The sequence below is a fragment of the Paenarthrobacter sp. NPDC092416 genome (assembly GCF_044755025.1).
Classification (GTDB): domain Bacteria; phylum Actinomycetota; class Actinomycetes; order Actinomycetales; family Micrococcaceae; genus Arthrobacter.
Window position 1 is genome coordinate 230,687 of record NZ_JBIVQG010000004.1, and the last position, 55,852, is coordinate 286,538.

A 55,852-nucleotide genomic window follows, 5' to 3' on the forward strand; every position below is an offset into this window, starting at 1 on the left:
GAGTCAGTCCTTCCCCTATGCGGAGCCGAAGCCGCTCAACTGTCCGCAGAAGTAGACGTCATGGCTGCCAAGGGCCTGCGCGTCATTGCGGTCGCCGCCAGGGACCTGCCCGGAGCAGCGTCTGGTTGGCGCAACCGGCCCGCTGACGAGGCTGAGCGGGACCTCGATGCCCTCGGCCTGATTGGCCTGCATGACCCGCCCCGTCCGGACGTCGCCGATGTCATCAAGACTGCCAGGGACGCAGGAATCCGTCTTGCGATGATCACCGGTGACCACCCCTCCACAGCAGCGGCAATTGCCCGGGAGATAGGCCTGTTGGGTCACCCGGACTTGGTCTTCCAAGGCGCCGACCTCCCCCATGACGAACAAGTCCTCGGGGCCCTCCTCGACCGCGATGGCGTGGTGGTGAGCCGGGTCTCCCCCGAACAGAAACTGAGGGTCGCAAAAGCCTTGCAGAGCCGCGGCCACGTTGTTGCCATGACCGGCGACGGCGTCAATGACGGTCCTGCTCTGCGCCAAGCCGACATCGGCGTGGCCATGGGACTCAGCGGAACCGACGTAGCTCGTGAGGCCGCAGACCTTGTGCTCCTGGATGACCATTTCGCCACCATCGTCGCCGCAATCGAACAGGGCCGGGCCACCTATTCGAATATCCATCGGTTCCTCACCTACCACCTGACCGACAATGTCGCAGAACTCACCCCTTTCGTGATCTGGGCACTTTCCGGTGGTCAATTTCCTCTGGCGCTTGGCGTCCTCCAAATACTGGCCTTGGACATCGGAACCGATCTGCTTCCCGCGTTGGCCCTCGGGGCGGAGCCGCCCGGTAAGCGCGTGTTGAGCCGGCCTCCCGAGAAACGCCACCTCCTGGATCGCCAACTCATGCTGCGGGTGTTTGCGGTCATGGGTCCGACGGAGGCGTTGTTCGCCATGGGCGCCTTCTCAGTGGTTCTCTTTGGCAGTGGGTGGGTTCGCGGCGAGCCGTTGGATCCGGGCGTACTGATGGGAGCGTCCGGGGCCGCATTCACGGCGGTGGTCCTGGGCCAGTTGGCCACTGCCTTCGCCTGCCGCAGCGCGACTGCGCCGGCGTGGAAACAGGGGTGGTTCACCAACAAGCTGCTGCTCTGGGCCGTCGCGGCGGAACTGGCAGCCTTGGCACTGTTCCTCTACATCCCTCCGGTGGCCGACATCCTGGGACAGGCACCGCCTCCCCTCTCCGGTTTCGCCGTTGCGCTCCTCGCCATCACCGGCGTCCTTGGCGCGGACTGGCTGTACAAACGATTGCGGCACGGGCCCGCCCCTTTCCGGTGACCTGGCGGCCAATTCCATGCCCTTCGACCCTAGTGCGCGGATAGAAGCGAAGGCATTCTGGTTCCATGAACCCACAAGCCCGGTCGAACCGGATCGTCGTCGGCGTCGATGGCTCGGAATACTCGTCCAACACTTTGCAGATGGCCGGCCGAATGGCGTCGACGCTGGGGGGCCCACTGGACGTGATCACCTGTATTGGCATGTCCGACTACTTCCTGGCTTCCCGTTTTGAGCCTGATCTGACGCGGTTCACAACGGAGTTGGAGGACACTGCCAAGCGGCTGGTGGACGAGGCGTTGGAACGAGCCTTCGGTGCAGACCCCCCGAAGGATCTAACAGTCACGGTCAAGTTCGGCGACCCTGCCAAAGTACTTGTTGAGGAGAGCCATGAGGCTCAATTGCTTGTGGTTGGACGTCGGGGCTCCGGTGGTTTCCTCAACCAGCCCATAGGATCCGTGAGCAGAGCATGCGCAGCCCATGCCCATTGCCCGGTCCTTGTGGTGGCACAGGAAGCAACCGGCTAGTCCGGCGTCTGCGCCTGAACGGCGGTGATGGCAACGGTGTTGATGATGTCTTCCACCGTTGAGCCTCGGGACAGGTCGTTGATGGGCTTGCGCAGCCCTTGGAGGATGGGCCCGACGGCGACAGCTCCGGAGGACTGCTCCACGGCCTTATACGTGTTGTTACCTGTATTCAGGTCCGGGAAGATGAAGACGGTCGCCTTTCCCGCTACCGCGGATGACGGCAACTTTGAACTCGCTATGGCTGCATCCACTGCGGCGTCGTACTGTATCGGCCCGTCCACGGCAAGGTCTGGCCGTGCGGCCCTGACCAGCTCCGTGGCACGCCTGACCTTCTCCACCGCAATCCCGGAACCGGATCCCCCAGTGGAATACGACAACATGGCCACCTTTGGCTCGACACCGAACTGGGCCGCCGTCCCGGCCGACGCAAGGGCGATGTCCGCCAGTTGCCGGTCAGTGGGTTCCGGCACCACAGCGCAATCCCCGTACACCAGCACACGGTCCGGAAACAGCATAAAGAAGACCGAAGAGACCAGCCCCGTGCCGTCTTGGCTCTTCACGAACTCCAATGCCGGCCGAATCGTGTTTGCCGTGGTGTGGGCCGCTCCGGAAACCATCCCGTCCGCTTCTCCCAGGTGCACCATCATGGTGCCGAAGTAGGCCCCGTCCATCATGATTTCCCGTGCACGTTCCAGGATCATCCCTTTGTGGGCCCGGAGTCGCTGATATTCCACCGCGAACCGCTCACGCAAGGGCGAGAAAGCAGGGTCGACGATAGTGATCCCACCCAGTTCTATACCTTGCGCGTCGGCGAGCTCGCGGACAGCCGATGCGTTGCCAAGAACCGTCACATAGCAAACGTCCCTGCGGCGCAAAATCTCCGCTGCACGCAACACTCGACTGTCTGTACCCTCTGCCAGAACGATTCGCCTCTTCTGCTGGCGGGCACGTTCAATGAGGTCATTGAGGAAACGCAGCGGTGTCATGGTCACGGGACGCGGCAGCGCCAGCCGCTCCAAGAGTTCCGTTTCGTTGATGGAACGGGCCCATACTCCCAGGGCCGCTGCCACCCGGCGGCTTTCCCCGGTGTGGATCTCACTGCGGACATTCGAGACCAGCTGTGCCGTGGTGTAGGTATCCGCAGCTACCGCGAAGACAGGGAAAGGGGCATGCGCCAACAAAGGCAGCACATTGCCGGAAGGGACCAAGCCCTCCGTGAGAATGACCCCGGACGGTGTAGGCAACTCCGGAGACAAGGCTGAGGCCATGCAGGCCATGACCACATCTGCGCGATCCCCGGGAACCAGGACCAGGTCCCCGGGCTCAAGTCCTTGCAGGAAGTTCTCCACGTTCATCGCCGCGACTTTCACGCTGCCAACGTCCCGGTCAAGCTCAGCACTCCCCGAGAGGCGTTGAAGGGCCATTGACATCGCAACGTCGGCTACTGTCGGCGTCGATATTTCCGCAACTTCGGGAATCACGTACGACGGGGGCCTCCCCCCAACAGTCCGAACAGCCTTCCGGACTGCGGCAAGGTCTGCCGGTTCAGCGCGGTTGACCATGGTGGAGAGCACCGGGCATCTGGCTGCAACGAGTTGCCTTGAAGCGTCCGCCACGGCCTGTGTGGTGTCCCTGGGTGTCAAGCCCTTGGCACCGATGACGGCCAGGACCGGCAGGCCCAGATTGTTGGCCAGATGGGCATTCAGTTCAAACTCCTTCCCGGCGTCCTGGCCTCGAAGGTCCGAACCGTCCACCACCACGACGTCGCACTCCTCGGCAATCCGTCCATATTCGCCGAGAACCTGGGAAATAAGCTCGTCTTCGCGCCCCGCCGCCAGTGCTGCGCGGGCGCTCACCCAGCCCATTCCGCCCCGGCAAAGATTGGGGTCCAACTTGTAAAGCCGCTGCAGCATAAGGACTACGGGGTCCTGAGCCGGTTCCGAACCGTTCACGATCGGACGGTAGAAACCCAAGCGGCCTGTTCTGCGATGCAGCGCGTCGGCCAAGCCCAGGACCACCAGTGATTTACCGGACCCGGGTGCAACGGACAGAACGTAGACGCCTTGAACCATGTGATTTCCTCCCGCACCATCATCGGTGCTTCACAGCCTCTCCCGCAGAGGACCTTTACACCAGAGCCATAGGTCACCTCACTGCTGTTTGCCAACAGGACCTTGGACCCTGTTGGGCCGCATGCCACCACCGTAGGATCACGACTATCAGATGCCAGCGGACCTTGAGCCCCTGCAGCCCCATTTTCAGTTCAGGAGAACCAACCGTGGAAAGTGACGAACGTCCGGGAACGGTCCTGTCCGATGACGATTCATGGAAGGTCCTCGAACGGAACCAACATGGTCGCTTGGCCGTCAGTGTTCTGGGCGAACCGGACATATATCCGTTGAATTTCATCGCCCATAATCAACGACTTCTCCTGAGGACGAATCCCGGGACAAAGCTCGCTGAACTGACGGTCAACGAGAAGGTCGCCTTCGAAGTGGAGGAGATCGTCGACGCCGAAGCCTGGAGCGTTGTCCTGAAGGGCACTGCCAGGGTCATCGAGTCCCAGTCGGAGATCGACGAAGCCGACAAACTACCCCTGAAGCCTTGGATTCCAACGCGTAAATACACTTACGTTGAGATCACTCCAACCCGGGTCCACGGCCGCCACTTTGAACTCGGTGCTGAACCGGAACGGTATTGACGGCATGGACGGCCGCAGACCGCACTGAAGCTGCGGCCCGTCCGGGCCCCAAGGCCCTGAGTGCATTGAGAATGGTGGCAAGATCCACCAGCTCCTGCAGCAGCGCTCCGGCCACGGCTGGAATCAAGCCAAACGAGGCCGTCACCATCAGGCCGAGGCTCAGCAGTATCCCGGTCCATATGCTGGTCCGGGCGATTCGAAGAGTGCGCTGCCCAATGGCAACCGCGACCGCAGACTTCGACAAGTCGTCGACCATAATCACCACGTCCGCCGACTCGCTGGCCGCGGTAGCGCCCTTGGCACCCATGGCGATGCCGACGTCGGCCGCTGCCAGGACCGGCGCATCGTTGACGCCGTCGCCCACCATCATCACCGGCCGGGCCGGCAAAGACGCAACGGCGGCGACTTTGTCAGCAGGAAGACAATCGGCAAGAACGTTGTTGATGCCGGCCTCAACAGCGATGTGTTGGGCTGTCGTGGCAGAGTCGCCAGTCAGGAGCATCGTTTCCGCGACACCCATCCTCCGCAGTTCCGCCAGCGTCTCTTTCGCATTCACCCGTAAGGGATCGCTCATGATCAAGGTGCCGGCAAAACGGCCGTCCACGCCGACGTAGATGCCGAGCTGGCCGCCGGGCAGTGCGTTCCTCTCAAAACCGCTCACCAGTGAACTGACGTAGGCAGGTTTTCCCACCACAACCCGGTGCGGACCACAGGTAGCTGTAACACCGTTGGTTGCATGTTCGCTTGCTGCTGTTGCGGGTACCAGCACTAATTCACGTGCACGGGCTGCCGCTATTACCGAGGATGCAAGAACGTGCGTGGAGTACTGTTCAGCCGATGCCGCCAGCTGAAGCAGGGTCCCCTCCGGCAGTTCCCCGTTGGTCGCCACCTGGACCCCGGTCAACACAGGGTTGCCTTGGGTGAGGGTCCCGGTCTTGTCGAAGACCGCAGTCTTGACCCTGCTGAGTTGCTCGAGCGTGCCCGCGTTCTTGATGATGATGCCTGCGTGCGCGGCCCGGCTGGTCCCCGCGAGGAACGCAACAGGGGCAGCTATCAGCAGCGGGCACGGCGTAGCGACCACCAGCACTTCCGCGAACCTGGCCGGCTCCTGGCTGGCGAGCCACGCTGCACCTGCCAGCAGAAAAGCGACCAGCGTGAACGGCACAGCATATTTGTCGGCCAGCCTTACCGTCGGCGCGCGGCTTGCCGCAGCTTCCTGAACCAAAGCAACTATTTGGCTGTACTGGGAATCCGCCGCAGTGGCCGTAGCCTTCATACGCACGGCGTCGGCACCGTTGATGGAACCGCTGAGCAAGAGATCGCCTTCCACGCGTTCCGCGGGCAGGCTTTCACCCGTCAGCGCGGATTCATCGAAAGTCCCTACGTCAGAGACCAACGTGCCGTCGACCGGTACGATTTCCGCCGGCCGAACCAACAGGATGTCACCTGGGCCGACCCTGCCAGCGGGTAATTCCTCAACTTCACCTCCTGGCAATTCCCGATGCGCGGTCCGCGGTGAACGGTCCAAGAGTGCGCGGAGCTCCTTGCTGGCGCGGCCCTGTGCAAACTGTTCGAGTGCTTCACCGCCGGTCAGCATAAGCACCACGATCAGGGCCGCGACGTACTCGCCTACCGTAACAGTCGAACAGATTGCGGTGACGGCCAAAAGGTCGATGCCCCAGCGGCCGTGCAGGAGCCCCTTGACCATGGAGCCCGCGCGATACACCGCCACTGCGAGGGAATAGATGTTCGCAGCCCACTGTGCAGCTGCCGATTGTCCGCTGGCAGCCAGGACGGCAACACAGACGATAACCACCAGGGTTGCCGCCACCAACGGAAAGCGCAAAGGCAACTGGATGAGACGTGTCATGTCCGCTGATCAGTCGCGAAGGGTGCGGTTGAGAACCACCTTCAGTGCGCCCGTTTCGGCCGCGTGTGAGAACGTGTCGTAGGCATCCATGATCTGCTCCAGCGCGAAGTGGTGGGTGGCGAACTTCGCGGCAGGAAGCTTGTGTTGGGCCACCAGGCGAAGCAACATCGGGGTGGTGTTGGTGTTGACCAGTCCCATGCTGATGTTGATGTTTCGGATCCAAAGGTCTTGCAGCGGCAAGTCGACAGGCTTCCCGTGAACGCCGATGTTGGCAACGTTCCCGCCGGGACGCACCAGCCGCAAGGCCATCTCGAAGGTCTCAGGTAATCCAACTGCTTCCATGGCCACGTCCACCCCGGCCCCGTCGGTGAGGGCCAGGACGTCAACAATCCATTCCGGGTGGGCCGGGTTGACTGTGTGTGTGGCTCCGAAGTCGCGGGCCTTGGCGAGGCGGCCTTCGTCAGGATCTATAGCGACCACGGTCGCCGCACCGTGGAGGCCGGCCGTTGCCATTGCCGCGAGGCCAATAGGTCCTGCACCCACGATGGCCACGACGTCACCCGGGGCGACCCGCCCGGCCTGGACTCCGATTTCGAAGGCCGTGGGCAGTATGTCCGATAGCATCACGGCTTCGTCATCGGTGACGCCATGGGGCAGTTTGTGCAGGGAGTTTTCGGCATAGGGAACCCGGACGAACTCGGCTTGCGTGCCGTCGATCAGGTGGCCGAAGATCCAGCCGGTTCCTGTCTGTCCTTCATCACCGAGACAGTGGGAAAACAGGCCCTTCCTGCAATTGCCGCAGTGTCCACATGACTTGATACAGGAGATGATCACTCTGTCCCCCGGGCGAAGTGACATGACCGAACTCCCAACATCGGTGACGGTACCCACGCCTTCGTGCCCGAGGATGCGCCCTGGCTGGACCGCAGGGACGTCCCCCTTGAGGATGTGCAGATCCGTACCGCAAATGGTGGTGGTGTCGACGCGAACAATTGCGTCGGTGGGGTGCAGGATGACGGGATCCGGAACATCTGTCCAGGACCTCTCGCCGGGGCCACCGTAGACGAGTGCCTTCATGGTGTGATTCCGTCCTTGTTGTGCCTGGCTGAAACACCGGGCGTGCGTAGCGGGACTGCTAGTGGAAGTCGCCCAGCCGGGCGTCGTTCAAGGGGGTCCCCCAGAGGTCTGGCCGTTTGGTCTTGAACCGCCGCCCAGTGACCGCAACCGGCGTCAGCCTCAGATAGCAGTCCTTGCTGCCTGGTTGCCAAGGATCCAGCCCCAAGGCATCCACGTGGGCCTTTTCCTGCCGGTCGAGTATCAGGTGCGTCTGCCCCCGGACAACGACGCTCCACGCCTTGCCGCCCAAGGTCCGGTAGCCATCGCTTTCCAGAGCACAGGGGGTTGTCAGTGTGCTCCAGAACTTGGTGCCCGCCCCGGTTCGGAACACGATGCTGTCACCGTCCAGCACATAGTTCACTGGAAAGATATCGGGATGTCCGTCCACCAAGACGGCCAGGCGGCCAACGTTTGTCTGCGCCAACAGGTCCCAGCATTCGTCCGGGGCAAGCCGTTCGACGGCGGCGCGTGGCTTTGTCTTCATGCTGTAGACGGTAGTGGCGGCAGGTCGCCGTCGTTAGGGCCGTTGGTCCCGTAACGGCGCGGCTATTCCAAGCCCGCCCTGGTTGCGTCGTCTAGCGGGCTCCACCAAGTCAGTGGGGGTGTCACCTTGAAGCGCCGCCCCGTCAACGCGGTGGGAACGACCCGGACAAAGTGGTCCTTGCGCCCGGCTTGCCAAGGGAAAAGGAGCAGACCAACGGTATCGAGCACATCCTGCGTCAGTTTGATACTTTCTGCTTTTCCTTTGACCACCACGCTCCAGGCTATGCCGGAACCGGGGTCTACACCGTCGGCTTCAAGGGCTACGGGTGCGGTGCTGAGGGCAGCATGGAGCTTTGAACCTTCGCCAGTGCGGAACACCACTGTCCCATGGTCAACTTTGTAGTTGATGGGAAAGATCTCGGGATGATCTCCCGCCCAAGCAGCCAAGCGTCCTACCGACACGCTGCGGAGCAACTCCCAGCACTGCTTGTTGTCCAGGATTTCGGCTTCTGGAACTTTGGGTTTGTTCGTCATGGTTAGACCGTAAATCCCATGCTGTCCGGGCGACAGGGCATTAAGGCCCCACCCCTGGACCCGTGGCTGGCGGGCGGGCGCCAGAGTAGTCTGGCAGCAAGGAGTCCACGCGGCCCTGTTTTGTTGCATGCGGGCATACCCCGAAAGGCGCAGGTGAATACGTCCGAAAGTCCACAGTCCCCCGAGTCCCCTGCCATTTCCAGAGTCCGCATTGAAGACCTCCTGAAGGACTTCGTCGGCCGGGCCGGCGAGCTTCTTCAGGCACAGGAAAGAACACGCGGCCTACTGGAAGCGGTTGTTGCCGTCGCGGAAGACCTGAGCCTGGAGGCTGTCCTCGATCGCGTGGTGACGTCTGCTTGCCGCTTACTGCAGGCACGGTACGGTGCCTTGGGTGTCATCGGAGAGGACAATGCCCTCAGCCACTTCATCACGGTTGGCATCGACGGCGGGCTCGCCAAAAGAATCGGTCCGCTTCCAACCGGGCACGGCGTGCTGGGGCTGCTCATTACCGAACCGACGCCGCTGCGCCTCCACGATCTGGGTCAGCATCCGAAAGCCTACGGTTTCCCCCGGCATCACCCCCCGATGAAATCATTCCTTGGCGTGCCGATCAGGGTCAGGGATGTTGTGTTTGGGAATCTCTACCTGACCGAAAAGGAAGGAGGCGGTGATTTCACACCGGAAGATGAGGACCTCGCAGTAGCTTTGGCAGCCGCGGCCGGGGTTGCCATTGAGAACGCCCGGCTGTACCAGGATGCCCGGCGCAGGGCATCCTGGCTGGAAGCCTGCATGGACGTTACTGGGAGCATGCTCGACGCAAGCAATGGCGTACATGCTGCAGACTCTTCGTTGGACCTGATCGCAACAAGGGCCCTTGAGGAATCGGAATCCCACCTCGCCCTGATCCTGATACCAACCATTGAGGGAGGACTCTACGAAGTGGCGGGCACGGCCGGAGCCGCAGGCAGTGGCTTCTCTGGCACGGTCCTGGCAATGGAGGCGCCGGAAATCCAGGCTGTTGCGTCCAGCGGGAAGCCCGTGTGCCTCGACGATTCGGCGAATCTCCTCGGCATTGACCGCGAAGGCGTACCCGGCAAACTTCTTGTTATCGACCTCAGCGCCCACGGATCCCACCATGGCCTGCTTCTTCTTGCCCGGAACCCCGGCACGGGGGTGTTTTCGAGGACCGATGTGGAGATGGGCGCAGTATTCGGTTCGCACGTAGCTCTTGCCTTGGCCTTGGACAGGATCCATAGGCTCAGGGAGCAAGTGGTGGTGTTCTCGGACAGGGACAGGATCGCACGGGACCTCCACGATCTGGTCATACAGAGGCTGTTCGCAGCCGGCCTGAGCATCCAAAGCCTCCGGCGCTACACCTCGGGGGAATCTGCTTTAGGCAGGATCGACTCCATAACCAACGAGCTGGACACCAGTATCCGCGACCTTCGCAACACCATCTATTCCCTGCAAGCCAGTAACCGCGAGCGCGAGTTGCTGAGCAGTCGGATCCTCGAGTCTGTCCAAGCGGGGGGCAAGTCTTTGGCATATGCGCCACATCTGACCCTGACCGGCCCCGTTGATGCGGTCGAGGATGAAACAATCATCACTCATCTCCTGGCTGTTGTGTCTGAAAGCCTCAGCAATGCGGTCCGCCATTCCAGCGCGACATCAATCGCCGTGTCCGTGCTGGCAGCAAACGACACGCTGACCTTGGAACTCGTTGACGATGGGTGCGGATTCAGTGAACCGGCCCCCGGGAATGGCTTGGCGAACATGGACCGCAGGGCAGCAGACTTGGGTGGCACGTGTAGCGTTACCAGCGCTCCCGGCAAAGGAACGTCGCTGGTATGGTCCGTTCCCTTGCCCTGAGTGTTCAGCGACGGTGGCCTGCGTCCTCTTCCGGCGCATGGGCCATGAAGACTGCCGCCTGGGTCCGGCGTTCGAATCCCAGCTTTGCCAGCAATGATGAGACGTAGTTCTTGACAGTCTTCTCTGCCAGAAGCATTTCCTCGCCGATCTGCCGGTTCGTCATGCCTTGACCGACAAACTCCAGAACCCGGCGCTCCTGAGGAGTGAGGGACGCGACCCTCGGGTCTTGTCTCTTTGGTTCGGTGAGGCCTTGGATGATTCTTGCCTTGACGGCCTCGTCGAACAACGACTCCCCGCTGGCCGCCCGACGGAGGGCGCCGAGAAGGTCCGTGCCGCCGATTTCCTTCAGGACGTACCCCGCAGCACCTGCCAGCACAGCTCCTCGGAGAGCCTGTTCGTCGTCGTAGCTGGTCAGAATCAAGCAGTTCAGCCCTGGGTCAATTGAACGCACTTCCCGGCAAACCTCAATACCCGTTCCGTCGGGCAGCCGGGCGTCAAGAACAGCGACGTCAGGATGCAATGCCGGAATCCGGCGTGTCGCTTCCTCAGCTGAACCGGACATGCCGACCACCACGAACCCTTCGCTTTCCAAAAGCTCTTGCAGACCCCTGCGGACCAACTCATGGTCATCGAGGATGAAGACGCGGAGGGGCTCTTCGGACGAAACGCCGCTGGCCTTGCCGGCGTTTTCTGGGCGATCCATGGTTCTCCTGTCCCGCGGTCGATGACCGCAATTTCGTTGGCCTGTACGGGCGGCTCTGCAAAATTCTTGCTGACACCACGCTTGGCCACAAGGGTCCAAGGACCCTCCAGCAGCCTGTGACTTTCGGCCCTGTTGAGAAGGGACCTTTGTGCCGACGCTGGAAGTACAAGACACCGGAGGCAACCCACTAAAGGGTGCAGTGTCAAGTACAACAATGAAGGAGATTGATCCGAATGAAGAAATGGACACGATGGCAGGACTGGACTGTCGTCGCTGCAGGAGCCTACGCAGCCCTGTCGGTCCTGTGGACCAGGCAGGAAGGATCGTCGACGGCGATCATGGTGACGCTGGGCGTTTTGCTTGTCATCGGCGGAGTCGTCAATTTGGCCCTGCCTGGCATGCCCGTAGCCGAATGGGCCCAAGCGATTGTGGCCGTGGCCCTCCTGCTGGCGCCATGGGTGGGTGGTTTCACTGCAGCAACAGGCGCAGCCTGGAGCGCATGGATCCCCGGCGCAGTGGCCTTGGTGGTCACAGCGCTCGCGATCAAGCCCAGCACCGAGGAGTACCGGCACCACCACGTCATGCCGGCACCATAGGCAGCAAGCGGCCATTTGGCGTCGCGCCACGAGCGCGGCGCCAGTCACTTCATTGCAATGGCCCATTACCCAAGAACCGGAACAGGCTACCTTGCACGGATATGGATAGGTCACTATGGACACCAAGCACACCGCTACCCTGCGCTTCCTGGGCGCCACAGATACCGTCACGGGATCGCGATATCTCCTGGAGGCGCACGGAACTCGTGTCCTGGTGGACTGTGGGCTTTTCCAAGGATACAAACGCCTTCGCGAACGGAACCGGCGTCCGTTCCCCATAGCTCCTGACTCTCTTGACGCGGTCCTCCTAACGCACGCTCACTTGGACCATACGGGCTACATCCCTGCCTTGGTGCGGGACGGCTTTACGGGTCCGGTGTATGCCACACATGGGACAAACCAACTGTGCAAATTGCTCTTACCGGATAGTGGCCATTTGCAGGAGGAAGAAGCGCGGTACGCCGATCACCGTGGTTCCTCCATACATGTTCCGGCGCTGCCCCTCTACACAGCGGCAGATGCGGTCAAATCGCTGAACAGTTTCCGTCCTGTCGAGTTCGACGCACCCTTGATGATCGGCGACGGTCTCGAAGCAACCTTCCTGCCTGCCGGGCACATCCTGGGAGCCGCTCAGCTCCACGTCCGCTTCGGTGGGTCTTCCGTGCATTTCACCGGCGACCTGGGGCGGGACGATGATCCGCTGATGTATCCACCGAGGGCTTTGGAAACTGTCGACGTCCTGGTCACGGAGTCCACCTACGGCAACAGGGCGCATCCGCACGGCAGTGCAGAACAGGAACTCGGCGATGTGATTTCCAAGGTAGCCAAGCGCGGTGGCGTCGTACTGATTGCGGCCTTCGCCGTTGGCCGGGCCGAAACACTGATGCTGCAGCTGGCGCGGCTTCGCCGTAAGGGCGCGATCCCCGATATCCCGGTCTACCTCAACAGCCCCATGGCCATTGATGCCTCCTACATGTACCAGCAGCATCCGGACGAGCACCGACTGGACGCGGGCGAGTTCAAGGACATGTATGAGCTGGCAACCATGACCCGGACAGCTGATGACTCAAAACTCCTTAACCTCAGGGGCGGGCCCATGATCATCATCTCCGCAAGCGGAATGCTGACGGGCGGACGGATACTGCATCACCTCGAGGCCTACGGCCACGACCCGAACAACGCACTTGTCCTGAGTGGGTACCAGGCTGCCGGCACCAGAGGTGCCGCGCTGGCTGGCGGAGCACGGGAACTACGGATTTACGGTCAGGACGTTCGGATCCGGGCTGAAGTGGTCCAGCTTGAAGGATTCAGCGCGCACGCCGACGCCGATGCCATTATCCGCTGGATGCGTTCAGCCCCTCAAGCCCCACGGATGACGTACATCACCCATGGCGAACCGGAAGCGTCTGAGGCGCTTCGCCTCCGCATAAAGCACGAATTGGGTTGGAAAGCACGTGTACCGGAGTACCTGGAAACCATCACAGTTGACAGTCCCCAGTAGGTGATTGAGCCCAAGGACTTCCGGCCCTAACAGTCCGGAGGATGCCAGCAGAGACTGGACATGTATCTCCCCGGCCGACATCCGGGGAATCCCATCGACGAAGAACGGGCATAACAATGAACGAAGCCATTGTTGTTGGTATCAACGATTCCCCCAGCAGCGAAGCCGCCACGGCGTGGGCAATGCAGAGGGCAGCTGCCTTGAAGCTGCCCGTACAGCTTGTCCACGCCGTGGATGACCGGTGGGCCTACGACGCAGTTGGCTACAACGAGTGGATCCGGGAATCCGGCGTCAAATTCCTTGCAGCGGCCAAGGAGCGGGCTGCCAAATTGGAGCCAACCGTCACCATTACCACTGACCTCGTCTCGGGCGGGGCCGGTTATGCCTTGGGCAAGCGGTCAAAGAAGGCCTCAATGGTGGTTATTGGTTCCGGACATGGTTGGCCGGGGGGCTCACTAACGGATCGGGCATTGCAGGTGGCCGCCGTCGCCCGCTGTCCGGTAGCAGTGATCGGCGAGCACGACATGACGAATCGAAGCGGCATCGTGGTCGGTGTTGATGGCTCTGAGGAATCCACCCAGGCTGTTGCGTTCGCTGCGGCAGAGGCCGATCGGCAAGGCCAAGAGCTGACCGTGCTGCACGCTTTCCGCACACCGGAACCGTGGGTTACCCGCGGGGTGCCCCACGGCAACTACTTCGAGGTCCTGACAGAGGAGGAGCGCGTCGTGTTGGCTGAAACCGTTGCCGGTCTGGCAGACAAGTACCCGGACATGGTGGTGCACCAGGTTTTGGACACGCACACCCGCCCGGTCGAAGCGCTGCTCGTGGCAGCCGCTACGGCACGCCTGCTGGTGGTCGGCAGCCGGGGTCGGGGCAGCTTCAAGCGTCTTTTGCTGGGCTCCACGGCTCACGCGGTTCTTACCAAATTGCCTTGCCCAACCATCATCACAAGGATCAGCCCGGTCAAGCACTCCGACTGAATCCGTGCATAAAGTACAAAAGTGCGGGCTGGCCCGGGAAACCGTGCAAGCCCGCACTTTCACGATCCATTACTAGACGAGATACACATGCCTGCCCGTAATGATGGTGGGCTGGATACAGATGAAGAGACCTCTGTCCCCTCCTGCCCACGGTTCAGCCATGACCTTGCCCCAGAGACGTGTGAGTACCTCCCGGTCAACCACATGGGAGGAGGGCCCGCTGACCAACACCGACCACCCTTCGCTTCGTTCCGCCCGGGCTTCGTCGATCTGGAACGACGTCTGCAGTCGAGCTGCCGGCTCTCCGATCAGTCCGTCGGCCGAGGTGCGGAAATAGACGCCGTGGTCATGGATGAGGTAATTGACGGGCAGGATCATCACCCTGCCATGGTGGACAAATCCCACCCGCCCTGTGTCCTGGGAACGCAACTTCTCCCAGCACTGCTCCTCGCTGAGTTCATCACTTACATGGCGGGCACCGTCTATGCGTGCTGGATCCATCCCGGGCACAGTCATCTCAAACCTCCTGCGTCTTCGAGTCTTCGGGCATGTGCACAACCAGGACCGGGCAATGTGCGTGTGCGACGCAGGCCGAACTTACCGAGCCCAGCAGCAGACCGCCGAACCCGCCGTGACCGCGGCGCCCCACGACCAGCATCTCAGCACCACGGCTCGCGTTGATCAGCCCTTGCCTGGGGTGGCCGCGCTCAAGGCGGGAAACCACGTTGTCCGGCAGAGCCGCTCCGAAGGCTTTTTCCACTGACTGTTTGAGAACCTCACCCGCGGATTCCTCAAAGCCGGTTATTCCCATGGCGACGTAGCCTTCATAGACGGGTGGGAAGTCCCAGAACGCGATGGCATGTACTTCCCTTGCCAAAGGTACGGCCAAGCGCTGGGCTTCGCGGAGGGCCGCGATGGATGGCTCCGAACCGTCCACGCCCACCACGATCTTCCCTGGTGATCCGTCCTTGCTCATCTTTGTCCTCCTGGCATCCGTACCGTTAGGTGCTGCCAGCATGCCGTGAACGGCCATCATGAAACAGGGCCGAAGGTCACAGTTCGGGTGGCGCTACCGGTGGTTCTCTTCGGATCGGAGATTTTCGATCGTCGCCCTGAGCGTGCGGATCGTATGGTCCAGTTCGGTTGTTACTGCCGTCATCCGCTCCAAGGCGGCTGGATCGTCCATGAAACGCCTGAGGTTCTGGACCCCTAGACCTGCCGCAAACAAGCGTTGAATCACCAAATCGTGCAAGTCGCGCGCAATGCGTTCCCGGTCCGACAGCACCACGCTCTGTTGTCGGAGCGTGCTCACACGGACCAAATCCAAGGCCAGTCCGATCCTGCTGCCGAAAAGGGCGCTGGACTCAACATCCGAACGCGTAAAGGCGGGAGCCCCTATTCCCCGTGCCAGCAAGAGAACACCATTGTCCGTTCCCCGATGACCCAAAGCGGATATCAGCACTGCGCCCAGTTTCTCCGTCAAGTCACCGCCAAGTACGCGCTGGGGGGCCTGCACAATGCGGGATTCGCCGGTTTCGATCACCGACGCCACGACCTCCGAGCTGATGAGCTCCTGGCCGGCATACAGTCCCTGCACCCCAACGGCCGACCGGCAACGCACTACTCCGTCGGACTCGGGGACTGCAACCACAGCAAGAATGGATTCCGACGCCCGAAGGGCGGCCTCGGCCACGAGATCGAGGTGGCTGGCTCCGTCGTCGAACTCGTTCCCGATGAGTTGGCTGCCCAGTTCCATACCGGCCTCAAGCCACCGTTGCCTGCTCTTGCTCGCTTCGAACAGGCGAGCGTTCTGAATCGCAACTCCCGCCGCTGCCGCCAACGCAACGGCCAGCTCCTGGTCAGCGGGGGTGAAATCCTGCCCATCCCTCTTTTCCGTGAGGTACAGATTACCGAAAACGGTGTCCCGGACGCGGATGGGTACGCCAAGGAACGTCTTCATGGGCGGATGGTTGAGGGGGAAACCGGCTGCCATTGGATGCTTGCCAAGGTCATGCAGCCGAAGTGGCTGCGGTTCCCGGATCAGGTGTCCCAGGACGCCGTGGCCTGTGGGCAGGTCCCCGATGGACCTGATCCCGTCGTCATCGATGCCTACGGTGATGAAGTGACTGAGTTGCTGATCCTCTCCGATCACGCCCAGCGCTCCGTATTTGGCGTCCACTAGACTGCAGGCCGACTTCACCACCCGGTCAAGGACGGCTTCCAGGCTGAGGTCCTCTGCAAGGGAAACAACAGCTGAGAGCAAGCCATTCATTTGTTCTTGGGTGTGGAGCAACTCACCCGCGCGTTCGACGAACTCGCGAAGAAGGGAGTCCACGCGTCCCTTCATCGGAGAACTCCAAGGGTGCTCATCGGCCATGGGCTTCCGCCTCCCTTGTCCCGGTCCACGCGTGTCCCTCCGTTGAGTCTAAGGGAGGGAGCTTGATACATGAACAGCTCCCGGAACAGTGTCCTTGGGCCCTTGTGGACTGCGAATGACCCCAGCACGCTTGACGCATGGCAAAGACAATGAGCGCTTGGTGGGTGGGGAACCCGGGAGTGATGGCAACACGGCCACTTAAACGGGGAACCAAGGACGTGCCCATGCCTAAGACCGGCGAAGTACTCATCCAGGTGGATGTGTGCGGCGTGTGCCGCACCGACCTGCACTTGGCCGAAGGTGACCTTGTCCCCCGACGTCCCAACGTAGTGCCGGGACACGAGGCCGTGGGCAGAGTCGTGGAGGCAGGTCCTGGTGCTGAAAGGTTCATCCAGGGAGACCGGGTGGGTGTCGCCTGGCTTGGGGGTACTTGCGGAGTCTGCCCTTATTGTCGGCGCGGAGCGGAGAACCTCTGCGGCTCCCCCGTTTTTACGGGCTGGGACCGCGATGGCGGCTTTGCGGAAATGATGACGGTTCGCGAGGACTATGCCTATGCCATTCCTGCCCGATTCTCCGATGAGGAGGCGGCGCCCCTGCTGTGTTCGGGAATCATCGGCTTCCGTGCCTTGAAGAGAGCCGCACTGCCGCCGGGCGGCCGATTGGGTATCTATGGATTCGGTGGCTCCGCCCACCTGACCGCGCAAATCGCCATTCACCAAGGCGCGTCGGTCTTTGTCATGACGCGTTCGGAGGAAGCCCGGAACCTGGCCCGAAGCCTTGGGGCTGAGTACGTTGGCGGCGCGTACGGTGCTCCCCCGGTAAAACTTGACTCGGCAATTCTCTTCGCTCCGGTGGGTGACTTGGTACCAGTTGCACTACGGGCCTTGGACCGCGGCGGGACCCTTGCCATCGCGGGGATACACCTCAGCGACATTCCACCCCTCATTTACGCCGACGAGCTCTTCTACGAGCGACAAGTCCGCAGCGTCACGGCCAATACGCGGGCCGACGGAGTCGAACTGCTGGCCTTGGCTGCGGATATGCCGCTGCTGCCGACCACCACAACCTACCCTTTCAGCGCAGCAGACCAGGCATTGGAAGATTTGGCCAACGACAGAATTACCGGGGCCGCGGTTCTGAGGATCCACTGACGCGGGCCGATCCTGGGACTGACCAGGCCCGGGGCTCCCGTTTACTGTGCAACCGCTTCTCAAGTTTGGCTTCAGCATCTTCACGGCGTTTGCCCATCCTGAGCAGCTGCTGAACCAAGGGGTTGGGCTGGATCACCGGCATAGCGTCGCGTCGTGCCGGCCCATCGGCTTTACCCGGCGCTCTGCTCGACACCGTGGATCGGCTTTCGACCCGGGTTGCATCCGGGCAGTCGGGCGCAAGTTCCCGCCCCTCGGAATCTACCAGGCGAAACCTGATATTGGTCTTGCCATCCAGAAACAGTTCAAAGGTCCCACCCACGGCGGACCCTCCCTCCCTGCGATAGGTGATTTCGGTGCACCCTTCCGTTCCCAAGGAATGCCTTCCATCAGCATGACCCAGCAAGAGCTCCCTCATAAGGGTCCAAAGTCCCGCGGGCCGACTCTGTTGGCTCCGAATCGCTGAGAGGACTTTGGACTCTGGATGAGGAGCCCCCAGCGACGGACTGTTGAGGCGATGCCGGCACGGCGGCGATTCGCGTTGAGGAAGTAATCGACGGCAACACCTTGGTGGTCCGCGCAGAATTGCCTGGAATTGACCCCGAGAAGGATGCCGAGATAACCGTCTTCGACGGAACACTGACCATCAAGGCAGAGCGTCAGGCGAAAAAAGAACAAAAAGAGAAGGAGGGTTACCGTTCCGAATTCCGTTATGGTTCCTTCGTCCGGCGAGTACCACTTCCGGATGGCGTCAAGGAGGGCGATGTGACTGCGTCCTACAAGGATGGGGTTCTCGAAGTCCGTGCCCCGATCCCCGAACCAGCGGCGCCGGCCGCGGCGGCGGCAAGGATTCCCATTACCAAGGAATAGGGCCCTTGGGTCCGACCATGGGTCGGGCCCAACGGCCGGCGCCAGCGCTGCGGTCGCTGGCTCATCGTTAGCCGAAGAGGACCTCCGCCTCCTTAAAGCGCGATTCCGGAACGGTCTTGAGCGTTCCCAACGCCGCCGCAAGCGGGACATTCGCTATGTCCGTCCCCCGAAGGGAGACCATGGTTCCCCATGCGCCAGCGGCCGCGGACCCTGCTGCCGCCATTCCGAGCCGGGTGGCAAGTACCCGGTCAAAAGCCGTCGGCGCTCCTCCCCGCTGTATATGGCCCAGGACCGTGGCTCTCGTGTCGATGCCCGTCAGCTCTTGGATGAGCCGTTCAAGCAGCATTCCGATGCCGCCCAGTCGTGGTCTGCCGAAGGTATCCAATCCTCGTGGCGAGTAGGGAGCCGCCTGTCCAGCAGGAACAAACGCCTCCGCCACCACCACCAGGGGTGCCCTGCCGCGGTAATAGGCAGAGTTCACCCATGCCGCCACTTGCTCCAGGGAAAGGCTGTGTTCAGGAATCAGGATCGCGTGGGCCCCCGAGGCCATCCCGGCGTGCAACGCAATCCATCCGGCGTTCCGTCCCATGACCTCCACGATCATGCACCGATGGTTGGATTCACCCGTGGTCCGCAATCTGTCGATTGCCTCCGTGGCCGTTTGGACAGCCGTATCGAACCCAAAGGTGTAGTCAGTTGCGCCCAAGTCATTATCGATCGTCTTGGGTACGCCGATGATCTTGACTCCCTGTTCCGACAGGATTTGCGCGGCCGCGAGGGTGCCTTCACCCCCGATGGCAATCAATCCGTCCACCTGGTGACGACGCAACGACTCCGCTACGGCCCCGGACGCTCCGTCCCGCAAAGGATTGGTCCGTGATGTACCCAGCATGGTCCCGCCGAGACCCGCAATACCCCGTACCGCCGCCCTGGGCAGCGGTACGACGTCATCGTCAAGGACGCCGCGCCAACCATCGCGGAAACCGACAAATTCGACATCATAGGCGAGCGCCCCTGCCAAGACAGCACCGCGAATGACGGCATTCAAACCCGGGCAGTCGCCTCCACTCGTGAGGATCCCCAGACGCATCAGGGCTCAGGCACCTTGTCAATCGATGCCATCGAGAAGCTCCTGCTGTCTCCGGCGGCCAGCAACACCGATCGTCCCTTCACCCGGATCCTGACAGGTAGTGCGTCCCCTGGTGCCGACGTCACGCGGATCCGGCCTGCCTTGAGCTGCACTTCCAACAGATGCCCTCTGTACTGGACGTGGAAAGCGACAGCCCCAAGACCGCGTGGCATGCAAGGACTGAAAGAGATTCCTTCACGCCCCATTTTCAAACCTGCGAAACTTCTTTGAACCACATCAATGGACCCTGCCATCGCACCCAGATGTATGCCCGCCTTGGTCGTTCCGTGTTGAGTGTCGTCCAAGTCGGCGTCCAGCGCCTCCCGAAAGCTGTCCCATGCCCTATCCGGGTCCACGGATGCCAACACGGAGGCGTGGGCCACACGGCTCAATGTCGAGCCGTGTGCGGTCCGCGCCAGATAGTACTCAATGGTCTTGTCAAGCTGCTCCTTGCTCATTCCGTAACCCAATCTTTCCAGAGAGGTGCGGAGGCCGTCATGACCGAGTAGATACGGCAGCATCAATACGTCTGCTTGTTTGGAGACCTTGTAGCGGTTGACGTCATCACCCTCCGCTTCAAGGATGAGATCCAACCTCTCGATGTTGCCGTACTTCTGCCGGTACCTGTCCCAGTCGAGATCCTCAAGGGAGTCGTAGCCGAGGAACTGGCTGATCACACCATCGGCATGGAACGGAACGAACATTTCCCTGGCCAGGCGCTTCCACTTGGCTACTTCTTCCTGTGTGATGTTCAGGCGGTCCATCAGGTCAACCAATTGGTGGCCTGAAAGCGACTCGGGGATCTCTGCTGCCCGCTCGCAGATCCAGGCAGCCATCACGTTGGTATAGGCATTGTCATCCAAACCAGGACGAGACTCACCCGGACGGCGGGTGTGGTATTCGTCCGGTCCCACTATTCCTCGAAGATGGAACCGACCATCGTGAGGAGCATACTGTGCCATCGAAGCGAAGAACCGTGCCACCTCCACAATGAGCTCTGCCCCTTTGTCCAGGAACCATGCCCTGTCACCTGTGGCCTCAAAGTACTCGCAAACGTTGAAGGCAACCCCCAGCCCTACGTGCCGCTGCATTCTGGAATAGTCCGCGACCCATCGTCCTGACCGCGCGTTGTACAACCAATGGGGTGTTTCCTCGCTGCCGTCACTTCCGCTTTGCCACGGGAACATTGCTCCCGCAAGGCCGTGGACTGCAGCTGCCTGCCGGGCTGCCGGAAGCCGGCGCCAACGGTAATCGATCAATGACCGGGCAACCTCGGGCGTCCTGGAGGTCAGGACAGGCAGGACAAAGAGCTCGTCCCAAAAGACGTGTCCGCGGTAGCCCTCGCCGTGGAGCCCCCGTGCCGGGACCCCGACGTCGAGTTCTGCTGTGTGGTGGGTCAGAGTCTGGAGCACATGGAACAGGTGCAGGTTCAGGACCAGTTGGACCTGCATGGGAGCTTCGAGTTCCACACGGAATGGTCGAAGGACCTTCCGCCAGGCTTCTTGGTGCGCGGTCAAGAGAGTGGCGAAATCGCTGCCTGCGCGCTCAAGGACAGCCATGGCTTCTGACCGTGCCGATGAAATCGGACGGTCCCTGGAAGTCACAACGGCGGCGACCCTGGTCACGGTTATTGCCACACCGTCGGTGCACTTGGCATGGAACGTACGGAAATGAAAAGCACCTGTGGCTCCTCGGGCGCCACCTGCACCGCAAACATCTGCGTGGAAGGCGATGGCAATGCGGATCTGGCTTTGGCTGGTTTCGGCTTCCACCAAAGAGACGCCGACATCGGCCTCAGTGTTTTTCGGCGTTCGATCGTGCAGATGGGTCCGGGTCCCGGTGGCCGGTTCGGCAAGGTTGGCGTTTCGGATACCGGCGTCCACCCCTGCCCGCACGCTGATGATTCCGCTCCAGCCCAAGGGAACAATCCGGATTTCAGCTGCTAGCAGGTGAGGCTGTGCCATCGAAACAATGCGTTTTTCCTCGATGTCCAGGCGGCGCCCGTCCGGTGCCTCCAAAAGCACCTGGCGGCTCAGCATAGCCCTTCCCATGTCAAGGGTTCTTCTCTCTCGAACCAACCGGAACCCGCCTTCCGACCACCACACACCGTCCTCCAGGCACAGATCCAGGGGCAGGCAATCGGGCGCATTGACCAAGTGTTCTTCTACTACGACCTCTCTGCCGATCCGAGCCGGCACCCGGTTGTAGACACCGGCCAGGTACATTCCCGCGTACCTGGTTTCCCTTCCGCGCTCTGCAACGGCCCCGCGCACTCCCATGTAACCGTTTCCCAACGTGGTGAGGGCCTCGCGGTGGCCTTCGTGCTCGGGCGCCGTCCCTTCATAGACAAGGAGCCACGGATCAGCCATAACGAGTCCGAGGTCCAGTTCGCCCACGTCGTTGAGGACCACGTCAGCCCCAGCGGCTTCGAGTTGGCGGCGAGTCCCCTGCCGGTCAATTCCCACCACAAGCCCGAATCCACCGCTTCGTGCTGACTCAACCCCGGCCGCTGAATCTTCGATGACAACAGCGCGTTTCGGGGCAACTCCCAGCCGTTTGCTCGCTTCAAGAAAGACATCCGGTGCTGGCTTGCCCGCAAGTTTGAGATTCGCCGCGGTATTGCCGTCCACAACTACTGCAAAAGCATCAGCCATCCGCGCCGCCGCCAGGACGGGAGTTGCATTGCGGCTCGACGTGACCACTGCCGACGGCACTCCGGCGGCTTTGAGACTTTCCAGCAGCCGCATCGTGCCAGGGTACGTTTGGACGCCTTCCTCCTTCAGCCGGGCCAGGTAGGCCTTGTTTTTCAATCCGCCAAGTCCGTACGCGGTCCAGTCTCCAGTGGCATCGGTCGGTGAACCCAAGGCGATGTCAATGCCTCTGGATGCCAGAAGGTCGATCAAGCCCGCTTCACGGGACTTGCCATCCAGCAATGACAAATAGTCACCAGCCGTAAATGGCGGCGCGATGGGGACCTTGGGGAACCGTGGATCCCGCACAATCGATTCGTATGCGTCGCCCCAAGCTGCCTGATGCACGGCCGCGGTGTGCGTGACCACGCCGTCCAAATCAAAGATGACCGCGTCATACGGTGGCATGGCGGCGGCCGCGGTGGGTGACCCCTTCATTTGTTCACTTTCAGTCCGTTCAGCCCAAGCGGTCTTCAGCCGCCGCTATCAGCGGAACTGTACGGAGGAAAGTATCAGGATTCAGCGAGATCGAATCGATGCCTTCACGGACAAGGAACTCCGCAAAATCCGCATGGTTGCTGGGGCCTTGACCACAAATTCCTATCTTGATTCCGGCGCCGTGGGCCTTCCCGATGACCTCGGAAATCATGGTGGTCACGGCTTCGTCGCGCTCATCAAACAAGCCCGCCAATTGTTCGGAGTCACGGTCCACGCCCAGGACCAGCTGGGTCAGGTCATTGGATCCGATGGAAAAGCCGTCGAATCGCTTGGCGAATTGCTCAGCCATCACCACGTTGGACGGAATCTCGCACATCATGTAGATGCGCAGCCCCTCACTCCCGCGGGCAAGTCCGTTCTCCGCCATGACACCGAGAACCAAGTCTGCTTCATGCACTGTCCGGCAGAACGGAACCATCACGATCACGTTGGAGAACCCGATCACTTCGCGAACCCGCTTTACGGCACGGCATTCCAAGGCGAATGCTTCCCTGTATTCTTCGCTGTAGTAACGTGAGGCCCCCCGGAATCCCAGCATCGGGTTTTCTTCCGGGTGTTCGAAAGAACCGCCTCCGATGAGGTGCCCGTATTCATTGCTCTTGAAGTCGCTGAGCCGGACAACCACCGGTTTGGGATGGAAGGGAGCTGCGATCTTTGCGATGCCTGTAGCGAGGACGGTAGTGAAGTACTCTTCCGGATTGGCATAACCCTCTGTCAACTCTTCTATCAGGCGGGCGGCGGCCACGTCCTCCACCATCTCTGGATGGACAAGCGCCATGGGATGGACGCGGATCAAGTTACTAATGATGAATTCCATTCTCGCAAGGCCCACTCCGGCCGCAGGGAGGCGCCACCATGTGAATGCCGCTGCGGGGCTGGCGATATTGACCATGACGTCGGTTCGCGTCGCGGGGAGGGTCCCCATGTCCACCTCTTCCACGTCGAACTCCAAGGCCCCTTCATAGACCTGCCCTTCTTCTCCTTCGGCGCAGGAGAGTGTGACCGCGGCGCCTTCGGCCAATGCTTCGGTGGCGTTACCTGTGCCGACTACCGCTGGAACACCCAGTTCCCGGCTCACGATTGCAGCGTGGCTGGTGGGCCCGCCGTGGTCGGTCACGATCCCCGCCGCCCTCTTCATCACGGGAACCCAATCAGGGTCGGTCATCCGGGTCACCAACACGGCCCCATCGACGAACGTCTCGATGTCCTTGGCGTCACGGACGACGCATACGGTGCCGGAGGCAATCGCAGTGCCCACAGCGGATCCCGATGCGAGGACGCGGCGGCCAGCTTCCCTCAGGTGGTACATGCGGAAGAGCGACCCGCTGCGTTGGGCCTGGACCGTTTCAGGTCGTGCCTGGACCATGAAGAGCTCGCCTGTTGTGCCGTCTTTTGCCCATTCCATGTCCATGGGGCGCGCGTAATGGCTTTCAACGGCCACTGCCCAACGAGCAAGCTGGACGATCTCCTGGTCCTGGAGAACCAAGGCACGTCGTTCCTGATCAGTTGTGTCCACCATTTGCGTGGTCACCGTCCCGCCCAGCCTGTAGATCATTTTGCGCTCTTTTGTTCCCACATTTCTTTCGATCACCGGGATCAGGCCAGGATCTGCGAGTAAGGGTTTGAACACTTGGTACTTGTCCGGGTTGATAGTTCCCTGGACAACTGTCTCTCCCAATCCCCACGCAGCACTTATGACGACGCTGCGTGGGAACCCCGACTCTGTGTCAATGGAGAACATCACACCTGACGCACCAACGTCGGAGCGCACCATGCGTTGGACTCCAACTGACAATGCCACGTCCAGGTGGCCAAAACCTTTGATCTCCCGGTAGCTGATGGCGCGATCGGTGAAGAGGGAGGCATAGCAGCGTCGGCAGGCATCAATGAGTGCCCGCTCACCAGAGATATTCAGGAAGGTCTCCTGCTGCCCGGCAAAGCTCGCGTCCGGCAGATCCTCCGCGGTAGCGCTGCTGCGGACCGCTACCGCCAGCTGGCCCTGCCCGGCACGTTCGCACAGGCGCCGATAGCTCTGCCTCACGCTCTCCATGAACCCGGTTGGGAATTCGGCGGCCAGGATCGATTCCCTAATGGCATGTCCTGCCTCGCGAAGCGATGAAACTCCGGACCTGAAATCATTGAGGGAAGCTTTGATGACAGGTTCGAGTCCGCTGGAGGCCAGAAACATCCGGTATGCAGAGGACGTCGTTGCAAATCCGTCAGGGACCCTGACCCCGGCTGAGCGCAGGGCTGTGGACAATTCACCCAGCGAAGCGTTCTTTCCGCCCACATCGGGAACGTCCCCCATTCCAATGTCATCAAACCACCTCACATGGGCGCTGACGACTGATTCTTCAACGGCTGGTTTCATGCCTTGATTCTGGGCGCTGCCGGATGGTGCAGGCAGAGTCTTTGGTCCCGCAACTGCCGTGACTTTCGGCCCTGTTTCCTGCCTCCTCCGACCCACATGCTGGAAAAGAGACCAGGAGGAACACCATGGGACTTTCGGAGTTCGAACAGCTCCAATTGGACAACATCGCAAGGGGTCTTCAGGAGCAGGACCCCAGACTGGCCACGTTAATGAGTCTGCAAAGTCTGGACGGGCGCCGATGGAAAGGTACCAAGCGCGGCGTCCTTGCAGCCGTGGCCGGCCTCGGCTTGTTGCTGGCAAGTTTCCCACTGGGCAGCCTGACGCTCGGCGTAGTCGGTTTTCTGTTGATGGGCGGGGGAACGTACTGGGCAACTCTTTTCATGGATGACCGTCCGCCTCTCCGGTTCATACCCCGCAATCAACCGCACCACAGCGAAAAGGACAAGGAACAATCATGAAAGCACTCGTTGTTTACGATTCCGGCTTCGGAAACACGAAGTCCATTGCCGAGGCCATAGCTGCCGGCCTCACATCGCTTCAGGCCAAGGCCATACCGGTTGGCCAGCTCCGGATGGAAGACGTCGCAGTCGGGGACCTGTTGGTGATCGGCAGCCCCATCAATGGCTGGCAACCTACCCAAAAGACCATGGAAACTCTGGCTAATCTCAGCCGTCGCGGACTTTCAGGAATCATGGCCGCAGCCTTCGACACAAGGGTCAAACTGTTCATTCACGGCGATGCCGCCAAGAAAATAGCCAAAACCCTGCAGGAGGCCGGTGCAATCCTCATTGCAAAACCCATGCCGTTCTACGTCAAGGGAACTGAAGGACCCCTGCTCGACGGGGAGACGGCCCGGGCTACTGCGTGGGCCGAAGTTCTTCTGGCCCAAGCCAGGGCTCAGCGAACCCAGAGGAGCGCATGATGCCCAGCTGGCTTGATCCGCACAAGATCATCGTTGGAGTCGATGGGTCCAAAGCCTCGGTTGAGGCACTACGCTACGGTCAAAGGCTTGCCGAGGCGCTCAACGCGCCGCTGGAAGCATGGGGCTGCTGGGAGATGCCGCTGGGATACGAAGGGTATCTGGCAATGGGGATCGACGGCTTTGCCCACGATGCCGAAGAAAACGTCAAGGAGGCCGTCGCGCAGGCCTTCGGTGCCGAACAGCCCAAGAATTTCAGCACCCGATTGGTGCAGGGCTCGGCTCGCGCAGCGTTGGTTGAGGGCAGCAAACACGCTTCCCATCTGGTGGTTGGCCGGCGTGGTCATGGTGGTTTTGGCGGTCTCCTCCTTGGATCTGTCAGTTCGGCGTGCGTCGCACATGCCCACTGCCCCGTCGTCGTAGTCCACGCCCCCGAAGAGACCACATAAGATGTCAACGGGCCAGATGTCCATACCGGCGGCTGCCGGGCCCCCGACAGCCAAATCCACCGCCGCCATCGAGGCGGCCGGGCTGACGAAGGCATTCGGCGACAAAATCGCACTTAACGGCCTGGACCTGCTGGTGCCGGAGGGATCCATTTTCGGCTTTCTTGGACCCAACGGAGCAGGCAAGACCACCCTTCTTCGTGTCCTGACGGGCCTCTCCCGCGCCACAGGGGGTTCGCTCCAAATTTTCGGCCGTGAAGTAGCGGAAAGCGGGTACTCAATCCGCCACAACGTCGGTTACCTCCCTGACGTGCCCGCGTTCTACGACTGGATGACGGCGCGGCAAACAATGCGTTTTGCCGGCAAGTTGCACGGTCTGGAAGGCGCGACACTGGATGCCAGAACCGACGAACTGCTCGACTTCGTCCGGCTTGGCGGAATCACCAGCCGGTCGGGAAATACTCTCGCGGGATGCGTCAGCGATTGGGCGTAGCACAGGCGCTTGTCAGCTCGCCCAAGTTGCTGCTGTTGGACGAACCCACTAGCGCACTGGACCCAGGAGGCCGGAGGGAACTCCTGGAATTCATCGGAGCATTGCGCGGAAAGACCACGGTCTTTTTCTCAACGCATATCCTCAGCGACGTGGAGCGCGTCTGCGACTCCGTAGCAATCCTGGACCAGGGACGAGTCCTGGCCCAATCTACAATGGACGATTTGCGCACCCGTCATGGCAATCGGCGACTGTCACTTGAGGTCAGCGCGGGGGCGAACGCCCTGGCCAGGACCATCGCAGAACGTCCATGGGCCATCTCAGTACACCCGGGTCCACGGGGTGAGATCGACGTGCTGGTATCGGACGTCGAAACAGCCCAACATGAAATCCCGCTCTTGATCAGCAATCAGGGTACGGGCCTTATTCGTTTGGAAAACGCTGAAGTGGGGCTTGAAGAGGTTTTCCTTGAGCTGGTTGGAAACGGGGAACGATGAGCACCTTTTCAGTACTGGCAGCGAAGGAAAGCCAGGAAATCATCCGCACTTGGCGGGTCTGGGTGCTGCCGGCAATAGTCATGTTCTTTGCGGTCATTGGTCCACCCTTGGCCAAAATCACTCCGGAGCTCCTTGGATCGTTAACTGCCAACACGCCGGGCTCATTGGGTCTACCTGAAGCGACCTTCGGCGATGCGTATGGGCAGTGGATCAAGAATCTGTCGCAGATTGTCCTTTTTGCCATCATCATTATTTACGGCGGCGTTGTCTCCACGGAGATCCGGGAAGGAACGGCGGGCTTCATCCTCACCAAGCCCGTATCCCGCACGACGTTCGTTTCGGCGAAAGCTGCCGTCCATGCCGGCTTCATCACCGTTGTCTTTGCCCTGGGAACTTTTACCACTTGGGTTTCAACTCAGGTGACATTCGCCGTCGCTCCGTCAGCGCAGCTGTGGGGTGCAGCATTCCTGCTGCTGTTGTACGGGATTCTCGCGTTCGCCTACACCTTCGCGTTCTCAGTCCTGATACCCGCCCCGGCCGGCGCATCCGGAGCTGGTTTAGGTATCTACGTCCTGTTGGCCGTGGGCGCGGCTTGGGATCCACTCGCTACGTATGGGCCGGCGGGCGTCCCCGCAATAGCCGCCGCTGTTGCCACTGGCCAGGAACATGTGTCCCCGGCGTGGCCTGCAGTGACCACACTCCTCGCCGCGGCCGCCGCCATCGGGGCAGCAGTGCTGATCTTCGACCGGAAGGAACTCCGGCCATGAAGAAGCCTGCCCACATCGTCATGCTCGTCGTCGGGATCTTCTTGTCGGTCTTCGGCTTCACTCTGGCTGCGGCAGGAGCCGCCGCGACGTGGTTGGCCGCGGTTCAAGACAATGGCGCGTTCTTCACATCCCCAACGGAGCGCTACACCGTCTCGTCCTATGCCTTGGTCTCACCCCAACTCGACGCCGTCGGTGAGGGCACGCCTCAGAGACTTCCTTTCGACGTCGGGACACTGCGGCTGCGCGCCACCGCTGCGGACCCCGGCCGTGACATCTTCATTGGCATTGCACCCCAAAACGAGGTGGAAAGCTACCTCGCGGGCGTGCACCACACAGAACTGCAGGAAGTAAAGTTCCAGCCCTTCCGGCCCGTGTACCGAAATGTGCCTGGTTCCTCCAGCGCAAAGCCTCCCGGTGCGCAGCAGTTCTGGGCCGCGTCGGCTACCGGCCCAGGGGAACAGGAACTGACGTGGAACATTGCCGCCGGCAACTGGACAGTGGTGGTCATGAACGCTGATGCCTCTACCGGTGTTTCCGCCGACCTCCAAGCAGGCTTCCGCTCTGAACTCATCAAGCCAGCTGCAACTGGACTGTTGCTGGCAGGCATTCTCGCGATCGTGGTCGGTGTGCCTCTCTTGGTGGCGGGGGCCGTTGGCCTTGGCCGTGGTGGGGGGCCGTCCGGATCAATTCCGCACCAGGTACCGGTTGCAGCCGGGCAGCGGCCGGCCACCACCACCTTGTACCATCCACTGCATCTGACGGGCCACCTTGATCCTGCCGTATCCCGATGGATGTGGCTGGTGAAATGGTTCCTCGCAATCCCGCATTTCTTCCTGCTGTTCTTCCTTTGGTTCGCTTTCGCGGTGACCAGCATCATGGCCTGGTTCGCCATCCTCTTCACGGGCCGTTACCCGCAATCACTCTTCCATTTCAATGTCGGCGTACTGCGGTGGAGCTGGCGCGTTGCCTTCTACTCCTACGCCGTTGGCGGGACCGATCGCTATCCTCCGTTCACTCTTGCCCGCACGGACTACCCCGCCGGTCTGGAGGTGGATTATCCGCAGCGGCTCTCCCGTGGATTGGTTCTGGTCAAGTCCTGGCTCCTGCTCATACCCCATCTGCTCATCGTGGGTGCTTTCACGGGAACGGCTACATGGGCTTGGCGAACACAGGATGGACCCTCCGGCGTGGTCAACGACCGCGGCGGCGGACTGTCCCTGTTGGCTCTGCTCGTGCTCATCGCCTTAGTGATCCTCCTCTTTACTGGCAGTTATCCGCGCCCGCTCTTCGCTTTCATCATGGGTATCAACCGATGGGTCTACCGGGTGATGGTCTACGGGGCCCTCCTGCGTGACGAGTATCCGCCATTCCGTTTGGATCTGGGTGCCAGCGACCCTGACCCCACGGAGCCTCCACCCTTGACCGAACGGATCAACGAGCCATGACCGGGGACGAGGCTGCGGCAATGGCCCCGGTGCCGCGACGAAAGGCACGACGGCGAGTCGTCGCCGTCGTGATTCTGGCCGCTGTGGCGGTTCTTGTCCTCGGTCTCACCCTGATGATGACGACCCGGCCCCAGGGATTGCCTGCCGTTTCTACGCAGGCTCCCACGCCCACGCCAACCGGGATGTCAGCGTCACCCACCACCAGTGCTTCGTCTTACGCTTCTCCGCAGGCCAGCGCGCCAGGTGCAGGACCGGAAGAAGTCCCATCGCCCACCTCTGCCCCATCGGAGACCAGCGAATCGTCGCCACCGGCCGCCGACGCCCTGCCGGCGTCGCTGCTGGGGCAGGACCTCACTGCCATTCCCCGGGCAGGACCGGTGATGGCCTTGACGTTTGACGCCGGAGCCGATTCAGCCGCGCTGAACAGCATACTGTCAACGCTTTCACGGGAGAACGTAAAAGCAACGTTCTTTCTGACTGGAAGTTGGGCTGCCGCTCATCCCGCTGGGGTAGCGCAGATCGTGGCTGCGGGGCATCGCCTGGGTAATCACTCAATGACCCATCCTTCGTTCACCCAACTCCCGGACCAGGCAATCGCGGAAGAAATAGTACGCAGTGAACAAGCTGTCATGGCCGCTGGCGGTGACCCCCGGCCCCTCTTCAGATTTCCTTTCGGCGACAGGGACGCCAGAACCATCGCAGTGGTCAACAGCCTCGGCTACGTGGCGGTGCGCTGGAGCGTGGACACGCTTGGATGGAAAGGAACCAGCGGCGGGTTGTCGCGGGAATCCGTTACCCAGCGCGTTCTGGACGGTCTCCGACCAGAAGCGATTATTTTGATGCACATAGGTTCCAACCCGGATGACGGAACCACCTTGGATGCTGATGCGCTTCCCGCGATCATCAACGGGACCAGGGCAGCTGGGTATGGCCTTGTCACCTTGGATCAACTGCTGGTTGGTTAGGTCACGGCACCTCATGCGGTAAGGCAGCCGATCGACGCACCATGGTCTACGGCGGAACGCTGATTACCTCAGGCAGCGCTTGCTTTCGAGCCCAAGGAGCCGGGCCTGATGACCGGGCCCCCAGTGTCCATAACGCGTGGTTGAGGATTCTTGGCCGTTCCCTTGCAATGGCAGTGGATAAGCACTTTCGTCGCAACAACATCTAGGAGGAATCATGGTTCTCGTTCTGCTTCTTGTCATCCTGGGGCTGGTTGCCGCTACCTCGATTGCCGGCGGGCTGGTAATGGCACTCGGGGCCTGGGTAGGTCCGGAGGGGCTTGGACTTCCCGCGGAGGTTCAGCTTCCGGTCGAATATTTGGAAGGTTCTCCCTTCAGTTCATACCTGGTCCCCGGACTTCTGCTGACTCTGGTTGTGGGTGGCCTCCACACAGCGGCCTTCGTCCTGCTCCTCCGTCGAAGGCCTTTGGCTCACATGGCAACGGCCGCAGCCGGTTACTCGATTTTGGTATGGATCTTCGTGCAGATGGCACTTATTCCTTTCAGCGCACTGCAGGCAGCGTACTTCTGCGCAGGCCTGGCGGAAATAGGGCTGCTACTCCTTGCGCTCGGGATTTTCGGTGGTCGTTCGCGGGCAGGCTTGGCGTAAATCGCCGTTGGGCCTTTGGGCCCTGTTGAAGACCGGAAAGGGGCCGTAGGATCTCCGCATGACCGACAAGAACATAGTGCCTGAGGCAGAAGTACTCCAAGCGGACGATTGCTGGAGGCTGCTCGGCGAGACCAACGTTGGGCGGCTCTCGGTGACCGTGGACGGCCACCCGGATATCTTCCCCGTGAACTTCGCCGTGGACAACCAGACGATTGTCTTTCGAAGTGGTAAGGGAACCAAACAGCAGGCGTTGGAGAAGGACTCCGTCGTAGCCCTGGAAGCGGATTCTGTCAGCGCTGAATTCGGGATCGCCTGGAGTGTGGTGGTGAAGGGCGCTGCTGAGGACGCAGGGCCCGATGCCCCGTCCTTGGATGACGTCAGGCGGGCGCTGTTTCCGTGGCAGGGAATAGGCCAGGATTACCTGTACCGGATTGTCCCCCGTTCAGTCACGGGCAGGCGCTTTGACCTTTCGGCGCCGATGTCCCTTCAGACTCCTCTCGACGACGCAACCCGCGCAGGCTTGGAATAAGGGCCCCGGCCGGCACTGTGAAACGTCACTTGGCGCCGCCTGCAACAGAAGCAGTCCTGGCGACGAGCAACCTCGTCAAGAGGTTTGGTGACCTGACCGCCGTCGACGACGTGTCGTTTCACATCCGTCCCGGTGAGACGTACGGTCTCCTGGGGCCAAACGGTGCCGGCAAGACCACCATCATCTCCGTCGTGGCCGGATTGATCCCTGCCGACTCCGGATCAGTGGAGGTGACCGGCATGCGAATGGAGCCATCAAGCATCGCAGCCAAGCGTCACATCGGTCTGGTTCCCCAGGAACTGGCTATCTATCCGGACCTCACGGCGAAGGAGAACCTGGATTTCTTCGGGCGGCTTCAGGGTCTCAGGCGCAAGGATCTGGCCGCCAGGGTAGAGGCAGTCCTGCAACTCCTTGGATTGACCGAACGCGCGCGGGAGTCGACCAAGAAGTACTCCGGCGGCATGAAGCGACGGTTGAACATTGGCATTGGCCTGCTTCATCGTCCGGAGTTATTGATTCTCGACGAACCCACTGTTGGAGTCGATCCGCAGTCGCGGAACTTGATCCTCGAGGCGGTCGCAAAACTGTCTGCGGAGGGAACAGCCGTCCTGTACACAACGCACTACATGGAAGAAGCCGAACGGCTCTGTGACAGGATTGCCATTCTCGACCAAGGCAGGATCCAGGCCGAAGGAACAAGGGATGAGCTCATTACCTTGACTGGCGGAGTGGACCGGATCAATCTCTTGGGTACCGGCCAGACATCAGCGGCGGCCCAGGCTCTGACCACACTTCCCGGTGTACAGCGGGTCAGCGATTCAGGGGGCTCCGGATTGATTCTCACCGTCACGGATGGTGCAGGCCTCCTCGCAGAAATCGTCACCAGGGCCGGGGCCGCCGGAATGACGGTGACCTCGGTGGAAGTTACCCGTCCGGACCTTGAGTCCGTCTTCCTTCACCTGACCGGCAAAGCACTGAGGGATTGACATGGGATCCCTCTTGACCATGGTGGGCAACGATTATCGTCAGCGGCTCAGGGACAAATCCGTGCTCATCTTCTCTCTGATCGTCCCCTTGGCCCTTATGGGGGTCCTGAGCTTGGCTTTCGGTCGGTTGGGTACGGACAGTGTCGACTTGCAACCTGTAACGGTCATAGCCGGGGTCGAAGACTCCGGCGCGTTGGGGGGTGTGTTGCTCGATACGCTTGGGGCGATGGAGGCAATGAAGGTGACCATCCGCGAGGTGCCTTCCGGCGCTGTTAGCTCGGAGACCCGAAACAGCGGTGCCGCCTTGGGCATAGTGATCCCGAACGGTTTCAGTTCCGCGTTGGCTTCCGGACAACCGAGCAACCTCCAACTGGTCGAAGGCAACGGAACCGCCCTGGAAACAAGTGTCCTGATCTCCGTGGTCACCGGGATACTGGACCAGTTCGCCGCGGCGGCGGCAACTGCAACGGCGGCACAGATAGCCGGCCTTTCGCCTGAGAGGGCCGCGGACCTGGGGCGGACAGCTGTGTCGGGCAAGCCCACGTTCGTTGTAACAGAAGGGGTTGCTCCGGCCGAACAGTTGTCCCTTCGGGCGAGCTTGGTGGCCGGACAGACGGGGCTGTTCCTCTTGTTCACCGTAGGGTTCGGTGTCTTGGGGCTGCTCGCGGAGAAGGAACAGGGAACCCTGGGCCGTATCAGATCCATGGCTGTGCCAACGTGGAATATTGTCGCCGCTAAAGCCATCGTGGGTTTCTCCCTGGGTGTTGTTGCCAGCGCCGTGTTGCTTGTCAGCGGTACGCTCCTTTTCGGTGTTGACTTCGGTTCCCCAGTGGTGGTGGGTTCGCTGGTCCTTGGTGTCGCGGCGGCGGCCACCAGCCTGACGTTCATCGTCGCCCGCCTGGTTCGCACTGCGGAGCAGGCGAACGTCGCCCAATCCATCGTGGCCATGGTGCTGGGTATCGCCGGAGGTGCGTTCTTTCCCATCCAGGCCTCAGGGTTCATGGCAGTGGTGATGGACTTGAATCCGGTGGCTGCATTCATCAGGGGTCTCGGCATTTCGGCTGGCGGTGGTGGAGTTGCCGATGTGGCGGCGCCTTTGGCGATCATGGTGGGTTTCGCCTCCGTGTGCGTCCTTGTTTCGCGTTTCCTGCCGGACCGTGGAGCCACGGCGTGAGCCCCGTCCTTGCCATCGCCGGAGTGGAGGTACGACGATTCCTGCGGGATCGCTCCAACATCTTCTTCGTCTTCATCTTCCCGCTCCTGCTGATTCTCTTGCTGGGTACCCAGTTCGGCTCAAGCAGGGCCGCCGAGACTCGTGTCGCCATCGCCGGCGGGTCCGGGACTGCGCTGGGAACGGCGCTAACGGAAAAATTGGAAGCAGACAGTTTGCAGGTGGCAATGCATACTCCGCAAGCGGTTCGTGAACAGCTTGGTCGCGGCAGGGCCGACGTCGGACTCTTTATCAGCGCCGAAGCGGCGGATGCGTTCGATGACGGCCGACAAGTCGAGTTGGAAATCCTCACAGCTTCGCAAGCATCAGCTCAAGCCTCGCTTCAAGAAGTGCTGGCCTCCATCCAGGCACTTGGTATTGAACGCAGCCAACTCTCAGCTTTGGAGCAAGCGGGCCTGTCCGGCGACTTTGCCGCAGCAGCGTTGGATCAAGCGAGGGAAATAATCCAAACACCTCGTGTGGACGTCGTGGACACTGACTCCACCTCACAGGAGTTCCGAGGACTCGGGCTTTTCGATCTTGGCGCTGTCCAGCAGCTGCTGCTTTTCATCTTCCTGAGCTCCCTCACCGGTGCTGCCACACTGATCCAAGCCCGCAGGTTCGGAGTCATCCCGCGGGCCATGTCCGCTCCCGTCTCCAGTGGGCAAGCCGTGGCCGGGCAGGCCTTGGGAAGGTTTGGGATCGCCGTTGTCCAAGGTGCCTACATCCTGCTGGGTACTGCCCTGCTCTTCGGTGTCAATTGGGGCAATCTCTGGCTTACCGTGCTGGTCTTGGTGTTCTTCAGCGCCGTGGCAGCCGCCGGCGCCATGATGATCGGGTCGGTTTTGGATCACGACGGCGCCGCAACAGGCATCGGCATCGGCGCGGGCCTTGTTTTGGCCGGGTTGGGAGGCTGTATGGTGCCGCCGGAGTTCTTCGCAGAGCCTTTGCAGTCGATCTCGTGGATCACACCGCATCGGTGGGCTTACGACGCCTTGGCAGCCATCCAACGGCGGAACGCCTCTTTCCCGGACATCCTGCCGGCCTTGGGAGTGTTGGCGGCAATGGCGGCGCTCCTCCTCTTAATAGGTGCATGGCTCCTCCGCCGAAGCCTCCGCAGGGCACTGTGACACCTACCAACCATGCCACCCTGCCGCCTGAAGTGGTCCGCTTCTTCGAGGGCTCAGCACAAGGACTCGCAATCTGCAGGACCGTATTTGACGTCGTTTCGGCGTTCGGCCCCTTCACCGTGCGTGTCTCGAAAAGCCAGGTCTCACTGAGAAGGCACCGCGGTTTCGCCTACCTATGGCGGCCCGGGAAGTATGTGCACTCCACCGTCCCGGCGGTTTTGGCGCTGGCGCTCCCCTGCAATCTCGGGTCCGCGAGGTTCAAGGAAGTTTCCCACCCGTCACCCTCCATGTGGATGCACCATTTGGAACTCCACGACCCCTCCATGGTTGACGCTGAGGTTGCAGAATGGCTGCGCGAAGCATTTGATTCCGCCGGCGGGAAACCCGCCGCCTGAACGTCACATTTTAGAGTCCTTTGGCCCTGTCCCCTGCCCGTAAGGCGGGCGACTCTGGTGGTATGACCGTTATCGAGCCAGAACCGCGAAGGATCCATACGTCCTGGCAGACCACTGCTGTGGTCCGTGAACGCGTGCCCATGGCCGGTCTCACGGCTTTCTTTGGCCGCGCGTTGGGTGCTGTCGTGGCAGCAGCTCAGGCCCAGCACGCCAGCCCCACAGGACCACCTTTTGCCATGTACCACGGCATGCCGACAGACACTGTTGATGTCGAGGCAGGTTTTCCCATCACGCCGAACTTCGCTGCTTCCGGCGACGTTGTTAACGGAACGCTGCCGGAAGCTGATGCCTTTGAAGCCACGCACAAGGGCCCGTACGACACCCTTGACCGGACGTACACGCTCATCCTTGAGCGCATGAGCGCCGAAGGCCTGACCCCTTCGGACACCATGTGGGAGTGGTACCTCAGTGATCCCGAGAAGCAACCCGACCCTGCCACGTGGCAAACACGGGTCGTGTGGCCGGTCGCCTGAAAACCTGGGGAGGAACCGCCGTTGGCCACATCAGGGTCGCGGTGAAGCCATTGACGAATGCCTGCACCGTCCCAGCCATGTAAAGCTGCAGGTCGTTGGCAAATTGGATCCGGCAAGGCTCCCATGCCAGCTCCGGATCCTGGAAGCATCCCGGCAAATGGCCTGACGGGCCATTTGCAGTTACGAAAGCAGGAACGATGAGCAACAATAACGCAGTCGCCGTAGGAGTGAAGGACTCCACCCAGAGCGAAGCCGCGCTGATTTGGGCGGCGCGACGTGCAGAAAGAGGGCATCTGCCACTAGCGATCCTTCACGTGGTTGACAGTCGTTGGTCGCTTGATCCCGCCAGGTGGAGCCATGCGCTCGAGCGGTCCGGCGAAAAACTCCTGAAAGCCGACGCCGCCCAGGTGCAACAACGTTTCCAGGTCGAAGTGACCACCGAGGTGCTTAACGGAAGCGTGGCAGCATCGCTTGGCGAGTATGCCCGGAAGTGCTCGCTGCTGGTCATCGGTTCCGGCAGCCCCCATCTGGGCGGCTCATTGACAGATCGGGCCCTTCAAATTGCAGGGGCTTCTGAGGGGCCCGTGGCAGTCGTTGGCGAGATGGACGATTCCCAGGACAGGCGTGGCGTGGTTGTTGGCGTGGACGGTTCTGAAAACTCGCTCAAGGCCGTTGCCTTCGCCGCCGCTGAGGCCGACCGGGATGGACAAGAACTCACTGTGCTCCATGCCTACAACGCACCTGATCCAGAGTCCGACGCAGGGCTGGCACCAATCGAGCTCAGGCGGCTGATCAGCGAGCAGGAGCGCGTTGTTCTCGCCGAAACGGTTGCGGGATTGAGCACTTCCTACCCGGATCTAAGCGTCAAGCGGGTGTTGGAACCCCACCAAGAACCAGTGAGGGCCTTGGTGGAGGCGTCAGCCAATGCGAGGCTCCTTGTAGTGGGCAGTCGTGGGCGCGGCGGATTTACCCGGCTGCTGCTGGGGTCCACGGTCCATGGCGTCTTGACTCACATGCCCTGCCCTACAATCGTCATTCCGCCGTCCGATGCGCATGAAGCCTATTGACCCGACGGCGACCCTGAACAGCGTGGCTGCCAGTGCCTCCCGGCTCCGGTCCAGGGATTGCCGCCACTGTGGTTGCCGTTGAGGCAATGGTATTCGTGGCCAACGGGTTCCGTTGCCCACTGACTGCCGTCGCCCGGAACCTCGGCGACAGGACCGGATCTGTCACTGACATCTACCTTCCGCGATGGTTGGCGCGAAACCTCCCGGTGATCCATGTGCCACTCATTGTCCTTACCGTATTTCTTCACTGGCGGAATCTGGCGGCAGTGCGTGGTGGATTCAAGCGCACGTCATGAACCGCCCAGTGCCCGTGCAGCGGTGGTGTCCCCTTCACCGTGGACGCGCGGGACTGCCGACATGTGTTTGTTCGCACCGTCGCGTAGGGCCGCGCATGCAACAACAATTCCTGTGGCGGTGGGTCTTCGCTGTGACTGCCGGCGAGGCCATTGGATTCGTCATTCCTGCAGCCGTTGGCGCCGGGCTTGCCCTTTCCGCAGCCCCGGGCTCTGTGGTCTATCCCGCCATGATTGTGGCCGGGGCCTATGCCTCGCACGGAGGTGCTGTTCCGATCTACGTCGAAGGAACCGGCCATGTTGCCACGGCAACAGTATCCGCCCTTCCGCAGCAAGCAGACCATGATCTGGTCATCGAGGCACTGGGGCTCTTCCAGACGGGGAAGCGCGCCTTCACGAAAGGTTAGGCTGTATCTACAGCTCGCCGGTCTTCGGGACGCTGGCTGGACCTGTCTAAGAAGTACTCATCCTCGACTGACGGTTGAGTCTGTCGGTGCTTATGGCGCCATCCGAAGAGTAGGCCCACTTCGCCTGGTCGAACGACAGCTTCTCGTCTTCCATGCTGACTTTGGGAATCCTCTGGCCCGATCCTGGTGGCGGCTTGGGGATGGGCCACGATCCATTGGGCGCGTTCGCTCCGGCAGGCCATCCTTCGACCCGCTATGTGGTTCCGCGCATTCTCTGCTGTTCCACAAGGTCGGCCGCCCAGGGCCTGGTTCCTCGATGGAATGACATCCCCGCCGGCAGCCCTTGGATGGTGGCCGTGGGGCCGGAAATGTCTATGGTGATTCGGCCGTCGGCCATAGGCGCATTGCTGATGTGTAAGTCACCGTAGGATTCCGGGAGGACAGGGTCCATCCAGAGGCCGCCGTGGCCAACATCGGCGTAGTAGCCCATAAGGCCTTTGATCAGTTGAATCGGAGTGGTTGCTGCCCACGCTTGGGGAGAACATGCTGTCGGATATGGCACGGGTTCGTCGAAGTGCTCGCGACTGAATCCGCAGAACAGCTCGGGCAGCCTTCCGTCCGAGTATTCTGCCGCCTCAAACAGCGCAGTGGATATTCGTTGCGCCTGCTCCACGAAGCCGTACCGCAGGAGCCCGGCGGCGATAATGGCATTATCGTGAGGCCAAACCGAACCGTTGTGGTAGCTCGCAGGGTTGTAGGCCCCCATGCCACTGGCCAAGGTCCGCACTCCCCATCCGCTGAACATTTCGGGTGACATGAGACGCTCTGCCACCAGAGGCGCCTTGTCCTCATCGACGATTCCGAACAACAAGCACTGACCCATGTTTGAAGCACACGCGTCGACTTTGCGCTTCTTGCCATCCAAAGCGATGGCGTAGTAGCCACGGTCGGGAAGCCAGAACTGCTCGTTGAACTGCCTCTTCAGCTTTGCCCCGCGTTCCCGGTACTCGTTTGCCAAACCGACGTCACCGGCCTCGTACGCTATCCAGGAGCGGGCCAGGTACGCGCTATAGACATAAGCCTGTACCTCGCACAATGCGATCGGGGGCTCAGCCAGACGCCCGTCCGCGAAGTTGATTCCGTCCCAGGAGTCCTTCCAGCCCTGATTGATCAGACCGCGGTCGTTGAGGCGCTCGTACTCCACGAAGCCGTCACCGTCCTTGTCCCCGTCACTCTGGATCCAGTCCAGTGCACGGTCGACATGGGGCAGTAACGACGCGATCGTGTCCTTAGCGAAACCCCAGCGGCTGACTTCACCGAACAGAGCTACGAACAAGGGCGTGGAGTCAACGCTGCCGTAGTAAGCGGATTTGCCACCCAGCGCCAGTCCGCTGGAAACATCGAGCCTGACTTCGTGCAGGATTTTTCCCGGCTCCTCTTCACTCATCACATCCACCACGCTTCCTTGGCGGTCGGCGAGCGTCTTGATGGTGCCGAGTGCCAGGGACGGATCCACGGGCAGCGCCATAAGCGACGCCCATAGCGAGTCCCGACCAAAAAGCGCCATGAACCACGGCGCGCCTGCGGCGACTACGATCCGGTCCGGGTGGTCGGGGACCTCAATACGGAGTGCACCCAGGTCGTCATAGCTGCGCTGGAGAGTCCGTTCGATGGAGCGATTGCCGATGTGCAGCACCGGAATCCTGGAAACCCACTCTTGCCTGCGTACGTCGCGCGGAGAGATTTCGCCTTCGTTCGGACGAATGAAGGGCGCCACTGGACTGGCTCCGCCCACAAGTGGCACCACGCTCACGACGGCGCCCCATTGTCCGTGAGAGGGGACAATGGTTCGGAACGTCAACGCCTCTGGTGTTACGTCGGCGCCACCAGCCGACACAACGACGCCCTTCTGGACCTCCTGCCAAATGCCCCTTATGGTCAGCGATTCGACGTCGGTGTGGCGGAACTCATGCCAGCGGCGCTGGATGCGCGCATCTTTGACCTCGAAGAGGTCCGCGAAGTCCGCCGCGATGCTAAGGGAAACCACGCATTCAATGGGAGCCAGCGAGTAGTTCTGGACACTGATATGTTCCAGGATTCCGGCGCCTACCTCGCGGAGGCGCTCCACGATTAGTGGGCTATCCGAGTACCCATCAGAACGGGGCACGCGGGTGACGAAAATGGCGCGATAAGGCTCCTTCGTTTTCGTGGCCAGCGACTCAAGGGGCTCACCATTAACAGTCAGATTCCAGCGAGACAGGATGCGGGTGTCCTCGAAGAAAACCCCCTGCGGCAGCTCAGGATGGATATCACCGTTTGCCGAGGAGATGCAAAATGATGAGCCTTCCACCAAGGTGATCGTCCCTGGCCCAAGCGGTCCAGCAGCAGTGTCAACATTCCATCCAGTCATCCGACTCCTTCAGAGGATTGACTTCAGTCGCTCAACACCTGGCGTAGACGCAGATCCTTTTCCGCGCAGCCAACGCCCCTCTTCAGCAAAAATGACGCTACGCCTATGTGCCTACCGGTACCAGCCTTACGCGAAGAGCACCGCGTGCGTCATGTCGCCCTTGGGCGACATTGGCCACGGCACTTCTAGTTGGCCACAGCTCTTCCAGCTGGTCGCAGCATTTACGATTTTGGCCTTGTGCCTGGGCACAGGCTTGGTGCCTACTTGTGGGAGGAGATCTACCCATCGAATTGGCCAGGGTGCTGCATCGCAGTGAGACCCGATCGCCGGCATCGGCAGGCAGGCTCCAGACGACAAATCGGAGGATGATCATGTTCGCTCGAGTCAGCACATTTCAACCAAGCCCTGACACAACGGGAGCACCTTCAGAAGATACCGTCAATCGGGTGCTTGACCTCCCAGGTTGTCTAGGCATCTATTACCTTCTGGGGGAAGGCAACACATCGCTATCGATCACTCTGTGGAGTGACAAGGAAGCCCTTGTTGGCAGCCAGCAAGCCGCTGATCAGATCCGCACCGAAACTAGTTCCGAGCAGCATATGCAGATCCTTGGTGTAGAGGAATTCGAAGTCCTTACGAGGCAAATCAAGGATTAAGGCCGAAGAGACAGCACCTCACGGTTCGACTTTCCGGTTTGGCCTGCCGTTAGTGTGGCAAGGGAAGTCGGAGAGGACGCCGCCCTCCCCCGCCGCTCCCTCCCTTTACGGTTGCGCACTAAATGCACGCCTCGATTGCGAAAGGACCACGACATCGCGGTCCGCGCACTTTGGCGCGGCCCGCGATGTCGGTATTGACTACAAAAGACCCAGGAAGATGGGCAATACAGCTCAGTGTTCCTCGTGGAGAGACTGCTTGAAGCGCTCTGGCAGCATCAACGTCGCAATGATGGAGATTACTACCAGGCCTAGGCCGATGCAGGTCAGCGCAAGCGTGCCGTTGCTGGTGTTCTGGAAAATCCAGGCCGCGATAAACGGGATCGGCGCACCAAAGAACAGCCCAGCCAGCGTCATGCCCAACGCTGAACCCGTGTAGCGCATGGTCGTGGGGAGTGACTCGGAGAAGAACGCCGCCTGGGTTCCTGCCGTGACCTGAATACCGCACAAGGCGAGCGCAATGATGGCTGCGCTGGCCGGGAAGTTCATCGAGTTCATGATCGGGAACATTGTGGCTGCTGCGACGCCCTGCATGGTCAAGCCGAGCAGGAATGTCTTCTTTCGGCCAATGCGGTCGCTGAGCCGGCCACCGAGCACGGCGGCGGGGATTGACACGAGGTTGGCCATCAACAGGAGCCCAAAGGTGATTGAGTTTTCGTAGCCGAGCTCCTTTGTCAGGTAATTCACGGCATAGGTGACGCTGATCCAGAACAACCCTGCTGAGGCGGCCCAAGACAACACCAGCTTGATGACCGTTCCGGGCTTCTTCATGATGACTGCAAGGGCACGTTCCTGGGGAACCGCAGATTCAGCGGCCTTCTTTTGGCTCTCCTGAAACGCTGGCGTTTCTTCTACGCGACGACGAATGAACACGCCTACGACGAGGAGAAGCACACCCATCAGGAAAGGCACCCTCCAGCCCCAGGCGGCAAACTCCTCTTTAGACAGGAAAGCAGCAAGTCCAGTGAGCGTTACCGACGCGAAGGTCTGGGCAAGAGGTGAACCCGTCGCCAGAATTCCTCCGTACAGACCACGATGGTCGGTGGGAGCATGTTCGACGACGAGCACTTGGACGCCAGTGGCCTCGCCGCCGAGGGCGAACCCTTGGAGGAACCGCAGCAGGACCAAGAGCGTCGGAGCAACAATTCCCGCTGTGGCGTAACCCGGCAGCAGACCGATCAGCACAGAAGAGAGGCCCATGAGTACAAGCGTGAACATGAGCACGTTGCGTCGGCCGATCTTGTCACCAAGTGCGCCAAAGACAATTCCTCCGAGTGGGCGTGCCACCATACCCGCTCCGAAGGTAGCAAAGGAGGCCAGAATGGCGGTATTTGTGTCGAAGCTGGGGAAGAAAAGTTGTGGGAAGAGCGTTGCCGACAACGTTCCGTATACGGCAAAGTCGAACCACTCCAAGGCAGTGCCGAACGTGCCGCTCATAACGGCCCGTCGAGCGGTCCGGGGGTTGAATGTTGACACCTCACCCGCGGACGGGGGCGATGATTGAACTGGGCTGGACAATTCCGACATTGGAACTCATTCCTTGGGTAATTAAAGTGTATGGAGAGTTGGGCGTCAGCGGTGACGTTCACGGTCCACTAAAGTTCGCGGAGCTCTTGGCTCCCCTCGCCGTCTGGGGCCGGACTTTGGCTCAATAAAAAAACAAGCGTTCGTTCGCAGTCTACGATGTGATGTGGATCGCACGCAAGGGGGCGAAAAAGTTGCCGGGGCTATACGTACGAACGCTCATTCGCATATGCTATCCGTAGAAGCCTCTTCGGGTAACGGAGCCCGTGGAGCCATAGAACATGAGGAGCAGGCATGAGCGAGCAAGTCCAAGACAAGGTCGTCAAGGGACGCCCGGATCATTTCTGGGACGACTTGGTATCGGGTGATCACCTTCAGAGTCCTGGCATCACCATCACCGAGGCCCACTTGGTGCAATGGGCCGGACTGACCGGCGATTGGGTGTCCCTTCACTTGGACGAGGAGTACGCAGCCCAGACTCCATTCGGGCAAAGGATCGGACACGGACCCCTCACCCTTTCGGTTGCTTTGGGGTTGATGACCCAAACTGGCTACTTCAGCCATGTGATCGCTTGGCTTGGGCTGGAGTCTGTCCGGGCGTTGAAGCCTGTCTTCATCGGTGAGACGATCCGCGTGGAAGCCTTGGTCAGCGAGGCACGGGAAACAAGCAAGCCCGACGCAGGGCTGTGGACAATCGACTACTCAGTGGTGAAACAAGACGGCAGTACCGTGATGACCTTCTCCAGCAGCTTCCTGATCAAGCGCCGCTAGGTCGCTCCACCTCTTCTGGCCACATAAGTAAAGGAGCGTATCAATGAGCATCACGGCACACCCTGGGGCAATCAGCCCTTCGGGCCACTATGAATCCCCCGAGGAATTGCGCGCACGTCTGGTTCAGTTTCTGGACGAACACGTCACCGCGGAAGGCCTAACGGCCCATGACGAAGGCGAGACCTACGACGTCGAGCTTTTCCGCGCGCTCGCGAAGGCCGGCTTTCTTCAGCTGGAGTCAACCATCGGCGGTCCGAAGGCCAGGCACCGCAGCCAGACAGTAGTACTGGAAGAGCTTGGCGCCCGTGCCACGTCCATGGGAGTCAGCTTCGTCGTTCAGTACATGGGTGTCGAATTACTCCACGCTTTCGGCAACCGCGACCAGCAGGAGCGTTTCCTCGCTCCGCTCTTTGCCGGCGACGTCAAAATGTCGTTCGCGTTGAGTGAGCCTGCTGGCGGGACCGACGTGGCACGGGCAATGACAACCAAGGCCGTCGAGCAACCAGACGGCGCCTTCCTGATCAATGGAGCCAAGAAATGGATCGGCGGGGCATCGGACGCCGACTACCTCATTGTCTTGGCCCGGACCAGCGATATCCGGCGGTCCTCGATCGACGGAATCACCATGTTCATCGTTCCCCGCGACACGCAGGGCATCACGACTACACCCATCGACACGATGGGAATTCGCGCGCTGGAACAATGCGACATTGAATTCAGAGACGTCCGCGTCCCCGCTGCACTGGTGCTCGGCCAGGTGGACAAAGGCTTCCGCCAAGTTCTTGGCACGCTCAACGGGGAACGTCTCAACGGCGCAGCAGTCGCGTTGGGCATCGCACGGGGGGCACTGGACTACGCCGTCGACTATGTCAAGGAACGGCATGCCTTCGGCAGAGCAATTGGCGCCTTCCAGTCCCTGCAGCACAAGCTTGTGGACAGCAGCGTCAAGGTGGAGGGTGCACGCCTTCTGCTTGAAAAGGCAGCCATCACTTCAGACGAGCACTCAGGCGCCGACGAGACCCTCTCAGCCATGGCGAAACTCGCAGCAGCCGACGCCGCCACGACCGCCACCGACGTCGGGATGCGGGCGATGGGCGGTTGGGGTTTCCTTCGTCAACTTCCCATGCAGCGGTACTTCAGAGACGCCCGGCTCTACACGTTCGCCCCCCTGACGGATGACATGATCCGCAATTACATCGGCGAACAACACCTGGGTCTTCCCCGCTCATACTAATCACCGCTTCAAAATCATGGCACCAATTCCTGGTCTGAGTGGCTCCCCCAGTGAGTCACTCAGACCAGTCTTGGCGGGGACCCGGCGGCAGAAAGTCATCCTCTAGCCGAGTAGGCGAACCCTGCGATCGTTGTTCCTAATCCACTCCAGCAGTTTTCGTCGGTTGATCTTTCCGCGGTCGGACAGTGGCAGCTCGTCAAGCAGGTAGTAGCGGACCGGCGTCCTGTCCCAGGCTAGTAATTCTTCAACTGCCGCGCTGAGTGAAGTCGCGGTGAGACCTCCGTACGATGGAACAATTCCTGCGACGACGCGGCTCCCGCGCACATCATCCGGCACTCCCACCGCCACAGCCGTTTCGACACCGGGAATAGACGCCATGGCCAGTTCCACCTCATGCGGATAAACGTTCGTCCCCGCCGTGATGATCATGTCGGAGCTGCGCCCGAGAATGTGCAGCTTTGAGCCGTGGAGATACCCCTGGTCGCCGACCGTGTAGTGGTCGCCAATCCGGCGAAAAGCATTGTCGTCATCACCCCAGAGGTACCCTTGGCACACCATCGGGCTTTTCACGCTGATGTTTCCCGGAGTTCCGTCAGGCACGGGTTGCCCCTGGTCATTGAGGATCCGCACCTCGACGCCGGGAAATGGCGACCCAATGGCTGTGCCCGAGGCGTCGAGTGACTTGCCCGATGCGATACCACGGCCGGAAACGAAACTGAGTTCAGCAGCGCCGTAGTACTCGAAGACTGTGGCGTTTGGCGACCATCGCCTTGTGGCCTCCAACGTTCGCCCGTCAAGCTTGGAACCAGCGCAGATGATTGTTCTGATTGCGGAGCCATCCACGGAAGCCATGAGGCCTCGTTCGCTGAGGAGCCGGAGCATGGTGGGATCCAGGACCAACCTCGTGATGCCGTGGTGCACGATCACTTCATGCGCCTCTCCGACATCGAACGTTCCAAGTGTGTGGAACTCGGCGCCCGCATAGAGGCACTCAGAGAGGGCGTAGAGGTTGAGGCTCGCTGCCAGCGGTCCCGGGGCCAATGTTTTATCGTCCTGCTTGAGATCGAAAAACTCGATGGAGGCGTCGAAGGAAGCCTGCCACGATCTGCGTGTTCGACTGAAGGCCTTCGGTGTTGCGGTAGTACCGGCGGTGAATCCGATGAGGAAAGTGGAGTCGGGGTCGCCGTCCTCCAAGGCAAGGCCTTCGGCCCGGGATGAAGCGGGCAGTCGCCGTGTGATCTCCTCCCGTGCCTTCGGCATCCATTCCGGATCAAGCACGGCGACCTGACGTCCCCTGGCTATGCCTGCACAGTAGAGCGCAGCGAACTCAAGAGAGTTGGGTTCGCACAGAACGTATGTTTGAGGAATGACGGGGACAAGTTCTTCTGCCGCTCCGCGTAGTTCAGCCCAAGTGAATCCGCGGCCGTCTACAGCGACGGCGGTGCCATCAGGTCGGAGGTCTGCCCACCTCTGGATTCTGTTCAGGAAAGGCATGTGTTGGATCCTGCTTCCGGCTTCGACGGCGCGGGCCGGCAGCTTTTCCGCTGACCGGCCCGCACACTTTCAGGAAAGATAAACGACTTATGCGTTAGCTGTAACCTCTGCTACCGCGCTCTCTCGGCGCTTCATGAGCGCTGTGCGGCGGACGACGCAAACCAGCTCGCCGCGCTGGTTGTAGCCACGGTGTTCGATCCCAACGATGCCGGTCTCCGGCCGGGAATTGGATACTCGCTTGTCCAGCGCTTCGGTTTCGACGCGCAAAGTGTCGCCGAAGAAGACCGGCTTCGGGAATTCGATGTCCCGGAATCCGAGGTTTCCCAGCGTGGTCCCGAGCGTGGTGTCCTGGACGGGTACCCCGGTGACCACTCCGAGCGTGAAGATGCTGTTGACGATCTGCTTGCCGTACATGCTTTGTGCTGCAAACTCGGCATCGAGGTGCAACGGCTGCACGTTCATGGTCAAGGTGGTGATCAGCAGGTTGTCCGTCTCCGTGACGGTCCTGGTAACTTCGTGGCGGATTACTTCGCCTACATGGAAGTCCTCGTAATACATTCCGGCCATGATCTGTCTCCTGTAGAAGTGGGTTGTTAGTTGCTGCCCGCGAAGGCGAGTGCCTCGCGGGCATGGTTGGCATGGGCGAGATCAATATGGTCTCCGCGGTAGGAGACGGCACCGTGCCCTTGGCGTTGGCCTTCTTCGAAGGCTTCTACGAGGCCCTCGTAGTACCCCCGCATGGTTGGCGACAAGCCGTAGGACTCGTTGGCCACAGGCGCGTGGGTGGGATGGATCAGCACCTGGCCGGTGTAGCCGAGGCCGTTATTGGCTTCCGCGAAGCGACGAAGTCCATCAATGTTGTTGACCTCTTGCCAGAGGCCCAAGACAATACTCCGCAGCCCTGCTGCACGGGCTGCCAAGACCACCTTGCTGCGCAGGTAGAGCGTTTCGTTGCCTTCCGCCGTCCAGCTGAAGCCAACTTCGCGGGAAACGTCAGCATCCTTGGCTGCCGCGGCCATGACACCGCCTACCCTGGGGCCGGCCAGGATCTCATCAACCTTGCTGATGGACGCAGCCGTTTCCAAGGACGGGATCAGTTCCACACTTCCCTTCGGCACGTTATGCAGCAATTCGGCCGCAGTGACCAACGCGTCGAAGCGCACTACGTCATCGCGAGAGAAGAGCTTGGGCAACAAGAAGCCTGTCAGGTTCCCGTGCGTGGTCGCTGCGATGTCCTGCCCAAAATGGACCGTGTCCAAAGCGTTCGGGCGAATGAGAATGCCTTTGTCGCCCGAGTACGTGCTCAGGGCGTCACGTGCGTTGTCCCGTGCCAGCACTTTGTCCGGTTCCGGAACCGAGTCCTCCAGATCAATGATGATGGCGTGGGCCTCCGAGGCCAGCGCTTTGTCGATCCAGCTTCGCTTATGGCCTGGGACGAAGAGGATTGAACGGTAAGGCTTCATTAATTGGCTCCTTCCAGAACGAGCTGGGTCAGCAGGGTTCCGGCTGCCATCGAGTCGCCCACGACGGCGTGGACGGGACCGACAATTCCGGCTGCAGGTGCTTGGATGGGGTTCTCCATCTTCATGGCTTCAAGGACGAAGAGAACATCTCCGGTGGCGACGGCCTGGCCTTCCTCCACATTGACCTTGATGATGGTCCCCTGCATGGGTGCTTTTACGCTTCCGTCAGAGGCCTTGCCCTTGCCTCGGGCCCGGTTGTTTCGCGGCCGCTGTCCGCCTGCTGCGGTTTCCTCGACGGGCGCCGCCCAAACCGGTCCGCCATTGGTCACTGCACCGGGGCGATCAGAGAACTGCGGAATGATGTAGAAGCGTCCGCCGACTTCAACCTCGTTGCGTGCCAACGACTCTTCCTCGGGTTCCTCCGAGAAATCCACAGTCTCTTCGAGCCAGCGGGTCGTGAACCGCGCTGCCTGGAAGTCCTCATGACGAACTACCTTGAGCGACGCCGGGACGGTCGTGGAAACACCTCGGACAAGAAGTCGCTCGAGGCCGTCTTCGAGCCTGGCCAGCGCCGTTTCCCGGTCCGGTCCATAGGCAATGAGCTTACCGATGAGACTGTCGTAGTAAGGGAGTACCTCATCACCGCTCATGTAACCAGTGTCGAAGCGAAGGCCTTCGCCCTCAGGAGGGGTGAGCTCCTCGATGAGCCCGGGCGCCGGAAGGAACCGTCCCCCGGCCACGTCTTCGGCGTTAATGCGCGCTTCGATAGCCGCGCCGCTCGGAGTTAGGCGGTCCCGGATGCTCAGTTCTTCACCCGCTGCTACGCGGATCTGCTCGGCGATGAGGTCAACATTGTGGACCATCTCAGTGACCGGGTGCTCCACTTGGATGCGGGTGTTCATTTCGAGGAAATAGAAGTTTTCTCCCTCCACCAGGAATTCCACGGTGCCAGCACCGGCGTAACCGACGTGCTGGGCGAGTCGGACAGCTGCGGCGCCCATGGCTGTCCGAAGTTCCGCCGAGAGGCCCGGCGCAGGCGACTCTTCAATCAGTTTCTGGTGACGACGCTGCACGGAGCAGTCCCTGTCACCAACGTAAACCGTATTGCCCAACTTATCTGCGAACACTTGCACCTCAACGTGGCGCGCGCTTGTGAGGTACCGCTCCAGGTAGACCTCGCCATTGCCGAATGCGGCCGTCGCTTCGCGAACTGCTGCGGCGACAGCTTCCTCTGCGTGCTCCTCGGACTCGACCAGGCGCATGCCACGGCCACCGCCACCCGCCGATGCCTTGACGAGGATTGGATAGCCATGCTGGGTGCCGAAGTTGATGACGTCTGCGGCGCCCGTGATTGCTTCCTTGGAGCCGGGGGCCAGCGGCACCTCAGCGGCGATGGCAACGGCCCTCGCCGCGACCTTCTCACCCATGGTGGAAATTGCCTCGGGACTCGGGCCGATAAACGCCAGTCCAGCATCCACGACAGCCTTCGCGAAGCCTGCATTCTCGGAAAGGAAGCCGTATCCCGGGTGGATGGCCTCCGCGCCGGTCTCGAGTGCAGCAGCGATGATGCGCTCGATGTTCAGGTAGTTTTCGCTCGCCGGGCCTGGCCCGAGGTCCACCGCTTGATCGGCTTCGCGCACGTGAAGGGATGCTGAATCAGCCTCGGAATGCACTGCAACTGACTGGATCCCGAGGGATCGGCAGCTCCGAATGACGCGGACAGCGATTTCGCCGCGGTTGGCGATCAGGATTTTGCTAAACATGGTTGTTCCTTGTCATGAAGAAGAAATAGCGGCGTCGGATTATCGGACTACGCAGCGATTGGCTGTTGCACCGAGCGTGTTGATGCTCGTTTCAAGCACGGATCCCGGCTCGAGGAATTCCTTGGGGATGCGGCCATCTCCCACACCTCCGGGAGTTCCGGTGAGGATGACGTCTCCAGGGCGCAGGGTGGTTATTGCCGAGATGTACTGAATAAGTGCCACGGGACCAAAAACCAGTTCCGAGGTGCGTGAATGCTGTTTGGTGTTGCCATCCACGCTGCAGCTGATGTCCAAGTCCGGCTCGTGTCCTGTCTCATCGGCCGTAACGAGGTACGGCCCAAGCGGCGTCGTCTGGTCAAAGGTCTTGCCCTGGAGCCATTCCGGTGTGCGCCGCTGGAAGTCACGTGCCGAGACGTCATTCGCCACAGCAAAACCCGCGACGGCATTCCGCGCCTGAGCTTCATCGGCACGGCTAACGCTGGAGCCAATGATGACCGCCAGTTCACCTTCCCAGTCGACGCTGGCGGAATTCGGCGGAAGAACAATGTCGTCGTTGGCCCCGACCAGGGAGTCAGCAAACTTGGCAAAGAGGGTGGGGTATTCGGGCAGTTCCCTGCCCATCTCCAAGATATGGTCCCGGTAATTCAAACCAACACAGATGATCTTGCCCGGGTTTGGAATAACGGGTGCGAAATCCGCTTCCTCAGGACTGATGGGTGCGCCGGCAACGTGGCTGGACCACTCCGGCGCCCCGGCTTGAAGCCAGGACCCGACATCCTTGAAGTCCAGCGGCAGCAATTTACCGCCGTCGACGACCGCAGCGCGTGTTCCGTTTTCGGTACGGATGGTTGCCAGCTTCATGCGCCCCACCCCAGATTCGTCTTCAGTTGGCTCTTCACCAGTTTTCCTGCGGCGGACCGAGGCAGTTCTTCAGGTCTCATGAACACCATCTTCTTGGGGATTTTGTACCCGGCGAGATGCTGGCGAAGGAACCCGGAGAGCTCGGCCGCGTCGGCCTGGACTCCGCTTCGCAGCACCACGACAGCGCGCACTTCCTCGTCCCATTTAGGGTCGGGTACACCAACAACGACGGCTTCCAAGACTGAGGGATGGAGGTGCAGAACCTGTTCGATCTCGGCCGAGTACACATTCTCGCCGCCCGTTTTGATCATTTCCTTCAGCCTGTCCCTGAAGTAGAAGTAGCCGCGTTCATCACGCGTCGCGAGGTCGCCTGTATGCAGCCAACCTCCACGCATCGCCTCAGCCGTTGCTTCAGGGCGCCCGTAGTATCCGGTCATCAGACCGGGTCCTCGCACACAGATCTCACCGAGCTCGCCGGCTGGGACTTCAAGCCCGTCCGGATCCTGCAACTGGGCCTCGACCAGGAGGTACTCGGTGCCGATGGACCCGTCCACCGCCGGGTCAAGCATGTCTGAGGGCTTGAGTCGAGTAACCATAGGCCCTGCCTCGGTCAGGCCATACCTGAAGTAGAGCTCGGCACCCGGCAGCATCTCGGTGAAAAGTTCCTTGTCCGGCATGCGGAGAAGACCGGCTCCGGTGTGAACGCTTTTGAGGTTCATACGGATGGCAGGATCCTGCAGCACTCCGCCGTCCATGAGCCTACGCATCATGTTGGGGATCATGAAAGTATTCGTGATAGCTTCGCGCCCTACCAGGTCAACGACCGACTCGTCGCTGAACTTCTCAGCAATGACGCTCGTGGCTCCGGCAATGAAATGCGGTACGAGCCAGCACAGGAGCGCCGCGGAGTGGAAGAGCGGAGTAACAATCAGGCCCCTCTCGTTCTCTCGGCTGCCTACGCCGCAGTCATACATCTCGTTAATCGCGTTTGCCAGCGCCGACTTGTGGGAAAGGACAACGCCCTTCGGCGTGCCCGTGCTCCCGCCCGTGTAAATAATGCACAGCGGCGATTCGGGGGTTGCCACGTCATCCAACGGCCCCGTACCAATCCGAAGCGAATCCATTTCGGTGCCTTGGCGGACAATGAACGGCAACTCGCCCGAGTTTTCGGAGATGATTGCCAAGGCCTGCTCGAGCAGCGGAAGGTGGGCTTCTTCCACCAGAATTACTCGCGCCTCTGTCTCCAAAATGCCCGCGGCAAGTTCGGCCGCCGCCCACCGCCAGTTATACGCGATGTAAACACCGCCGGCGGCAGCGACGCCAAAGAATGCCTCGGCGTTGAACACCGTGTTGCCAGCCAGGACGCCCACGCCGGTCCCTGCCTGGACCCCGGAGCCGCGCAGTCCCCTGGCCAGCTGCCAAGCCCTCTCCGCGGCCTCGCCAAACGTGACCCTTCCGTCGACCCCGACGAACGCTTCCCTTGCAGGATTGCGTCGACTGTTAAGGCGAATCCAGTCTCCAATAGTTCGCATCGTTGCCTCTCTGGAACGAAATTCAGCAAATCTTGGAAGTTGCCCACGATGGCAACCTCAGCTATACGAACAAGCGTACGTCCGAATGCTCACATTGGCAACGCCGCGAAGGTGTGTGGGCCTTCATGAAGTCGAATGCCCAACCCTGGCGTCGGCATTAGGGACATTGAGTTCGCGTAACGCGAATTTCGTGTAGATGCTGACGATTTCATCCAGGGTCATGCGCCCTCCGGGCTTGAACCACGACGCAACGTGTGTGGCCTGGGCGACGAAGCTGTACACGTGGATCCTCGCATCTGCCACGTCGGCGAGCCCTGCCGTGCCGGCTTCTTCGATCAGCTCTTGGAGAAGTAATTCGTACTCACTGCGCTTGGCGATCACTACATCGCGGGCGCCGTTGGAGAGCGAGCGAAGCTCTGTGTTGCCTATGAACACTTCTCGAGCCCGCTCCGCATGGAACCTGAGATGGGCGGCCAGCGCAGCCTGAAGCTTGGCCACTGCGTCACCCTCAACAGCGGCTGCCCTGCGGATGGAGTCCATAAGGTCATCCATGATCCCGCCCATGATCTGCAGCAGCAAGTGCTCCTTGCTGTCAATGTGATTGTAGAGACTTCCCACTTTTAGCCCGGCGGCGGCCGCGACCTGCCGCAGGCTTGTTGCGTCATAGCCCCTGTCGAAAAACAGCTTTGCGGCCTCTGCTCGAATTACGTCAGCGCTGTTTCGCTCACTTACCAGTGTCATCGCTTGCCACCCTTCTGTTTCACCGGGCCGGATTGGCCACTCGCCAGGCCGGCTCAAATTTGATCCGGTCGGGCACGTGTTGACTTTCGTCTCGCGAACTCGTTCACTGTTATGAACGTACGAACGATCGTACTCCTTCACAATGAGGTGTGTCTTGCTCGATCAACTATTTGAACCAGTGGTCCTTGGCGGCCAAACCCTTCCCAACCGCTTCGTGCTTCCTCCGCTCACCCGAAGCAGGGCTCAAGCGGACGGGGTGCCGACACCACTCATGGCTGAGTATTACGGACAAAGAGCAGGTGCTGGCCTGATCATCAGTGAGGGTACGGTTGTTTCACCCCAGGGCTCCGCCTACGCGCAGGTCCCGGGCCTCTACACCGAAGCTCAGGTCGAAGCCTGGCGACCCATTGTCTCGGCCGCTGGCTCGAAGGGCGCGGTCGTCTACGCCCAGCTGTGGCATGTCGGCCGTCAAGCGCATTCCTGCGTACAGCCTGACGGTTGCCCGCCGTGGGGCCCCTCCCCCATTGCCATTTCCGGATGGGAGTACCGCAGCCCGGATGGACCCGTTCCCTTCGAAGTGCCGCGGGAACTCAGTCACGAAGGCATCGCCGAAATCGTCGCTCAGTTCGCGGCCGCCGCACGCAACGCGGTCGCGGCCGGCTTCGATGGCGTTGAGCTCCATGCAGCAAATGGATACCTGTTTGATCAGTTCTTCAATTCCAGTTCCAACACGCGAACAGATCAATACGGCGGATCGATCGAGAACCGGCTCCGATTCCTTTACGAGGTTATTGAAGCCGTCAGCGAATCCGTCCCGGCAAACCGTATCGGAGTCCGGATCTCGCCCTCGTCAGATTGGATGGACGTCTCCGACCCGGACAAGCGGAGCCTCTACTCCGCACTTGTGCGCGGTATTAACGAACGCGGGCTGGCTTACCTCCACTTGGTTGAACCTGGAATCGCTGGTGCCGTGGATGCGCCGACCAGCGACGACGTGCTGCAGAGCGCGGAACTCAGTCAGCTCTTTGACGGCCCAGTCATCGTCACGGGCGGCCACACCCCCCAGACTGCAGCCTCGGCCGTGGGATCCGGAACGGCCGACCTTGTGGGCTTTGGACGCCTGTTCATCGCCAACCCAGACCTGCCACGCAGAATCAGGAATGGGGCAGATCTCACCGGGCTCCGCGAAGAAGGCCTCTATGCAGGCGGCCCGGCAGGCTACACCGACTACCCCGAACTGCAATCCGCCAACTGAACCTGACGAAAGATGAATCAAGACGTGAAGCCAAATCTGCATGCCTCCAACGATTCCGATGGCGCACTCAACGTGCTCATTACAGGGGCGGCTGGAGGCATGTGCCGTGGAATCAATAAACGCCTGGCAGTAGCCGGGCACACGCTGCTGTGCGTCGATTTGGATCTGGAGCGTTGCCAGGAAGCCGTTGACGAGCTTCGCTCTGAAGGGTTCGCCGCACATGCGTTCGCCGCGGACGTCACGCAACAGGACGACGTCGACCGCCTTCGGAACGACGTCAAAGAAACGGTCGGCGAGATTCATGCCCTCGTCAACGCTGCGGGAATCCTGGACCGGAAGATGCTTCTGGATCACGATGTGAAGTCCTTCTCGAAGGCCATAGACATAAACTTGGTGGGCCCGTTCGCCCTCATCAGAGCGTTCGCGGGGGACTTCTTAACGGCAAACTGGGGGCGGATCATCAATGTTTCGTCCATCGCGGGGACGACGGGCTACCCGTACCCCAGTTATGCAGCGTCCAAGGCGGGACTCTCGAACCTCACGCGTTCGCTGCTCATGGATTTTTGGGGCACAGGCATCACCGTTAACTCTGTATGCCCGGGCGTTGTTGACACCCCAATGGTCATTCAGGAAGTGCGCGATCAGGTTCCAACCAAAGTGCCCACAGGCAGGATCGTCGACCCGGACGAGATCGGCGCCCTCATAGCTTTCCTCCTGACCGAGGACGCGCGGAGCATCAACGGGGCGGACCTGGTTATCGACGGCGGTGCCACCCAGGTTTTCCGACTGTTTGACCCGGCTAAGAGCTGATCTGTGGAAATTACTGGAATAGCCCAACGCGAGGCTTGGCTCAAGAAAGTGATTCCGCCCGTGGAATGCGTGGCAGTCGGACTTTGGTCTGTGCCCGTTGTATTCCCTCGGAACCCCATGCGTTACACGCTGGCCTATGTCCTTGTCGACGGCGATGATTGTCTGGTCATCGACCCCGGCTTCGACAGTCCTCAAGGCCGGCTGGACCTCCAAGCCGGCCTCGGGGCCGCCGGCGTGGGCGTCAAAAATGTCACCGGAATCCTGGCGACCCATTTCCACACGGACCATCTGGGCATGGCCCGCTGGCTCAGGCAAATGTCCGGAGCGGAGGTTATTTTAGGCAGGGCTGAGAAACGGTACATCTCAGCCTTTGAAGACCCCGCAGATGAAAGCGCAGCCGATCGTGGCCGCATGCGGACATGGGGTGTGCCGGAAGACCGGATCCACGAGGCGGCCTTGGATGTGGCCGGACTGATGCATTTGAAACGGCTTGCGGACGCAGACCTCCGGGTGGGCGACGGTGATTTGGTGCCCGCATCCGCAAACAAGCTCACCGTTGTGGAAACGCCCGGCCACACCCCAGGACACATCTGCCTCCGGGACGAGAGCCGCGGGGTTTTCATCAGCGGCGATCATGTCCTTCCCCGGATCTCGCCGAATGTCTCCTTGGAAATGCGCGGTGATACAGACCCCCTCCGCAGCTGCCTGGAGTCACTTGAGCGTATCGAGATGGACGATGACTTCGAAGTGCTTCCCGCCCACGAATACCGCTTCAACGGGCTCGCTCAACGTGCCCGTGAGCTCAAGTCCTTGGCCCTCGGCAGGTCTGCCGAAGTACTGGCATTGATCCAGGCGCAGCAGAACCCCACCGTATGGAGCGTCGCGGAAAGCCTGCGTTGGTCGAGGGGATTCCAATCTTTGGGTGGCCTCCAACTACGGCTCGCCCTGAGCGAAACAGCAGCGCACCTTCAATATCTCCGCACGGCCGGCAGCAAACATGACGTGGAAGGGTTGCCGCAGCATCAGGTGGTTGGCTGAGCCAATTTCCAACATGGAGAAATTCGGTCTCGCCCTGCCCACCGCATCCGGCTGCTCATCACATTGAAAGGAATGAAGAAATGACACACATTCGGCAAATCACGCTTCTGCAGAGGAAATCAGGCTTGTCCCGGGAAGAATTCCAGCGATATTGGCTGGAAGTCCACGCCCCGCTCGTACGGCAGCTTCCGCACATCATTTCCTACACTCAGCATCACGTGACCGACATCTCAGGACGACAGGACTA

The 55,852-nt window shown here is 60.9% G+C and carries 53 protein-coding genes and 1 pseudogene (2 of these 54 cut by a window edge); 33 read left to right on the top strand and 21 right to left on the bottom strand.

Annotation, left to right across the window (positions count from 1 at the left end; translation table 11 throughout):
* Together ACIQC5_RS10645 and ACIQC5_RS10650 are read left to right on the top strand one after the other, a co-directional pair.
* Positions 1-1,311 carry the 3' portion of a cation-translocating P-type ATPase gene (locus ACIQC5_RS10645; RefSeq protein ID WP_400281476.1) on the top strand. It extends 1,290 nt beyond the left edge of the window, so 1,311 of the gene's 2,601 nt are visible here — the last part of the coding sequence; the start codon falls outside the window, past its left edge; the stop codon is at positions 1,309-1,311.
* A gap of 65 nt (positions 1,312-1,376) precedes the next feature.
* On the top strand, positions 1,377-1,835 hold the full coding sequence (locus tag ACIQC5_RS10650; protein ID WP_400281479.1) for a universal stress protein: 459 nt from the start codon (positions 1,377-1,379) through the stop codon (positions 1,833-1,835).
* Here the strand turns inward: ACIQC5_RS10650 and pta are convergent.
* On the bottom strand, positions 1,832-3,907 hold the full coding sequence (gene pta / locus ACIQC5_RS10655; protein ID WP_400281482.1) for a phosphate acetyltransferase: 2,076 nt from the start codon (positions 3,905-3,907) through the stop codon (positions 1,832-1,834). The genes ACIQC5_RS10650 and pta overlap by 4 nt on opposite strands.
* Positions 3,908-4,113: 206 nt before the next feature.
* On the opposite strand from pta, the gene ACIQC5_RS10660 reads away from it, so the two are divergent.
* Positions 4,114-4,536 carry a pyridoxamine 5'-phosphate oxidase family protein gene (locus ACIQC5_RS10660; protein ID WP_400281484.1) on the top strand — a complete coding sequence of 141 codons (423 nt, stop codon included), beginning with the start codon at positions 4,114-4,116 and terminating at the stop codon, positions 4,534-4,536.
* Here ACIQC5_RS10660 and ACIQC5_RS10665 read toward each other — a convergent pair.
* From ACIQC5_RS10665 to ACIQC5_RS10680, 4 genes are all read right to left on the bottom strand, one after another.
* On the bottom strand, positions 4,475-6,406 hold the full coding sequence (locus tag ACIQC5_RS10665; protein WP_400281487.1) for a heavy metal translocating P-type ATPase: 1,932 nt from the start codon (positions 6,404-6,406) through the stop codon (positions 4,475-4,477). The genes ACIQC5_RS10660 and ACIQC5_RS10665 overlap by 62 nt on opposite strands.
* A 9-nt stretch (positions 6,407-6,415) precedes the next feature.
* On the bottom strand, positions 6,416-7,483 hold the full coding sequence (locus ACIQC5_RS10670) for a zinc-dependent alcohol dehydrogenase family protein (protein WP_400281489.1): 1,068 nt from the start codon (positions 7,481-7,483) through the stop codon (positions 6,416-6,418).
* A gap of 58 nt (positions 7,484-7,541) precedes the next feature.
* The gene (locus tag ACIQC5_RS10675) at positions 7,542-8,006 is read right to left on the bottom strand and encodes a pyridoxamine 5'-phosphate oxidase family protein (protein WP_400281491.1); all 465 of its coding nucleotides are present in this window, start codon (positions 8,004-8,006) and stop codon (positions 7,542-7,544) included.
* A 62-nt stretch (positions 8,007-8,068) separates the two neighbouring features.
* Positions 8,069-8,539 (bottom strand): pyridoxamine 5'-phosphate oxidase family protein, encoded by a 471-nt coding sequence (locus ACIQC5_RS10680; RefSeq protein WP_400281493.1) that lies wholly within the window; start codon positions 8,537-8,539, stop codon positions 8,069-8,071.
* Between the two features lie 153 nt (positions 8,540-8,692).
* Between ACIQC5_RS10680 and ACIQC5_RS10685 the strand changes: the two genes are divergently transcribed.
* On the top strand, positions 8,693-10,408 hold the full coding sequence (locus ACIQC5_RS10685; RefSeq protein WP_400281496.1) for a GAF domain-containing sensor histidine kinase: 1,716 nt from the start codon (positions 8,693-8,695) through the stop codon (positions 10,406-10,408).
* A gap of 4 nt (positions 10,409-10,412) precedes the next feature.
* Here the strand turns inward: ACIQC5_RS10685 and ACIQC5_RS10690 are convergent, their stop codons facing one another.
* A complete protein-coding gene (locus ACIQC5_RS10690) occupies positions 10,413-11,111 on the bottom strand; it encodes a response regulator (protein WP_400281499.1) in 699 nt (232 codons plus the stop codon).
* Between the two features lie 233 nt (positions 11,112-11,344).
* Between ACIQC5_RS10690 and ACIQC5_RS10695 the strand changes: the two genes are divergently transcribed.
* From ACIQC5_RS10695 to ACIQC5_RS10705, 3 genes are all read left to right on the top strand, one after another.
* On the top strand, positions 11,345-11,707 hold the full coding sequence (locus tag ACIQC5_RS10695; RefSeq protein WP_400281502.1) for an SPW repeat protein: 363 nt from the start codon (positions 11,345-11,347) through the stop codon (positions 11,705-11,707).
* 115 nt (positions 11,708-11,822) lie between these two features.
* Positions 11,823-13,208, top strand: a complete 1,386-nt coding sequence (locus ACIQC5_RS10700; RefSeq protein WP_400281505.1) for an MBL fold metallo-hydrolase RNA specificity domain-containing protein — start codon at positions 11,823-11,825, stop codon at positions 13,206-13,208.
* 116 nt (positions 13,209-13,324) lie between these two features.
* The gene (locus tag ACIQC5_RS10705) at positions 13,325-14,188 is read left to right on the top strand and encodes a universal stress protein (RefSeq protein ID WP_400281508.1); all 864 of its coding nucleotides are present in this window, start codon (positions 13,325-13,327) and stop codon (positions 14,186-14,188) included.
* A gap of 72 nt (positions 14,189-14,260) precedes the next feature.
* On the opposite strand, the gene ACIQC5_RS10710 is transcribed toward ACIQC5_RS10705, so the two are convergent.
* The 3 genes from ACIQC5_RS10710 to ACIQC5_RS10720 form a co-directional block, all read right to left on the bottom strand.
* A complete protein-coding gene (locus ACIQC5_RS10710; protein WP_400281510.1) occupies positions 14,261-14,704 on the bottom strand; it encodes a pyridoxamine 5'-phosphate oxidase family protein in 444 nt (147 codons plus the stop codon).
* Position 14,705: 1 nt separating this feature from the next.
* Positions 14,706-15,164 carry a universal stress protein gene (locus tag ACIQC5_RS10715; protein WP_400281513.1) on the bottom strand — a complete coding sequence of 153 codons (459 nt, stop codon included), beginning with the start codon at positions 15,162-15,164 and terminating at the stop codon, positions 14,706-14,708.
* Between the two features lie 93 nt (positions 15,165-15,257).
* On the bottom strand, positions 15,258-16,535 hold the full coding sequence (locus ACIQC5_RS10720; protein WP_400281516.1) for a GAF domain-containing protein: 1,278 nt from the start codon (positions 16,533-16,535) through the stop codon (positions 15,258-15,260).
* Between the two features lie 179 nt (positions 16,536-16,714).
* Here ACIQC5_RS10720 and ACIQC5_RS10725 point away from each other — a divergent pair, with 179 nt between their 5' ends.
* Positions 16,715-17,716, top strand: a complete 1,002-nt coding sequence (locus tag ACIQC5_RS10725) for a zinc-dependent alcohol dehydrogenase family protein (protein ID WP_400281716.1) — start codon at positions 16,715-16,717, stop codon at positions 17,714-17,716.
* 567 nt (positions 17,717-18,283) lie between these two features.
* Positions 18,284-18,583: an Hsp20/alpha crystallin family protein gene (locus ACIQC5_RS10730; protein ID WP_400281519.1), complete on the top strand. Its 300-nt coding sequence runs from the start codon at positions 18,284-18,286 to the stop codon at positions 18,581-18,583.
* Positions 18,584-18,650: 67 nt separating this feature from the next.
* Here the strand turns inward: ACIQC5_RS10730 and ACIQC5_RS10735 are convergent, their stop codons facing one another.
* From ACIQC5_RS10735 to ppsA, 3 genes are read right to left on the bottom strand one after another with little or no spacing between them, the layout of a single operon-like run.
* Positions 18,651-19,673, bottom strand: coding sequence for a 6-phosphofructokinase (locus ACIQC5_RS10735; RefSeq protein ID WP_400281522.1), 1,023 nt, complete (start codon positions 19,671-19,673; stop codon positions 18,651-18,653).
* A complete protein-coding gene (locus ACIQC5_RS10740) occupies positions 19,673-22,840 on the bottom strand; it encodes an HAD-IA family hydrolase (RefSeq protein WP_400281525.1) in 3,168 nt (1,055 codons plus the stop codon). Before ACIQC5_RS10740 ends, ACIQC5_RS10735 begins: the two co-directional genes overlap by 1 nt.
* Positions 22,841-22,859: 19 nt before the next feature.
* Complete coding sequence (gene ppsA / locus ACIQC5_RS10745) at positions 22,860-25,271, bottom strand: phosphoenolpyruvate synthase (protein ID WP_400281527.1); 2,412 nt, start codon at positions 25,269-25,271, stop codon at positions 22,860-22,862.
* Between the two features lie 125 nt (positions 25,272-25,396).
* Here ppsA and ACIQC5_RS10750 point away from each other — a divergent pair, with 125 nt between their 5' ends.
* The 18 genes and pseudogenes from ACIQC5_RS10750 to ACIQC5_RS10835 all read left to right on the top strand — a co-directional run bounded on the left by ACIQC5_RS10750 (position 25,397) and on the right by ACIQC5_RS10835 (position 37,996).
* On the top strand, positions 25,397-25,729 hold the full coding sequence (locus ACIQC5_RS10750; RefSeq protein ID WP_400281530.1) for a DUF3040 domain-containing protein: 333 nt from the start codon (positions 25,397-25,399) through the stop codon (positions 25,727-25,729).
* Positions 25,726-26,193 (top strand): flavodoxin family protein, encoded by a 468-nt coding sequence (locus tag ACIQC5_RS10755; protein WP_400281532.1) that lies wholly within the window; start codon positions 25,726-25,728, stop codon positions 26,191-26,193. Before ACIQC5_RS10750 ends, ACIQC5_RS10755 begins: the two co-directional genes overlap by 4 nt.
* On the top strand, positions 26,193-26,639 hold the full coding sequence (locus ACIQC5_RS10760) for a universal stress protein (protein ID WP_400281535.1): 447 nt from the start codon (positions 26,193-26,195) through the stop codon (positions 26,637-26,639). The genes ACIQC5_RS10755 and ACIQC5_RS10760 overlap by 1 nt, the downstream gene beginning before the upstream one ends.
* A gap of 16 nt (positions 26,640-26,655) precedes the next feature.
* Positions 26,656-27,122 (top strand): annotated as a pseudogene (locus ACIQC5_RS10765) (ABC transporter ATP-binding protein); the annotation flags it as partial.
* Positions 27,108-27,623 carry an AAA family ATPase gene (locus ACIQC5_RS10770; RefSeq protein WP_400281719.1) on the top strand — a complete coding sequence of 172 codons (516 nt, stop codon included), beginning with the start codon at positions 27,108-27,110 and terminating at the stop codon, positions 27,621-27,623. The pseudogene ACIQC5_RS10765 and the gene ACIQC5_RS10770, both read left to right, overlap by 15 nt.
* A complete protein-coding gene (locus ACIQC5_RS10775) occupies positions 27,620-28,390 on the top strand; it encodes an ABC transporter permease (RefSeq protein ID WP_400281537.1) in 771 nt (256 codons plus the stop codon). Before ACIQC5_RS10770 ends, ACIQC5_RS10775 begins: the two co-directional genes overlap by 4 nt.
* Positions 28,387-29,835, top strand: coding sequence for a DUF4389 domain-containing protein (locus ACIQC5_RS10780; RefSeq protein ID WP_400281540.1), 1,449 nt, complete (start codon positions 28,387-28,389; stop codon positions 29,833-29,835). Before ACIQC5_RS10775 ends, ACIQC5_RS10780 begins: the two co-directional genes overlap by 4 nt.
* Positions 29,832-30,800: a polysaccharide deacetylase family protein gene (locus tag ACIQC5_RS10785; protein ID WP_400281542.1), complete on the top strand. Its 969-nt coding sequence runs from the start codon at positions 29,832-29,834 to the stop codon at positions 30,798-30,800. Before ACIQC5_RS10780 ends, ACIQC5_RS10785 begins: the two co-directional genes overlap by 4 nt.
* A gap of 214 nt (positions 30,801-31,014) precedes the next feature.
* Positions 31,015-31,446 (top strand): hypothetical protein, encoded by a 432-nt coding sequence (locus ACIQC5_RS10790; RefSeq protein WP_400281545.1) that lies wholly within the window; start codon positions 31,015-31,017, stop codon positions 31,444-31,446.
* 58 nt (positions 31,447-31,504) lie between these two features.
* Positions 31,505-31,975, top strand: coding sequence for a pyridoxamine 5'-phosphate oxidase family protein (locus tag ACIQC5_RS10795; RefSeq protein WP_400281548.1), 471 nt, complete (start codon positions 31,505-31,507; stop codon positions 31,973-31,975).
* A 17-nt stretch (positions 31,976-31,992) separates the two neighbouring features.
* On the top strand, positions 31,993-32,961 hold the full coding sequence (locus tag ACIQC5_RS10800) for an ABC transporter ATP-binding protein (RefSeq protein ID WP_400281551.1): 969 nt from the start codon (positions 31,993-31,995) through the stop codon (positions 32,959-32,961).
* A 1-nt stretch (position 32,962) separates the two neighbouring features.
* On the top strand, positions 32,963-34,135 hold the full coding sequence (locus tag ACIQC5_RS10805) for an ABC transporter permease (RefSeq protein ID WP_400281554.1): 1,173 nt from the start codon (positions 32,963-32,965) through the stop codon (positions 34,133-34,135).
* Complete coding sequence (locus ACIQC5_RS10810; protein WP_400281557.1) at positions 34,132-35,301, top strand: ABC transporter permease; 1,170 nt, start codon at positions 34,132-34,134, stop codon at positions 35,299-35,301. The genes ACIQC5_RS10805 and ACIQC5_RS10810 overlap by 4 nt, the downstream gene beginning before the upstream one ends.
* Positions 35,298-35,696 (top strand): DUF5655 domain-containing protein, encoded by a 399-nt coding sequence (locus tag ACIQC5_RS10815; protein ID WP_400281560.1) that lies wholly within the window; start codon positions 35,298-35,300, stop codon positions 35,694-35,696. Before ACIQC5_RS10810 ends, ACIQC5_RS10815 begins: the two co-directional genes overlap by 4 nt.
* Before the next feature lie 62 nt (positions 35,697-35,758).
* Positions 35,759-36,229: a GyrI-like domain-containing protein gene (locus tag ACIQC5_RS10820; RefSeq protein WP_400281563.1), complete on the top strand. Its 471-nt coding sequence runs from the start codon at positions 35,759-35,761 to the stop codon at positions 36,227-36,229.
* 197 nt (positions 36,230-36,426) lie between these two features.
* Positions 36,427-37,296, top strand: coding sequence for a universal stress protein (locus tag ACIQC5_RS10825; RefSeq protein ID WP_400281565.1), 870 nt, complete (start codon positions 36,427-36,429; stop codon positions 37,294-37,296).
* Between the two features lie 32 nt (positions 37,297-37,328).
* On the top strand, positions 37,329-37,592 hold the full coding sequence (locus ACIQC5_RS10830; RefSeq protein WP_400281568.1) for a hypothetical protein: 264 nt from the start codon (positions 37,329-37,331) through the stop codon (positions 37,590-37,592).
* 95 nt (positions 37,593-37,687) lie between these two features.
* The gene (locus ACIQC5_RS10835) at positions 37,688-37,996 is read left to right on the top strand and encodes a heme-binding protein (protein ID WP_400281571.1); all 309 of its coding nucleotides are present in this window, start codon (positions 37,688-37,690) and stop codon (positions 37,994-37,996) included.
* Between the two features lie 253 nt (positions 37,997-38,249).
* Here the strand turns inward: ACIQC5_RS10835 and ACIQC5_RS10840 are convergent, their stop codons facing one another.
* Positions 38,250-40,406, bottom strand: coding sequence for a glycogen debranching N-terminal domain-containing protein (locus tag ACIQC5_RS10840; protein ID WP_400281574.1), 2,157 nt, complete (start codon positions 40,404-40,406; stop codon positions 38,250-38,252).
* A gap of 887 nt (positions 40,407-41,293) precedes the next feature.
* On the bottom strand, positions 41,294-42,556 hold the full coding sequence (locus tag ACIQC5_RS10845; RefSeq protein ID WP_400281577.1) for an MFS transporter: 1,263 nt from the start codon (positions 42,554-42,556) through the stop codon (positions 41,294-41,296).
* A 381-nt stretch (positions 42,557-42,937) separates the two neighbouring features.
* Here ACIQC5_RS10845 and ACIQC5_RS10850 point away from each other — a divergent pair, with 381 nt between their 5' ends.
* Both ACIQC5_RS10850 and ACIQC5_RS10855 read left to right on the top strand, forming a co-directional pair.
* Positions 42,938-43,414 carry a MaoC/PaaZ C-terminal domain-containing protein gene (locus tag ACIQC5_RS10850; RefSeq protein ID WP_400281580.1) on the top strand — a complete coding sequence of 159 codons (477 nt, stop codon included), beginning with the start codon at positions 42,938-42,940 and terminating at the stop codon, positions 43,412-43,414.
* A 43-nt stretch (positions 43,415-43,457) separates the two neighbouring features.
* A complete protein-coding gene (locus ACIQC5_RS10855) occupies positions 43,458-44,648 on the top strand; it encodes an acyl-CoA dehydrogenase family protein (RefSeq protein WP_400281583.1) in 1,191 nt (396 codons plus the stop codon).
* A 102-nt stretch (positions 44,649-44,750) separates the two neighbouring features.
* On the opposite strand, the gene ACIQC5_RS10860 is transcribed toward ACIQC5_RS10855, so the two are convergent.
* The 7 genes from ACIQC5_RS10860 to ACIQC5_RS10890 all read right to left on the bottom strand — a co-directional run bounded on the left by ACIQC5_RS10860 (position 44,751) and on the right by ACIQC5_RS10890 (position 52,502).
* A complete protein-coding gene (locus tag ACIQC5_RS10860; protein WP_400281585.1) occupies positions 44,751-46,142 on the bottom strand; it encodes a class I adenylate-forming enzyme family protein in 1,392 nt (463 codons plus the stop codon).
* An 87-nt stretch (positions 46,143-46,229) separates the two neighbouring features.
* Complete coding sequence (locus tag ACIQC5_RS10865; protein ID WP_400281588.1) at positions 46,230-46,709, bottom strand: MaoC family dehydratase; 480 nt, start codon at positions 46,707-46,709, stop codon at positions 46,230-46,232.
* A 26-nt stretch (positions 46,710-46,735) separates the two neighbouring features.
* Positions 46,736-47,605, bottom strand: coding sequence for an HpcH/HpaI aldolase/citrate lyase family protein (locus tag ACIQC5_RS10870; RefSeq protein WP_400281591.1), 870 nt, complete (start codon positions 47,603-47,605; stop codon positions 46,736-46,738).
* Positions 47,605-49,368, bottom strand: a complete 1,764-nt coding sequence (locus ACIQC5_RS10875; RefSeq protein WP_400281594.1) for an acetyl-CoA carboxylase biotin carboxylase subunit — start codon at positions 49,366-49,368, stop codon at positions 47,605-47,607. The genes ACIQC5_RS10870 and ACIQC5_RS10875 overlap by 1 nt, the downstream gene beginning before the upstream one ends.
* Before the next feature lie 39 nt (positions 49,369-49,407).
* Positions 49,408-50,229 carry a fumarylacetoacetate hydrolase family protein gene (locus ACIQC5_RS10880; protein WP_400281598.1) on the bottom strand — a complete coding sequence of 274 codons (822 nt, stop codon included), beginning with the start codon at positions 50,227-50,229 and terminating at the stop codon, positions 49,408-49,410.
* Positions 50,226-51,761 carry a class I adenylate-forming enzyme family protein gene (locus ACIQC5_RS10885; RefSeq protein ID WP_400281601.1) on the bottom strand — a complete coding sequence of 512 codons (1,536 nt, stop codon included), beginning with the start codon at positions 51,759-51,761 and terminating at the stop codon, positions 50,226-50,228. The genes ACIQC5_RS10880 and ACIQC5_RS10885 overlap by 4 nt, the downstream gene beginning before the upstream one ends.
* 123 nt (positions 51,762-51,884) lie before the next feature.
* A complete protein-coding gene (locus ACIQC5_RS10890) occupies positions 51,885-52,502 on the bottom strand; it encodes a TetR/AcrR family transcriptional regulator (protein ID WP_400281604.1) in 618 nt (205 codons plus the stop codon).
* Between the two features lie 142 nt (positions 52,503-52,644).
* On the opposite strand from ACIQC5_RS10890, the gene ACIQC5_RS10895 reads away from it, so the two are divergent.
* The 4 genes from ACIQC5_RS10895 to ACIQC5_RS10910 form a co-directional block, all read left to right on the top strand.
* Positions 52,645-53,757 (top strand): alkene reductase, encoded by a 1,113-nt coding sequence (locus tag ACIQC5_RS10895; protein ID WP_400281607.1) that lies wholly within the window; start codon positions 52,645-52,647, stop codon positions 53,755-53,757.
* A 24-nt stretch (positions 53,758-53,781) separates the two neighbouring features.
* Entirely contained in the window at positions 53,782-54,567 is a 786-nt protein-coding gene (locus ACIQC5_RS10900; RefSeq protein ID WP_400281610.1) for an SDR family NAD(P)-dependent oxidoreductase, read from the top strand.
* Positions 54,568-54,570: 3 nt separating this feature from the next.
* Positions 54,571-55,605 (top strand): MBL fold metallo-hydrolase, encoded by a 1,035-nt coding sequence (locus tag ACIQC5_RS10905; protein ID WP_400281613.1) that lies wholly within the window; start codon positions 54,571-54,573, stop codon positions 55,603-55,605.
* Between the two features lie 80 nt (positions 55,606-55,685).
* Positions 55,686-55,852, top strand: the beginning of a protein-coding gene (locus ACIQC5_RS10910; RefSeq protein WP_400281616.1) for an EthD domain-containing protein. 172 nt of this gene lie beyond the right edge of the window; 167 of the gene's 339 nt are visible here — the first part of the coding sequence; its start codon is at positions 55,686-55,688; its stop codon lies beyond the right edge, outside the window.

What these genes read in the sequence shown, in the direction of transcription:
- ACIQC5_RS10790 (WP_400281545.1), top strand. Translation starts at nt 31,015, where the DNA reads ATGGTTCTCGTTCTGCTTCTTGTCATCCTGGGGCTGGTTGCCGCTACC.
- ACIQC5_RS10755 (WP_400281532.1), top strand. Translation starts at nt 25,726, where the DNA reads ATGAAAGCACTCGTTGTTTACGATTCCGGCTTCGGAAACACGAAGTCC.
- ACIQC5_RS10760 (WP_400281535.1), top strand. Translation starts at nt 26,193, where the DNA reads ATGCCCAGCTGGCTTGATCCGCACAAGATCATCGTTGGAGTCGATGGG.
- ACIQC5_RS10850 (WP_400281580.1), top strand. Translation starts at nt 42,938, where the DNA reads ATGAGCGAGCAAGTCCAAGACAAGGTCGTCAAGGGACGCCCGGATCAT.
- ACIQC5_RS10650 (WP_400281479.1), top strand. Translation starts at nt 1,377, where the DNA reads ATGAACCCACAAGCCCGGTCGAACCGGATCGTCGTCGGCGTCGATGGC.
- ACIQC5_RS10700 (WP_400281505.1), top strand. Translation starts at nt 11,823, where the DNA reads ATGGACACCAAGCACACCGCTACCCTGCGCTTCCTGGGCGCCACAGAT.
- ACIQC5_RS10670 (WP_400281489.1), bottom strand. Translation starts at nt 7,483, where the DNA reads ATGAAGGCACTCGTCTACGGTGGCCCCGGCGAGAGGTCCTGGACAGAT.
- ACIQC5_RS10695 (WP_400281502.1), top strand. Translation starts at nt 11,345, where the DNA reads ATGAAGAAATGGACACGATGGCAGGACTGGACTGTCGTCGCTGCAGGA.
- ACIQC5_RS10895 (WP_400281607.1), top strand. Translation starts at nt 52,645, where the DNA reads ATGAGGTGTGTCTTGCTCGATCAACTATTTGAACCAGTGGTCCTTGGC.
- ACIQC5_RS10770 (WP_400281719.1), top strand. Translation starts at nt 27,108, where the DNA reads ATGCGTCAGCGATTGGGCGTAGCACAGGCGCTTGTCAGCTCGCCCAAG.
- ACIQC5_RS10870 (WP_400281591.1), bottom strand. Translation starts at nt 47,605, where the DNA reads ATGAAGCCTTACCGTTCAATCCTCTTCGTCCCAGGCCATAAGCGAAGC.
- ACIQC5_RS10795 (WP_400281548.1), top strand. Translation starts at nt 31,505, where the DNA reads ATGACCGACAAGAACATAGTGCCTGAGGCAGAAGTACTCCAAGCGGAC.
- ACIQC5_RS10805 (WP_400281554.1), top strand. Translation starts at nt 32,963, where the DNA reads ATGGGATCCCTCTTGACCATGGTGGGCAACGATTATCGTCAGCGGCTC.
- ACIQC5_RS10750 (WP_400281530.1), top strand. Translation starts at nt 25,397, where the DNA reads ATGGGACTTTCGGAGTTCGAACAGCTCCAATTGGACAACATCGCAAGG.
- ACIQC5_RS10680 (WP_400281493.1), bottom strand. Translation starts at nt 8,539, where the DNA reads ATGACGAACAAACCCAAAGTTCCAGAAGCCGAAATCCTGGACAACAAG.
- ACIQC5_RS10825 (WP_400281565.1), top strand. Translation starts at nt 36,427, where the DNA reads ATGAGCAACAATAACGCAGTCGCCGTAGGAGTGAAGGACTCCACCCAG.
- ACIQC5_RS10705 (WP_400281508.1), top strand. Translation starts at nt 13,325, where the DNA reads ATGAACGAAGCCATTGTTGTTGGTATCAACGATTCCCCCAGCAGCGAA.
- pta (WP_400281482.1), bottom strand. Translation starts at nt 3,907, where the DNA reads ATGGTTCAAGGCGTCTACGTTCTGTCCGTTGCACCCGGGTCCGGTAAA.
- ppsA (WP_400281527.1), bottom strand. Translation starts at nt 25,271, where the DNA reads ATGAAACCAGCCGTTGAAGAATCAGTCGTCAGCGCCCATGTGAGGTGG.
- ACIQC5_RS10725 (WP_400281716.1), top strand. Translation starts at nt 16,715, where the DNA reads ATGAGCGCTTGGTGGGTGGGGAACCCGGGAGTGATGGCAACACGGCCA.
- ACIQC5_RS10820 (WP_400281563.1), top strand. Translation starts at nt 35,759, where the DNA reads ATGACCGTTATCGAGCCAGAACCGCGAAGGATCCATACGTCCTGGCAG.
- ACIQC5_RS10865 (WP_400281588.1), bottom strand. Translation starts at nt 46,709, where the DNA reads ATGGCCGGAATGTATTACGAGGACTTCCATGTAGGCGAAGTAATCCGC.
- ACIQC5_RS10780 (WP_400281540.1), top strand. Translation starts at nt 28,387, where the DNA reads ATGAAGAAGCCTGCCCACATCGTCATGCTCGTCGTCGGGATCTTCTTG.
- ACIQC5_RS10840 (WP_400281574.1), bottom strand. Translation starts at nt 40,406, where the DNA reads ATGACTGGATGGAATGTTGACACTGCTGCTGGACCGCTTGGGCCAGGG.
- ACIQC5_RS10690 (WP_400281499.1), bottom strand. Translation starts at nt 11,111, where the DNA reads ATGGATCGCCCAGAAAACGCCGGCAAGGCCAGCGGCGTTTCGTCCGAA.
- ACIQC5_RS10710 (WP_400281510.1), bottom strand. Translation starts at nt 14,704, where the DNA reads ATGACTGTGCCCGGGATGGATCCAGCACGCATAGACGGTGCCCGCCAT.
- ACIQC5_RS10875 (WP_400281594.1), bottom strand. Translation starts at nt 49,368, where the DNA reads ATGTTTAGCAAAATCCTGATCGCCAACCGCGGCGAAATCGCTGTCCGC.
- ACIQC5_RS10740 (WP_400281525.1), bottom strand. Translation starts at nt 22,840, where the DNA reads ATGAAGGGGTCACCCACCGCGGCCGCCGCCATGCCACCGTATGACGCG.
- ACIQC5_RS10885 (WP_400281601.1), bottom strand. Translation starts at nt 51,761, where the DNA reads ATGCGAACTATTGGAGACTGGATTCGCCTTAACAGTCGACGCAATCCT.
- ACIQC5_RS10845 (WP_400281577.1), bottom strand. Translation starts at nt 42,556, where the DNA reads ATGAGCGGCACGTTCGGCACTGCCTTGGAGTGGTTCGACTTTGCCGTA.
- ACIQC5_RS10735 (WP_400281522.1), bottom strand. Translation starts at nt 19,673, where the DNA reads ATGCGTCTGGGGATCCTCACGAGTGGAGGCGACTGCCCGGGTTTGAAT.
- ACIQC5_RS10880 (WP_400281598.1), bottom strand. Translation starts at nt 50,229, where the DNA reads ATGAAGCTGGCAACCATCCGTACCGAAAACGGAACACGCGCTGCGGTC.
- ACIQC5_RS10855 (WP_400281583.1), top strand. Translation starts at nt 43,458, where the DNA reads ATGAGCATCACGGCACACCCTGGGGCAATCAGCCCTTCGGGCCACTAT.
- ACIQC5_RS10665 (WP_400281487.1), bottom strand. Translation starts at nt 6,406, where the DNA reads ATGACACGTCTCATCCAGTTGCCTTTGCGCTTTCCGTTGGTGGCGGCA.
- ACIQC5_RS10715 (WP_400281513.1), bottom strand. Translation starts at nt 15,164, where the DNA reads ATGAGCAAGGACGGATCACCAGGGAAGATCGTGGTGGGCGTGGACGGT.
- ACIQC5_RS10720 (WP_400281516.1), bottom strand. Translation starts at nt 16,535, where the DNA reads ATGAAGGGACGCGTGGACTCCCTTCTTCGCGAGTTCGTCGAACGCGCG.
- ACIQC5_RS10775 (WP_400281537.1), top strand. Translation starts at nt 27,620, where the DNA reads ATGAGCACCTTTTCAGTACTGGCAGCGAAGGAAAGCCAGGAAATCATC.
- ACIQC5_RS10785 (WP_400281542.1), top strand. Translation starts at nt 29,832, where the DNA reads ATGACCGGGGACGAGGCTGCGGCAATGGCCCCGGTGCCGCGACGAAAG.
- ACIQC5_RS10860 (WP_400281585.1), bottom strand. Translation starts at nt 46,142, where the DNA reads ATGCCTTTCCTGAACAGAATCCAGAGGTGGGCAGACCTCCGACCTGAT.
- ACIQC5_RS10835 (WP_400281571.1), top strand. Translation starts at nt 37,688, where the DNA reads ATGCAACAACAATTCCTGTGGCGGTGGGTCTTCGCTGTGACTGCCGGC.
- ACIQC5_RS10675 (WP_400281491.1), bottom strand. Translation starts at nt 8,006, where the DNA reads ATGAAGACAAAGCCACGCGCCGCCGTCGAACGGCTTGCCCCGGACGAA.
- ACIQC5_RS10890 (WP_400281604.1), bottom strand. Translation starts at nt 52,502, where the DNA reads ATGACACTGGTAAGTGAGCGAAACAGCGCTGACGTAATTCGAGCAGAG.